We start from the raw sequence: 52,263 nt of genomic DNA, 5'->3' as shown, positions 1-52,263 counted from the left end.
TGGGCAGCATTTCATTCCTCACTGGTAAAAACCGGGGGGCGCGGGGTTGCGCGCGACGGGGGTGGGTCAGTTAATGGATTTGGTGGCTGATACACCGCATTCGCGAGCAAGCCCGCTCCCACAGTGGATCTCCATTTGGTCTGGAGAATCGCGATCTGCTCAAGAAAAAAACAGCGCCTTTGATTCAACCACTCAGGTCGGCTACTAGGCCGCCGCGCTTTAGATTTTGATCTTGCTTGTGATCTCAGGCACCCCGTTAACCACGATGGCCGCATGCCGAGCCACAGCGAGGCACCGAGTGGTGGGGCGAAGACCTTTTGCTTACTTTTGGCTGGGCCGGCTTCCGGTCTTTCCAAAAGTGACCCGCTGTAAGAGCGGAACCATAAGCCGCCATCACCGCAAAAATGGATATGTACCCCGCACCAGAGTTACCATTACGCCCTTCAGCGCCCCCCCCCCTTTAGCGCCCCCTGCCAATAATAAGCCACCCCCATGCCCTTCGAACTCAGCGTCGACCTCACCACCCTAGCCATCCTGGCCGTCGTGGCCTTCATCGCAGGCTTCATCGACGCCATCGCCGGCGGCGGCGGCCTGCTTACCACCCCGGCCCTGCTCACCGCCGGCATGCCGCCCCACCTGGTACTGGGCACCAACAAACTCAGCTCCACATTCGGCTCAGCCACCGCCAGCTTCACCTTCTACCGCCGCAAACTCTTCCACCCGCGCCAATGGGTGCACGCCATCGTCGGCACAGCCATCGGGGCCTTGGCCGGCGCCGTGGTCGCCCACTACCTCCCCGCCGAAACCCTGAACAAAATGCTCCCGGTCATCGTTTTTGCCTGCGGTCTCTACCTGCTGTTCGGCGGCACACCCAAAGCCCCCCTGGACGCCAACGCCCCTATCAAGAAAAAATGGCAATCCACCCAAGGCTTCAGCCTGGGCTTCTACGACGGTGTAGCCGGCCCCGGCACCGGTGCGTTCTGGACCGTCAGCACCCTGCTCCTGCACCCCATCGACCTGGTCAAAGCCAGCGGCGTGGCGCGCAGCATGAACTTCGTCAGCAACGCGGCAGCGCTGACGGTGTTCATCATCAATGGTTCAGTGGACTGGATCGTCGGCCTGGCGATGGGCGTCTCGGTGATGTGCGGCGCATTCTTTGGCGCACGCAGCGCAATCAGCGGCGGCGCCAAATTCATTCGGCCGGTGTTTATCACCGTGGTCCTCGGCCTGACGGTGCGCCTAGCCTGGCAGCACTGGTTCAGCGTGGCCTAAACGGCGGGCCAGGTAGAGGTCGATGAGGTAACGCGCAATCGAACGCGACGCCGGCAACGGCGGCAGCTCGCGGATATTGAACCACTGCGCATCTTCGATCTCGTCGGCCTGGGGCACGATGTCGCCACCGGCGTACTCTGCGTGGAAACCCAACATCATCGAGTGCGGGAACGGCCAGCACTGGCTGCCCATGTACTGAATGTTCTTGACCTCCACCTGCACCTCCTCACGCACCTCGCGGATCAGGCAGTCTTCAGCCGACTCACCCGGCTCGGCAAACCCTGCCAGGGTGCTGTAGACACCCGGCACAAAGCGCGGCGAACGCGCCAGCAGGATCTCGTCGCCACGGGTCACCAGCACGATCATGCTCGGCGATATGCGCGGGTAGCTGCGCAGGTCGCAGGCCTGGCAATGCATCGCCCGCTCGCGCGGCACCTGGACCATGGCCTGGCCACAACTGCCGCAAAACCGGTGTTCACGGGCCCAGGTGCCAATCTGCGCGGCGTAACCCAGCACTTTGTACAGGGTGTGATCGCCTTGCAGCATGAAGCCGCGCAGGCCCTGCCAGCTGCAACCGGGTAGCTCGGCGGATTCGTTCAGTTCCAGCAAGTACACCGGCTCACCGTCGAGATGGCCGATGCCGTGCTCGGCAAACACTGAAAGGTCCTGGCGTTTGAGCCATTCCCTGGGGAACAGCGGGCCGTTGGCATCATGCAAAAAGCCTTCGCGGCTGCGGGCCACGGCCCAGCCGCCTGGGGCGTCATTGTCCAGCAGCGTTGTGGTAATCCAGCCTGGGGTCATGTCGGTCAATCCACGAATTCGGGTTTCTGTTTACTCATATGGGCCGCGATGGCGACGCGCAGGTCGTTGGATTGCAACATAGCCGAGTTCCAGGTGGCAACGTATTCCAGACCATCCTTGACCGTGTGATCACGCATGTAGCTGATCATCGCCTTGGTGCCGGTCACGGCAATCGGCGATTTGGCGGCGATTTCATGGGCGATTTCCATCACGCCGGCCAGCAGGCTTTCCTGATCGGCATACACACGATTGACCAGCCCGATGCTGCGCGCTTCTTCGGCGCCGAACTGGCGACCGGTGTAGGCCAGCTCGCGCAGCATGCCGTCGCCGATAATGCGCGGCAGGCGTTGCAGGGTGCCGACGTCGGCGGCCATGCCAATGTCGATTTCCTTGATCGAGAACTGCGCGTCTTCAGCCGCATAGCGCATGTCGCAGGCACTGATCAGGTCGATCGCGCCGCCAATGCAGTAGCCCTGAATCGCTGCCAGTACCGGTTTGCGGCAGTTGTCGACGGCATTGAACGAGGCTTGCAGGTCGAGGATCTTGCGCCGCAACAGGCGTGCGTTGCGGCCCACGTCCTTGCCAAGATCATTGGCCACCGAGGCCAGCATCATCAGGTCGATACCCGACGAGAAATGCTTGCCGGCGCCGCTCAGCACCACGGCACGCACGGCGTCGGTGTCTTCGACCCACTGGAAGATGTCGATGATCTCGGTCCAGAACGCGGCGTTCATGGCGTTGATCTTTTCCGGGCGGTTGATCTGCACATGGGCAACGTTGCCGGTGAGTTCGACGACGAATGCTTGGTATTCGGACATGGCAGTGATCCCTGACTGGCGAGTGATAAGGCCCGAACTATAACAAGGCTGCGTGACGGCGCGTCGGCCAAAAACGGGACTGGCAAAGGTAATGAAATGTTGTGCGCGCAAGGTTCATGCAGCACCGATACATTTCACGCCAGGCGCGTCATTTATCGGCTATACAATCAGGGCCATTGCCCTGGAGCCGACTATGCCGTCCACGTTTCGTTCTTCATTGATTCTGGCCCTGGTGGTCGTGCTGACCGGCATCGGCGCCGGGTTGGGCGGGATGCTGCTGGCGTTATTGCTGCACGGTATACAACACCTCGCTTACGGCTACAGCCAGGGCAGCCTGATCAGCCACGAAACCTTCCTGCTGGGCGTGACCGCAGCGCCGCCCGAACGTCGCGTGTTGGTGCTGGTAGTGTGCGGTCTGGTCGCCGGGCTGGGCTGGTGGACGATTTACCGCTACGGCCGCCCGCTGGTGAGCGTCAAGCAGGCGGTGTCCGAAAAAATGCCAGTCATGCCGCCCAAAACCACCCTCGCCCATGCGGTGCTGCAAATCATCACCGTGGCCCTCGGCTCACCGCTGGGCCGTGAAGTGGCGCCACGGGAAGTCGGTGCGCTGGTGGGCAGCTGGCTGTCGCAACGGGCCCGCTTGAGCCCGCAGATGCACCGCCTGATCATCGCCGGTGGCGCCGGTGCCGGCCTGGCGGCGGTGTATAACGTGCCATTGGGCGGTGCGGTGTTTGTGCTGGAAGTGCTGGTAGGCGCCTTCAGTTGGCCGGCGGCAGTCATTGCGCTGGCCACCTCGGCGATTGGCGCATCGATCGCGTGGATCGGGCTGGGGGCGGAATCCCAATACGTGGTGCCGCACTTTGTACTCAGCCCGGCGCTGATCGCCTGGGCGGTGGTGTGTGGGCCGGTGTTCGGGCTGGCCGCGTACGGTTTTACCCGTCTCACGGGCACGGCAAGGGCGAATGCCGCGCGCGGTTGGCGCCTGCCGGTGTTGTCGTTGATCAACTTCACGATCATCGGCGGGCTGGCCATGCTGTTGCCGCAGATCCTCGGCAACGGCAAAGGCCCGGCGCAACTGGGTTTCGACAGCGAATTGAGCATCAGCCTGGCCGCTTTGCTGCTGGTGGTGAAAGTGCTGATCACCGCGAGCACCCTGCGCGCGGGGGCCGAAGGTGGCCTGCTGACGCCTGGGTTGGCGAATGGTGCGTTGCTGGCGATCATCCTTGGCGGCGCCTGGAGCCTGGTGTGGCCGGGCGTGCCGCTGGGGGCGTTTGCGATCATCGGCGCGGCGGCTTTTCTGGCGTCCAGCATGAGCATGCCGCTGACGGCAATTGTGCTGGTGGCTGAATTCACCCGTATCGACCATGACTTTCTGGTGCCGATCATCCTGGCGGTGGTGGGTTCGATGTGCGTGAGCAAGCTGTGCCAGCGCCTGGAAACTACTGGAAAAAAAGCAGCCCAGGCGCCATCCTCTGCGCTTTAAGCCGCCCCTCAGCGGCGCTCTACGTTTGAAGGATATGCCCATGCACGCCCAACCCCTCGCCCCCGCCGATTTCGAATTCCTCGAAGACACCCTGCTCAAATACGGCGACGACCATTCGGTACTGAACCTGGCTGAACTTGACGGCTACTTCACCGCGCTGGTCTCAAGCCCGGCTCAGGTAGACGTGGGCGAGTGGTTCCCGGCGATTTGGGATGGGCAGAACCCGAATTGGGAAAACGTCGAAGAGGCTCAGCGCTTTTTGGAACTGTGCGTGCGCCACAGCAATACATTGGCCGAGCAACTGGCCACCGATGCGCAGAGCTTCAAGGCCCGCTTCGATGACACCGAGCATCAAGGCCAACGCGTGACGCTCGCCGAAGAATGGTGCTTTGGCTATATCCGTGGCGCGGCGATCGGCAAGTGGCCAGCGCTGCCGACTGAACTGGCTGCGCAATGGGAGAAAATCTCCTGGTGCGCCGAGCAGGACAACTTTGAACTGCCGGCAGACCTGGATGTAAACGCCCATCAACAGCGGGTCAGCGAAATCGAACCGGCTGCGCGGGCGCTACATGATTACTGGTTGAGCGTGCGCTGAGCCGGGCTTATTTGAAGTCCAGGTCAAACGCCTGATAGAACGCGTTGCCGGTATTGGCCACGATCCACATCAGCACAACCACGTGCCGTCCCTTCTTGCCCTTAGGCAGCGTCACCTGGTGCTCGACTTTGGCCTTCATTGCCTCGGCGTGGCTGTAATACGGCACCTGGGTGTAGAAGTCCTCGAAGAACGGCTTCGCCTCAAGCTGCGCGCGGCTGATGCGCTGTTTGGGGTCCCAGCCATCCTTGGTGATCAACCAGCGGTAGCCGCGAGTGACGTGGGCGGCGGTGTAGTCCCACTGCACTTTGAAGACCTGGCCGGCTTCGACATTCAGCAGTGGCCAGGTAAACGGTGTGTTGAGCTTTTGGCTCATTTCCTCGTCGGTGAAGTTCACGCAATCGCGGTCGTCGGTTTTACCGCCGCTCAAGATGTGACCATCGCCCGGCGGCGTGACGCTTTGATCATCGGTCTGATACGGCGCGGGGAATGGCCCGCCGGTAAGTGCCGGGAAGTTCTTGCCCCCCTCCATTTCATTGACTTGCCAGTTGCCCAGCAGGCCGCGCTCTACCGCGACCGCGCCACGGCTGGAGGGAGTTACGACACGGCCGTGTCGAAGTTGGGTTTGAGGTTTGTTCATTTCAGTCACTCCTTGATTGAAAGTCGCCCCGTCGTGGGGCAGGTCTGAACTTACCCCATCACCTCGGTATGTCCAGCTGGCCTCTTCGCAGGCAATGTCAGCATTACACCCTCCTTCGTTGAGCGCGGGCCCTTGTCCTGCATCCGGTTGATCGCTCCTCTTACCTTGCCAGGGGATAACCACCTACAGGCAGTGTCAGGGGCCGGGCGGCAGTAAACCCTTCGCCCATGGCAATCCCACTCGACAAGCACCGCGTCTATGCCCGATTATTCGGGTCCGCCCGTCGGCCACTCCGTGCCACCTTGCCTTGATCAGGAGCCTTGTACCTTGAGTTCGCAGAAAACCGTGACCGTGACACCGCCAGACTTCCCCCTGAACGGCAAGGTTGCGCCCCCCGGCTCCAAATCCATCACCAACCGCGCCCTGCTGCTGGCGGCCCTGGCCAAGGGCACCAGCCGGTTGAGTGGCGCGCTGAAAAGCGATGACACCCGCCACATGTCGGTGGCCCTGCGCCAGATGGGCGTGACCGTTGACGAGCCGGACGACACCACCTTTGTCGTCACCGGTACCGGCAAGCTGCAATTGCCCGCGCAGCCGCTGTTCCTCGGCAATGCCGGCACCGCCATGCGCTTTCTCACCGCCGCAGTGGCAACGGTGCAAGGCACCGTGGTGCTGACCGGCGACGACTACATGCAAAAACGCCCGATTGGCCCGCTGCTGGCCACCCTCGGCCAGAACGGTATTCAAGTCGACAGCCCGACCGGCTGCCCGCCCGTCACCGTGCACGGCGTTGGCAAGGTGCAGGCCAAGCGTTTTGAAATTGATGGCGGCTTGTCCAGCCAGTACGTGTCGGCCCTGCTGATGCTTGCGGCGTGCGGCGAAGCCCCGATTGAAGTGGCGCTGACCGGCAAGGACATCGGCGCCCGTGGCTACGTGGACCTGACCCTGGACTGCATGCGTGCCTTCGGCGCGCAGGTCGACGCGCTCGACGACACCACCTGGCGCGTGGCCGCCACCGGCTACACCGCCCACGACTACCTGATCGAACCCGACGCCTCTGCCGCCACCTACTTGTGGGCCGCTGAAGTGCTGACCGGCGGGCGCATCGACATCGGCGTGGCCGCACAGGCGTTCACCCAGCCAGACGCCAAGGCCCAGGCCGTGATTGCGCAGTTCCCGAACATGCAGGCCACGGTGATCGGCTCTCAAATGCAGGACGCCATTCCGACACTGGCCGTGCTCGCCGCCTTTAACAACACCCCTGTGCGTTTCACTGAACTGGCCAACCTGCGCGTCAAGGAATGTGATCGCGTGCAGGCGCTGCATGACGGCCTCAACGAAATCCGCCCGGGCCTGGCGACCATCGAAGGCGACGACCTGCTCGTGGCCAGCGACCCGGCGCTGGCCGGCACCGCGTGCAATGCGCTGATCGACACCCACGCCGACCATCGCATCGCCATGTGCTTTGCCCTGGCCGGGCTGAAGGTGTCGGGTATCCGCATTCAGGACCCGGACTGCGTAGCCAAGACCTACCCGGACTACTGGAAGGCCCTGGGCAGTCTTGGGGTTGCGCTGACCTACTGACGCATCAGCGCCGTGATGGGGAGGGAAAGCACATGACACTTCGCCAACCCTGCCCACCCGGCGTTTGCGTTTGCGACCGCGAACAGCTACTTGAAGCGCCCGGCGCTGATTTACGCATTCTCCAGCTGACACGTCAGCAGGAAAAGATCCTGCTCGAGCGCCTCGAAGACCTCAAAAGCCTGCAAGACCTGGAACACATGCAACAGCGCATGTATGAGCAATTGGGCATCCGCGTGCACATCGCACCGGGCCACGCCGAAGTCAAAAGTATGCGCGGCATTCAAATCGTCATCGACGCGCAGCCGGGCATGTGCCGCAAGACCCGGCAATCCATCCCGGCGGCGATTCGTCGGGGCCTGGAGAAACGCCCGGAAATTGCCTACCGCTTGCTCGACTCACACGACCTGTTCGGCCAAGGCTGAATCAACCGCAAACGCTTCCTTGTGAAACATCCCCTGCCCCAAGGCATTCGCTGTGTGCAAATGCGCCTGCGCGCTGCCGCTTTCCGATTCCAGTAACAGCTCGGACGTCACCACTTGCGCCCCGCAGTAATCAAAAATCCCATAGTCGATTTGCGTGCGCATTGCCTTGGCGTAACCGTGGCGGTCAAACGCGCTTTCGTCCGCCGCCCCCAGCGCCAGCAGGTGCACTTGCAAGTGCCGCAGTTTTTTCACCACCGGCATCTCCGGGCCGTAATCAATCGCCCATCCGTTGATGAACACGCGGTCGATCCAGCCTTTGAGCAGGCCGGGCATCGACCACCAGTAGATCGGAAATGCCAACACCAACGCATCGGCGCGGTCGATGCGCGCTTGTTCGGCGAGCACATCGGCAGGCGGCGTGGCGCGTTCACGGTGCACACGGTGGTCGGCGGCTGAGTAGCGCGGGTCAAAACCTTCAGCGGCGAGGTCGGCGATTTCGAAGGTGTGGCCGGATGCAGTCAAGCCAGCGGCAACGTGCGCGGCCAGGCTGTGGGTGAGGGATTGCGGGTCGTGATGAGCAACAACGATCAGAGCATGCATGACTTTGACTTCCTTTCGGTTTACGCTGGGCTTAAGTTACCTTTGGTAAGTTACTTTTGGTATATAAGCATGTCAAGCGTTAAATCCCCTGCCCCACGTCGTCGTTTATCCCGCGAGGGTCGCTTGCGTCAGTTGCTCGACGTAGCTTGGCAACTGGTGCGTGAAGAAGGCACCGACGCCCTGACCCTGGGGCGCCTGGCTGAACTGGCTGGCGTGACGAAGCCGGTGGTCTACGACCATTTCGTCACCCGCGCAGGCTTGCTGGCCGCGCTGTATGAAGATTTTGACGGGCGTCAGAATCAAGTGTTTACCGAGGCTATCGAAGCCAGCGGCGCAACGCTGGAGGACCGGGCCTGGGTGATCGCCTCGTCCTACGTCGATTGCGTCTTGCTTCAGGGCCGGGAAATTCCAGGGGTGATCGCAGCCCTGAGCAGCTCACCGGAGCTGGAAACCCTCAAGCGCCGCTACGAGGCGGTCTTCCGCGACAAGTGCCGCGATGCCCTGTCGCCCTTCGCCCCGGGTGGCAGCGTGTCTCAGGCGGGATTACGCGCCATGCTCGGCGCCGCTGAAGCCTTGTCCCACGCGGCAGCCAACGGCGAGGTCAGCCGTGAGGAGGCGCAGCAGGAGCTGTTGGCGACCATCCTGGCGATGGTCAATCGCGGGCGGGCTTGAAAGAATTTTTATCACCAAACGAATAAAGACACGCGGTGGGTGTTTACCTGAGTACACCTTGTGACTCTCGCACAAGGCACTCAACACCCGGAAAACCCAGGAGTTCGTCATGCTGAAAAACCTCTCTCTCGCGGCCGCCGTCCTGCTTGCCTGCGCCTCGTCCATGGCCTTCGCCGCCCCTGCCAAGGTCGCCGACAGCGCCAAGGGCAAAGTGCTGGTCGACAGCCAAGGGATGACGCTCTACACCTTTGCCAAAGACAGCGCGGGCAAGTCGGTTTGCAGCGGCCAGTGCCTGGCCAACTGGCCGGCGTTCAGCGCGTCAGCCACTGCTAAAGATGCCGACGGTTACACCGTGATCAGCCGTGACGATGGCAGCAAGCAGTGGGCCTACAAGGGCCAGGCGCTGTACACCTGGGTCAAGGACAGCAAGCCGGGCGACATCACCGGTGACGGCGTTGGCGGCAACTGGAACCTGGCCAGGCCGTAAGCACTGACCGCCCACAAAAAAACCTCCCTGGCGGGAGGTTTTTTCGCATTCAGCGCCTACGTTCGCTCAGGAACAGCTGAACCTTGCGCGCCAACTGATCGAGATGCCGATCGCGCTGTTTCTCTGCATCGACCATCGCGCGCTTGCCGTGTCTTGACAGCAGGTACGTATGAATCTGCCGCACTTCCAACGAGCTGTAGATAGCCGCCACTTCCAGCACGCCCATCAGCCCGTCGGTGGCGTAATCACGCGTGTTCATCAACACCTGCGTGCCTCGCGCGCCGCGCACTTGAAAGCCCATGGCTTCGAACGCCGGCACCTTCTCGACCGCACACGCCAACTCGGCATGGGGATAGCGCGCCAACACGTCCTGCACCATCGCGCGCGCCACGCCCTGGCGTCGGCGCGTAGCCTGCACGGCCATGAAGGCGATACCGCAGGCTTGCGGGTCGTCCTTTACCGGCAGGTACAGGCAAAAACCAATCAGCTGTTCCTCGTCCATCGCCACCACCAATTCTACGGCGATGCCTTTGGCGCCGTTCAGCGCCTCCAGGTACAGGTGCACCTCAAAGCCGATGGCATATTGATAAATGTTGTACAGCAGGTTGCTCGGCGGCAACGCGACGCTGCTGATGTCGGTGAGGTTGTCCACCACCATCTGCAGGATCTGGGCATTGATGGGCTCGGGGCACGGTGTGGTGTAACGGGTAAGGGCGAACATGCAGATTCCTGGGGTTTTGCGTCAAGGCAGCGGCGATTGTACCTGTTACAGCCGATTCTTTGGCCGCCCGCCTCGCGTGCGCTGTGGCGAATGGCCTGCACGCGACTTTTGCCGCCGCCGGGCCCGCAATAGGGCCGCGCGGGGTGCGCAGAACACCCGTTGAGGCAAAAAAACAAAAAAGGCGTTGCGCCAGACCGGGTTACATCGCGCATCATGGGCACTTTCAAGCTCAAGGGTAACGTCCATGCGCGTGCTGTCATTGATGATGGGTCTTACGACGCTGGCCGCCAGTCTGGCGTTCTGCGCCAGCGCGATGGCGAACGAAGAAAGTCAGTTGGTGCAACAGATCAATCAATACCGCAGCCAGGTACAGCGCTGCGGTGACCAGGGTTCCCAGGAGCTTCCGCCGCTGGCCAACGATACGCGGCTGGTGCTGCCGGCGACCAACGTCGGCGACTTGCAGCAGGCCTTGGCGCGGGCGGCGTACCCGATGGTCAACGTGCAGGCCATCAGCCTGTCCGGCCCCAAGGACGCGCAGTCGGCGATGAAAGCCGTGCGCGAAAGTTTCTGCCGCGTGGTACTCGACCCGCAATTCGTGGATATCGGCGTGAGCAACAGCGGCCAGGACTGGCGCATCGTGCTCGCCCGCCCGCTGCTCAGCAGCGGCCTGGGTGACTGGCAGACCGAAGGCAAGCAACTGCTGAACCTGATCAACGCGGCGCGTCAACAGCCGCGCCAATGTGGCACCCAGGCGTTCGCGGCGACCACGCCGTTATCGTGGAACGACGACCTCGCCGGTGCCGCCAACAGCCACACGCGCAACATGGCCAACGGCAACTTCTTCGACCACCTCGACCACGACGGCCGAACGCCCGGTGACCGCGCGGAACTGGCTGGCTACAGTGCGAAGAACGTCGGCGAAAACATCGCCGCCGGCCTCGACACCCCGCGCAAAGTTGTAGACGGCTGGCTTGCCAGCCCCGGCCATTGCGCCAACCTGATGAACCCGCAATTTCGCGAATTGGGCGCCGCCTATGCGATGGACCCGAAGAGTGATGCGGGCATCTACTGGACCGGCCTGTTCGCCACACAGCAGTAAGTGTGCAGCCGCCCGAACAAGGCGGCATTTACCCGTGCAAATGGAAGAAGCATCAAATTGCCATCTCATCGATAATCACTCTGAACTGGCAGCGGTCAATCCGGTCTGTCTCTTGTTAGCCTGAGCTTTCAAGCACTCGACAGACCGTGGTAGACAAGGTGTTCGCGTAATGATGAATTGGCTGCAAAGCAGCAGCGACATGGCCGAGCAGGTTCGCCTGCATGATTGGGCCAGTACGCCTCTGGGACCATTGGAACAATGGTCCGACGTGCTCAAGACCACTGTCGCTCTGTGCTTTGCCTCAAGCTTTCCCCAGTCGATTATCTGGGGCCCCTCGCTGGCGATGCTTTACAACGACGCGATGATCCCGATCCTGGGCGACAAGCCCTACGCCCTGGGCCGCCCGTTCAGCGAGGTGTGGCATGAAGTCTGGGAAGAAGTCAGCCCCATCGCCAACGCAGCCTTTGAAGGGCATGCAACGTATGTCGAGAACTACCCACTGGTGATCGAACGCGGCGCGGGCCCCGAGCAGGCCTATTTCACCTTTTGCTACAGCCCGATCCGCGACTCCCTGGGCAAAGTCGTCGGCATGCTCAACACTGTTACTGAAACCACGACCACCGTATTCCTGGCGCGCCGCCTGAATGTGCTGGACGCAATCGGCAGCGCCGTGTGCAACGCCATCGACGCCGAAGCCATCATGACCACCACCACGCGCCTGCTCGCCGAGCACCTGCGGGTGTCCAATTGCGCCTATGCCGACATGGACGCCGATGAAGACGGCTTTACCATTCGCGGCAATTGGGCAGCGCCCGGCTCACCGAGCCTCGTCGGGCACTACAGCCTTGCGTCATTTGGCGCGCGGGCCTTGCGGCAATTGCGCGCTGGGGAAGCGTTGGTAGTGCGCGACAACCGCGTCGAGTTCACCCCGCAAGAATCCGCCAGCTACCAGGCACTGGGCGTCACGGCCACCGTGTGCTTCCCGATGATCAAGGACGGCCGCCTCACCGCGTTGATGGCCGTACACGACAAAGCTGCGCGGGCCTGGTCGCCCTATGATCTGGCCCTGGTCGGCGAAGTCACTGAACGCTGCTGGGCGCATATTGAACGCGTGCGCGCCGACGCCGCCGTGCGCGAGGGTCTGGCCGCCATTACCGAACTCAACTCCACCCTGGAACAGCGCGTGGAAGACCGCACCACTGCGCTGACTCAGGCCGAAGCCGCGCTGCACCAGTCGCAGAAGCTTGAAGCCATCGGCCAATTGACCGGCGGCGTGGCACACGACTTCAACAATCTGCTGACGATCATTCGCTCATCGATGGATTTTTTGCGCCAGCCGGGGCTCTCCGAGGAACGCCGTCAGCGCTACATGGGCGTTGTCAGCGAGACTGTCGAGCGCGCCAGCAAGCTCACCAGTCAGTTGCTCGCCTTTGCCCGCCGTCAGCCGCTGAACCCGGAAGTCTTCGACGTGTGCCTGCGGGTGCGCAATATCGGCGAAATGCTTGAAAGCGTGACCGGTGCGCGTATTCAGGTGGCAGTGGATTTGCCTGCGCAACCTTGTTACGTGCGCGTCGATTCCAGCCAGTTTGAAACGGCCTTGATCAACATGGCACTCAATGCCCGCGATGCCATGGAAGGTCAAGGCACATTGACCCTGCGCGTTGCGGCAGTGGCGGCCTTGCCACGTATCCGCGGGGACGCAGGAGCGCGCCAGCCGTTTGTGACGATTGTGCTGAGCGACACCGGCACCGGGATCGCCAGCGACACCGCCGAGCGCATTTTCGAGCCGTTCTTCACCACCAAGGCTGTGGGCAAAGGCACCGGCCTGGGCCTGTCACAGGTGTACGGGTTTGCCAAACAGTCCGGCGGCAACGTCGACGTGGCGAGCACCCTTGGGTTGGGCACGCAATTCACCCTTTACCTCCCCGCAGCAGAGCCACCGGCTGCACCGCTCGCGCCTGCTCCCCAGGACGACGGCCCAGCCTTTGACGCCGCGCTGCGCCATATCCTGATCGTGGAAGACAACCTGGAAGTGGGCCGCTTCGCCACTCAGATATTGCAGGACTTGGGCTACCAGACGACGTGGGCCACCAATGCCGAAAACGCATTGGCACTGGCCGGCCCCGACGTTTCAAGCTTCGACGCGATCTTTTCGGATGTGGTAATGCCCGGCATGACCGGCGTGGCGATGGCCAAGCTGTTGCGTCAGCGCCGCGCGGATTTGCCGGTGGTGCTCACGTCGGGCTACAGCGAAGAGCTGGCCGACAATGGCTACGACGGTTTCGAGTTTTTGCCCAAGCCTTACTCCGCCGATCAAGTGGCACGGGTATTGGCCAAGTCGATGCGAGAAGGCTGAGCCCTATTCCGCCACCGCCACCTGGTTGCGGCCCAAGGCTTTGGCGCGATACAGCGCCTTGTCGGCGGTGTTCATCAGGCTGTGCAGGTCCTGATCGAGGCCACGGATGGAGGCGACACCGAGGCTGGCAGTCAGCCCGTGCACCGGCTCTGCAACCAAACCGGCAATCGCCTTGACCAGTTGCTCTGCGATGCCCCGCGCGGTTTCCAGGGACGTATTGGGCAACAACACCGCGAATTCCTCGCCGCCGAGTCGGCCATACAGGTCCGACTGGCGAAACGACGCGCTGATGACCCCGCCAATCTGGCGCAGCACCTGATCGCCGGCCTGGTGGCCGTAGGTGTCATTGATGTTTTTGAAGTGATCCATGTCCATCATCAGTGCGCACAGCGGCTGCTGATTGTCGCGGCATTGCGCGTACAACAGTTGGGCATGTTCGAAAAACGCGCGACGGTTCATCAACCCGGTGAGTTCATCGGTCTGTGCGGCGCGCGTGGAAATATTGTGGGCACGTTCCATTTGCCGGGTCAGGCGAAAGGCTTTTTCCAGGGCGTCGGAGAATTTGCGCGTGGCACTCACCACAAACGTGGAGAACACCAGCACCGCCACCGCTACGCCGACTTGCATCGGCGCGGGCTGAAACAGCAGCCAGAATGTGCACGGCAATAACACCAGGCCCATCGAGCCCAGGGTCATGTAGCGATAAGCCGAATAACAGGAAACCGCGCTGACCGACATGCCCACGGTAAACAGCATGACCAGCACTTGGGACACGCGATCGTCAGGCGGCATGACGGCCAACGCGCCAGCCCCCCACACGCCCGCCGACAGCATCAACGTCACCCAGTAGCGACGCTCCCAGCGATCAGGCGTGCGTTCATCGTTCGGGCAGCGGAACCATTGCATGAACATCTGGACGCGCAACAAGGATGTCACCGCCAATACCGACAGCCACACCAGCATGACCGTGTGATCGAAGCGATCCCAGCACAGCCAGCACAGCATGACTGCGCCCAGGTAACTGCCGAAAATGGCGGCGAACGATTGACGAAACAACTGGTGCAAACGGTCTGTTCGCACCTGTTCTTCGATAAAGCCATCCTGGTCCTGCGCACGCCCGAGGCCGTTCATGAAATCCGCCCGCTCCCACTGCCACGACAAAGGCGCCATTGTGGCACCCTGCCAGCAGCGCGGACAACAGAATCCGCCGAGGTAGAGCCGTTAAAGCGTTTCCGGCCGTAGAATCAACACACCCAACGGTGGCAGATTCAGTGACAGCGACACCGGCTGCCCATGGCGCGGTTCATCGGCGGTGAACACCTCGCCACCATTGCCGTAGTTGGAACCGGCATACGTATCGGCATCACTGTTGATCACCTCGCTCCAGCGCCCGGCGAACGGCACACCGACCGAATAGGCTTCACGCGGGACGGGAGTGAAGTTAGCCACCACCAGCACCGGCTTGCCGTCCTTGCTCCAGCGCAACCAAGCGTAAACGCTGTTGATCGCATCGTCGCCAATCAACCACTGGAAACCTTGCGGTGCGTCATCCTGCTCATGCAGCGCAGGCTCCTCGCGGTACAGGCGGTTCAGGTCACCGACCAGCTTCTGCACGCCCCGGTGTTCGGGGTATTGCAGCAAGTACCAGTCCAGTTGCTGGTCGTGGTTCCACTCGCGCCATTGGCCGAACTCGCAGCCCATGAACAGCAGCTTCTTGCCCGGGTGCATCCACATAAAGCTCAGGTACGCGCGCAGGTTGGCAAACTTCTGCCAGCGGTCGCCGGGCATCTTGTCGATCAGCGAGTGTTTACCGTGCACCACTTCATCGTGGGAAATCGGCAGGATGAAACGCTCGGACCAGGCGTACACCAAACCGAAGCTGAGCTCGTTGTGGTGATGAGCGCGGTACACCGGGTCTTGCTGGATGTAATGCAGGGAATCGTGCATCCAGCCCATGTTCCACTTGTAGTTGAAACCCAGGCCGCCCTGTTGGGTCGGCTGGCTCACACCCGGCCACGCCGTGGATTCTTCGGCAATCACCAACGCACCCGGTGCTTCCAGGGCGACCACGTCGTTCAAGTGACGCAGAAAATCGATGGCTTCCAGGTTCTCGCGGCCGCCATGGCGATTGGGTACCCACTCGCCCGCCTTGCGCGAATAATCGCGATACAGCATCGACGCCACCGCATCTACACGCAGGCCATCAATGTGGAAATGCTTGAGCCAGTGCAACGCCGACGCCAGCATGAAACCGTGTACTTCAGTGCGGCCCAGGTTGTAGATCAGCGTGTCCCAGTCCTGGTGGAAACCTTCCAGCGGGTTGGCGTATTCGTACAGCGCGGTGCCGTCAAATTGCGCCAGGCCGTGGGTATCAGTCGGGAAATGCGCCGGTACCCAGTCGAGGATCACGCCGATGTTGGCCTGATGCAGGGCATTGATGAAGAAGCCGAAATCTTCCGGCGAACCAAACCGCGCCGTCGGTGCGAACTGTGACAGTGCCTGGTAACCCCAGGAGCCGCCAAAGGGGTGTTCCATGATCGGCATCAGCTCGACATGGGTAAAACCCAGTTCCTGCACATAGGGAATCAGACGCTCGGCCAGTTCACGCCAACCGTATTGGCGAGCGACTTCGCCGGCCTCGTCCAGCTCGCACTGCCAGGAGCCCACATGCAGCTCATAGATCGACAGCGGCGCGTTATAGCCTTGCCGCTCCTGGCGCGACGCCATCCATTCGTGGTCCTGCCAGTCCACCCGCAACGGCGCGGCAACCTTTGAAGCAGTATCCGGCGGCAGTTGAGTGGCGAGCGCCATCGGGTCGGCCTTGAGGGGCAGAATGCCGTTGGCGCCCAGAATTTCGTACTTGTAAGCGGCGCCCGGTTGCAGGCGCGGGATGAAGATCTCCCACACGCCCGACGGGTGACGCAGACGCATCGGATGACGGCGACCGTCCCAGATGTTGAAGTCACCCACCACCGACACGCGCCGGGCGTTCGGCGCCCACACGGCAAAACGCACACCGTCTACGCCGTCGACGCTGGTGACTTGCGCCCCCAGGCAACTGCTGAGGTCACGGTGGTTGCCTTCGGCAAACAGGTACAGGTCCATCTCGCCCAACAACAACTGATTGAAGCTGTACGGGTCTTCGGTGATCTGCTCGCCACCGGCCCACTGAATTTTCAGCAGGTATTCCTGGCGCGTAGAGAAGTGACCGACGAACAAGCCCGGCACCTGACTGGCGTCGAGGCTGCCGATCTGTTCCCCGCTGTCGCGCGCCAGTACCTGGACGCTCAAGGCCTCCGGCAGGAAGGCGCGGATAAATTGGCCGCCGTGTTCATCATCGTGCGGCCCAAGGATCGAGAATGGGTCGTGGTGCTCGGCGCGGACCAATGCTTCGACGTCTTTCGGCGCCGGCATTGCAGTCAACTTCGCGTGCAGCGGTTCTTTATTTGTAAAGCTCATGACGTCTCCCCACCGCGTGCAGTTTTCGATATAGGTATGAGCCCGCTGAGCAGGCCGTGCAAACCTTGCAACGGCACCGGCAACCAGGTCGGGCGATTTTCCGCTTCGTAAGCCACTTCGTACGCGGCCTTCTCCAGACTGAACAACGTCAGCGCTGCGTCCTGGCCTTTGGCGTCCTGCCAGTCATGCGCCAGTGTAGACGTAGCCTGATGATAAGCCTCGATAAACGCCTTACGCGCTTCGTTCAAATAACGGTCGGTCACACGCTGGCGGGCGGTGTCCGCTTCGGGCGAGTGATCCACACCTTGTACATTCAGGGCCATGGCAGCTGCGTAATCAAACGAGCGCAGCACGCCGCTTACATCCTTATACGGGCTGTGCTTGCCGCGCCGCTCGTGCAATGGGCGCGCCGGTTCACCTTCAAAGTCGATCAAGAACGCATCGCCTTTCACCACCAGCACCTGTCCGAGGTGCAGGTCGCCGTGGACACGAATTCGCAACCCGCCCGCCGTGGCTTTCGCCAGGGCCTGAACATGGCTGCTGATGTCTTTTTTGCGTGCCAGTAACTCACTGACCAACGCCTGATCGGCGGGGTTCAACTGGGCTTGATGAAGTTTGAGTAATTGCAGGGCACGCTCGATCTGGGCGCCTACATCCTTGGCCCAGGCTTGGGTGTCTTTGACCGTTGTAGCTTCGGGTTTGAAGTCTTTGTTGGTGGTTTTTGCCGCCAGCACCACGTGCATTTCACCCAGGCGCTGGCCGAGCAAGCCGGCAAAATCTTCCAGCTCACCGAGGGCGTTGTAGTGCTGCTCCTGTTCGGACATGGCCTCGGCCAGTTCATCACGAATCGCTCGTTCCAGGCTATTTTGCGTCCAGGCCCAGGCATCGCCCTGGTTGCTCAGGTAACCCTGGGCAATCATCAGCAAGTTGTCCTGCCCTTCCCCGTCGCGGCGAATCATCGAGCCCATCAGCGGCGAGATATTCGGGTAACCGGCGGCGGTCAGGTAGGCACTCATTTCCAGCTCCGGGTGAACCCCGCTGCTGACTTTGCGGATCAGTTTGAGCACCAGACTCTCGCCCACCACCACCGAGCTGTTGGACTGCTCGGCAGACAAGTAGCGCACCTGCGATTCGTCGCTCAGTTGCAGGTTGGCCAAATGCGGCGTGGCTTCAAAATGCAGGTCGCCGTCACTGGAATTCAATACCGTGCCGGCCTGCAGGCCCTGGATCACCGCGCGAATAAAATGCTCAAGGCTAAATGCATCGGTCACCAGGCCAACCTGACGCGTACGGCGCACGCGGGCCAGCGCCAGTTGTTGCGGCAAGGCGCTGGTGGATTGGTCGTCGCCCAAAAAGCCGAACGGCAACTGATAACGGCTGACCTGGCCACCGCTGGTGACCTCGATTTCGCTGAGCAACACCGGGTGCTCGGCGTCGCCGAACCTCACGCCATAAACAATGCGCACATTTTCAATGGCCGCGTCCTTGCCGGCAAACCAGCGCCGCTTGGGCAGCCAAACGGGCAGCGAGGTTTGCTCCAGCGTGGTGCGGCCAGGTTCTTCGAGTAATTCTTCCATGCGTTTTTTCAATACCAAGGTGGTGAAGTCCGGAATGCTCTGCGCGGGTTCCACATGCCAGCTCGGCATCTGGTTTTCCGCTGCCAGCACGAACCAATAAAAGCCATACGGCGCCAGGGTCAGCAGAAAATTCAGCTGGCCAATCGGTGGGAAAGCATTCCCGCCAAGCATCTCCACCGGCACCATCCCGGCAAACGCCGACAGGTCCAGCTCAGCCGCCTGGGCGCTGCGCGACACGTTGGCGACGCACAGAATAATTTCAGTGCGGCCATCTTCGCCGGTGTACTCGCGGGTATACGCCAGGATGCGACGGTTACTCGGCGAGAGCATTTTCAGGCTGCCACGACCAAATGCCTTGGACTGCTTGCGCACCGCCAACATGCGCCGGGTCCAGTTCAGCAACGAGTGCGGGTCCTGGGTTTGGGTTTCGACGTTGACCGACTGGTAGCCGTACAGCGGGTCCATGATCGGCGGCAGTACCAGGCTTGCCGGGTCGGCGCGGGAAAAGCCGCCATTGCGGTCGATTGACCATTGCATCGGCGTGCGTACGCCGTCGCGGTCGCCCAGATAAATGTTGTCGCCCATGCCGATTTCATCGCCGTAATACAGGGTCGGCGTGCCGGGCATCGACAACAGCAGGCTGTTGAGCAACTCCACACGGCGTCGATCTCGCTCGATCAATGGCGCCAGACGGCGTCGAATGCCCAGGTTGATCCGCGCGCGGCGGTCAGCGGCGTAGTAGTTCCACAGGTAGTCGCGCTCTTTGTCAGTGACCATTTCCAGGGTCAGTTCATCGTGGTTGCGCAGGAAAATGGCCCATTGGCAATTGGCCGGAATTTCCGGGGTCTGGCGCAAAATATCAGTGATCGGGAAGCGATCTTCCTGGGCCAGCGCCATGTACATGCGCGGCATCAGCGGGAAGTGAAAGGCCATATGGCACTCGTCGCCGTCATCGCCTTTCTTGTCACCGAAGTACAGCTGCGTGTCTTCCGGCCATTGGTTGGCTTCGGCCAGCAGCATGCGGTCGGGGTAATGCGCGTCGATTTCGGCGCGAATTTGCTTGAGTACGTCGTGGGTTTCAGGAAGGTTTTCGTTGTTGGTGCCGTCGCGCTCGATCAGGTACGGGATCGCGTCCAGACGCAAGCCATCGATGCCCATGTCCAGCCAATAGCGCATCACCGACAGCACGGCCTTCATGACCTGCGGGTTGTCGAAGTTGAGGTCCGGTTGGTGGGCGTAAAAACGGTGCCAGAAGTACTGGCCGGCGACCGGATCCCAGGTCCAGTTGGACTTTTCCGTGTCGAGGAAAATGATGCGGGTGCCGTCGTATTTCTGGTCGTCGTCGGACCACACGTAGAAATCCCGTGCCGCCGAGCCTGGCTTGGCTTTGCGCGCGCGCTGAAACCACGGGTGCTGGTCGGAGGTGTGGTTGATGACCAATTCGGTGATCACTCGCAGCCCGCGACTGTGGGCTTCGGCGATAAAGCGTTTGGCGTCGGCCATGGTCCCGTAGTCGCTGTGCACGCCGCGGTATTCGGCGATGTCGTAACCGTCATCACGGCGGGGCGACGGGTAGAACGGCAACAGCCAGATGGTGTTCACGCCCAGGTCGGCGATGTAATCGAGCTTGGCGATCAAGCCAGGAAAGTCGCCGATACCGTCGTTATTTGAGTCGAAATAGGATTTGACGTGGACTTGATAGATCACCGCATCCTTGTACCAGAGCGGGTCTTTGATGAAGGTTGCAGCGTTGGGTTTCTTCGCCATTGGAAACTCCTGAAAATTCTGGAAAACCGCCTGGATGAACGCGGTCAATGTGGGAGCTGGCGTGCCAGCTCCCACAGAAGGGCTTCATCGCGACGCAGACCCTGCCTGACTCAGGAAACAGTGATTCGCCAGATGCCGAATGGAGTGTGCGGTTCAAGGCGCATCCACTGGGTTTTGCCGTACCAGGTCCAGCGGTGACCGTTCATCAAGTCTTCGCCTTGTACCTGCGCATCGTCGGGCAGGCCCAATTCCCACAGCGGCAACTCGAAGCTGGCTTCCTGGGCATTGAAGGGGTCGAGGTTGACGGCCACCAGAATGAAGTTGCTGCCATCCTCGGTGCGCTTGCCGAAGTACAGGATGTTGTCATTCCAGGCGTTGTAGAGCTTCAAACCCAAGTGGGTCTGCAGCGCCGGGTTCTGCCGACGGATGCGGTTGAGCTGGGCGATCTCGGCAATGATGTTGCCGGGCGCGGTGAAGTCTCTGACGCGGACCTCGTACTTCTCCGAATCGAGGTATTCCTCTTTGCCCGGTACCGGCGCGGCCTCGCACAGTTCAAAGCCCGAATACATGCCCCACAGGCCCGAGCCCATGGTCGCCAGCGCGGCACGGATCAAGAAGCCCGGGCGGCCTGACTCATGCAGGAATGGCGGGTTGATGTCTGGCGTGTTGACGAAGAAGTTCGGCCGGAAACACTCACGCCACGGCGACTCATTCAACTGCGTGAGGTATTCGCTCAGCTCGGCCTTGGTGTTGCGCCAGGTGAAATAGGTGTAGCTCTGGGAATAACCGACTTTGCCCAGGCGCGCCATCATTGCCGGCGTGGTGAACGCTTCCGCGAGAAAGATCACCTCGGGATATTTAAAGCGTACATCGCTGATCAGCCATTGCCAGAACGGCAGCGGTTTGGTGTGAGGGTTATCCACGCGAAAAGTCTTCACGCCCTCTTCTACCCAACCCACCACAACGTCGCGCAGCTCAGTCCACAGGCTCGGGATGGCATCGGCGGCGTAAAAGTCGACGTTGACGATGTCCTGGTATTTCTTGGGCGGGTTTTCGGCATATTTGATCGTGCCGTCCGGGCGCCAGTTGAACCAGCCCGGGTGCTGCTTGAGCCACGGGTGGTCCTGGGAGCACTGGATAGCGAAATCCAGAGCGATTTCCAGGCCGTGGTCGGCAGCCGCCTTGACCAGACGCCGGAAGTCATCGCGGCTACCCAGTTGCGGGTGAATGGCCTCGTGACCGCCCTCCTCGCTACCAATCGCATACGGGCTGCCAACATCATCCGGGCCTGCGGTCAGGGAGTTGTTCTTGCCTTTGCGATGGCTGCGCCCAATCGGATGGATGGGCGGGAAGTACAGCACGTCGAATCCCATGTCGTGGATCATCGACAGGCGCGAGTGCACATCATTGAATGTGCCGTGACGCGCTGGATCGTCGGTGATCGAGCGGGGAAACAGCTCATACCAGCTGGCAAACTGCGCAGCTTCGCGTTCCACGTCAATCGGGTAGACCGTGCTGATGCTCAAATAGGCGCGGTGGTCGGCCTGAGTCATCAGGTGTGCACTGTCTTCGTGCAAAAACAACGCAACTTGCTCGGTTTCCAGCAGGCCAGACAGTTCGTGGTGCAGCAGCATCAAGCGGTCGCGCAGCTCATTGTCGCTGCGCTCGGCGGCCTGCAGCACCAGGCTGCGCCCTTCCTGCAATTCCAGGCTGACGGGTACGCCGGCTTCATGTTTTTTGCGCAATTCATAGCCGAAGCTGGCGAACGTATCGATCCAGGCTTCAATGCAATACTCATGAGGCCCCTGGGTGGTGACGGTAAACGCGCCTTCCCAGCCATTGTTGCCCACATCGGCCATCACCACGCTGTGCCAGCTTTCTTCGGCGAGCGCGCGCCAGCGAATCAGCACGGCGAGTTTGTCATGGCCGTCTGCGAATACTGTGCTGGTGACGTTTACTTGCTGGCCCACAACCGCTTTAACGGCAAATTCGCCGCCGTCGATCACGGGTTGGGTGCCCTCAATAGCGATCCTCGGCAGCAACAGCGCCTGGGACAGCGGCAATACGGAGTTCTCTGGAGCCAGTGTTTCAGCAATCATCGAGCATCTTCCCCTTACGCCCTGTGGACGCTCTTTGCTTGATCCGAATTCTGATGCGGCAGCGCTCTCCCTGAGCAGGGCCGTCATAGGTCCGAGCCTGCCCTCGGGTTAAAAGTTCAGGTGGATGTGCCGCCATCCGGCGGGGAATCATTTGCGCCCGGCGGATGTCCACCGATAGAGCAAAGCACAAAGGAGGCCACACCGATGAATATCCCGATCCCGGCTGAAACCCCAGACCCCAATATCGACAGCCCGACCCTGCCGCCGACAGAGCCGCAGCCGATTCCCGAGAAAGAACCGCCTGGCAGTACCCCGCCACCCGTGGAAGAACCGCCGACGACCATGCCACCGGTGATTGTCTAAACGACGGGGCAGATGTGTATTTGCCCGCGCTGCGCGACAGTGCGGGCAAACCTTGCAGAAACGTCCTACGGGCAACAGAGATAGCACTGAAATCTATCTCCCGATCGACTGTCGGAGAATCAACTCGCGTGGGCCAAAGCCGAGCAACTGACATGGCGTGGTCCTCTTTCAATCACAATGCGAGTGCCCATCATGTCGATATCACCCATGCCGCACCAACCGTCCATTCCACTGACGCCGACCCCTTCCCCGACAAGCCCTCACACTCCGTCGCAGGTCAAGCGGCATGAGCATGAGTCACACCACCATCACGATAAGCCCTTGGACACCGACAAAACCCCGGAAAAGTCCACTGCGCCACCCTCGGCCGATGCCCTCGCCAAGATGAATCAACTGGGCCGCCTGCTAAACCGCGACAACCTCATTCAAATGATGCGCGCGCCCTACTCTGCAGAGACCCAGCAAAGCCTGAAGGCGTTGCGCCAATTGGTGACTAAGGAGACGATCAACACGCTGACTCGTGATCCAAAAGAGCGGGCAAATTTGAGGGCCAAACTGGGTGAATTGTTCAGCGAGAAAAACATACACCTTTTGCAACGCGAGGCGTCTGCGTTGCCCATTGCGGAGTTGACTCCGCAAAGGATCGCTCAGCGTACTGCCGACGCCGATCCAGAAAAGAGCTATGAGGCTACCCAAAAAATCCAATCAGAATTGGATGATGAAAAACTCAACACGCGTAATCGCAAGCGTCAGTGCCAACCCCTCTGCGAAAAACTGATCGCAATTGGCCAGTCCCTGGGCACACAAGCGCCAGACGCAACGCCTGGCTCCAAGCCTGAAGCCAACGTTACACCGCACCACAACAGCACAGTTCACCATCATCACAACCATGCCCAAGTGCCATCAGACACGCCTCTCTCACCAGAAGCCCTGACGACGATGCGCGACCTCGCCGACATTTTGAGTCGGGACAGCCTGATCCGGATGATGCATGAGCCTCACACCACGTATAACGCACAGCGACGTAAAAGGCTTGATGAGCTGTTAAGTGAGGATTCACTCAACAGCCTGAGCTCCGATCTTAAAGAGGTGCAAAAACTCAGGGCACTCATAGATCTGATATTAAGCGTGGAAAACCTCAAGATCCTGCTGCATGAGGCCGCCATGAACGATGCAGTGACCTGAGTCACAGCACTCTCACCACCCGAGACGCAGTCACTCATCCTTCTCCAGGCGCTTGACGATCATTGGCATTACGCTGAAAACCGCCAGCGCCAGCAACGTACTGAGCACTGCCGTCGATTCACGGCCCATTCCCGTCGCCACACCAATGGCGGCGGTCATCCACAAGCCGGCGGCCGTGGTCAGGCCTTTGACGTGCTGGTCTTCTTCGTCTGCCCGGCCTTTGATAATGGCCCCGGCGCAGAGGAACCCAACCCCTGCAATAACGCCCTGCAACACGCGGCTCATGGCATCTGCCTGACTGCCGGACATCTGCGGCACCAACACAAACAATGCGGCGCCCATTGCCACCAGCATATGCGTGCGCACGCCAGCGGCCTTTCCTTTCTGTTCTCGTTCAAAGCCCAAAATACCGCCCAGGATTGCTGCAATCAGCAAGCGAACGGTGATTTGTGTGAGCTGCCTTGCATCGCCGATGTCGGCAAACTCGGTTTGCAGGGTTTGCCAGACTTCATGTAACCAGGCGTCCATGGAGAACATCCTTTGTCAGTGTGAGTAAGGAATGGACAGTGGCGACCGCCAGTCAGTTGCCGGGAACCGCCATAACGGCGCGGTTCCCTAATGTTCATCAGCCTGTAAAAAGGGGATCACCATGCCAATACGTATAGAAGGCCAGACGTGCTATTTCAAAGTCACCGATGCGGGTCAAGAGCGCAGCCTGGTGGCGGCGCAGGTAACGATCAGCACCGACAGTGAAAAATCCATGTCCTTCGTTGAGGTGAACGGCGAGCGCATCTACATCACTGAAGCCGAGGCCGACGCCTTGACCGTCGCTGGCGCTGAAGACGGGCGTATACATTTGAAGGCAACCGACAGCGGTTCAGTCATCTGATTGAACTGTATCAAAGCCTTCCAATAACGGCTGCACCTCATGCCTCTCGGGGTGCAGCTAATTGCCGCAGGCGGGACCGCCGCGCCATCTGATCCGCTTTTTATCGCTTTAGCTGAGTCTGTTATGCAATCAGCGTGACGCCCATAGTGCCTCGGCCTGATGGAGGCTGATGAGCGAACGACCATGAGCGAAAGAATCCCCACCGTGGAAACCTTTGAGCCCATACACCCGCAGAAGGTGAAGGCCAAATCCAGCGACACCCTGATCCATACGCGCAGCTTTACCGGCTTGTTTCGCACCCTGCGAATGTGCGGCGCGGGCGTTCTGTTCCTGGCGTTTTTCGGCACCGCATGGTTGAACCTGGGCGGGCGCCAGGCGGTGTTGTGGGACTTGGCCGAGAGCAAATTCCACATCTTCGGGGCCACCTTCTGGCCGCAGGATTTCATCCTGCTGTCGGCGCTGTTGATCATCTGCGCGTTCGGCCTGTTCGCAATCACGGTGTTTGCCGGCCGCGTGTGGTGCGGCTATACCTGCCCGCAAAGCTCGTTTACCTGGCTGTTCATGTGGTGCGAAAAGGTCACCGAAGGCGAACGCAACCAGCGCATCAAACTGGCAGCGGCGCCCTGGAGCCTGAACAAACTGGCGCGGCGCTCGGCCAAACACACGCTATGGCTGGGCATCAGCGTGCTCACCGGGCTGACTTTCGTTGGCTACTTCACACCCATCCGCCCTCTGGCGATTGAACTGCTGACTGGGCAAATGGGCGGCGTGAGCCTGTTCTGGGTATTGTTTTTCACCGGCGCCACCTACCTCAATGCCGGCTGGCTGCGCGAAGCGGTGTGCATGCACATGTGCCCGTATGCGCGGTTCCAGAGCGTAATGTTCGACAAAGACACCCTGACCATCACCTACGACGTGGCGCGTGGCGAAACGCGTGGCCCGCGTAAACGTGAGATTAAGCCTGCGCAGGCTGGCCTGGGCGACTGCATCGACTGCCAACTGTGCGTTCAGGTATGCCCCACCGGCATCGACATCCGCGACGGCCTGCAAATGGAATGCATCGGCTGCGCAGCCTGCATCGACGCCTGCGACTCGATCATGGACAAAATGGGCTATGCACCTGGCTTGGTGAGATACGCGTCCGAGCATGAACTGCAAGGTGGCAAAACCAGGCTGCTAAGGCCACGGTTGATCGGCTACAGTGCCGTGCTGCTGGTGATGATTGCGGCGCTGGTGGTGGCGCTGGTCGAGCGGCCCATGGTGTCACTGGACGTGACCAAGGACCGTGGCTTGTTCCGTGAGAACAGCCAGGGCTTGATCGAGAACATCTACAGCTTGAAAGTCATCAACAAGACCCAGCAGCGCCAGAGCTACCGGCTGGCGCTGGTCGACGCCGAGGGCTTCCAGTTGCAAGGCAAGACCGAAATCAGCCTGGCACCTGGGGAAATCAGCGATGTGCCGGTGTCGGTCGCGTTGCTGGCTGACACCCCGGCAAGCAGCTCGCAGACGCTGCGGTTCAAGGTGTCCGATGTGGACGAGCCGTGGGTCTACAGCGCTGCGGACAGCCGCTTTGTGGCGCCGATGAACCGCTGAATGCTTCAGACACATTTTGCCCCGCGTACCTGTTAACGACGCTAATCAGGCCTCCATGAAACGCTACGAAAAATTCGCCGATGACATCGCAGAACTGATCCGCTCCGGCGTACTTGGGCCTGGCCAGCGCGTGCCGTCGGTGCGCTATGCCAGCCAGACCTATGGCGTCAGCCCGTCCACGGTGTTCCAGGCGTACTACCTGCTGGAGCGCCGTGGCCTGATCCGCGCGCGGCCGCGCTCCGGCTACTTCGTCAACACTCACACACCCAGCCCGTTCTCCGAGCCGGTGGTGAGCGAGCAGGTGCATGAGTCCACCGAAGTCGATGTGAGCGAGCTGGTGTTTTCAGTCCTCGATTCCATCAAGGACCCCAACACCGTGCCCTTTGGCTCGGCGTTTCCCAGCCCGATGCTGTTTCCGTTACAGCGCCTGGCCCGCTCGCTGGCCAGCGCCAGCCGCGAAATGGACCCGCGCCTGGTGGTCACCGACATGTCGCCGGGCAACCCGCAACTGCGCCGACAGATTGCGCTGCGGTATATGGTCGGCGGGCTGATGCTGCCCATGGAAGAGCTGCTGATCACCAACGGTGCCCTCGAAGCGCTCAACCTGTGCCTGCAAGCCGTGACCGAACCGGGCGACCTGGTGGCCATCGAGGCTCCGGCGTTTTATGCCTGCCTGCAAGTGCTGGAGCGTTTGAAGCTCAAGGCGGTGGAAATCCCCGTGCACCCGCGCGATGGCATTGACCTGAACGCACTGGCGCAAAGCCTTGAGCGTTATCCGATCAAGGCCTGCTGGACCATGACCAGCTTCCAGAACCCCATGGGCGCAACGCTCCCGGAGGCAAAAAAGCAGGCGCTGGTGGAACTGTTGCGCAGCCATCAAGTGCCGCTGATCGAAGACGATGTTTACGCGGAGCTGTATTACGGGCAACACGCGCCCAAACCGGCCAAGGCCTTCGACACCGAAGGTCTGGTGATGCATTGCGGGTCGTTTGCCAAGAGCCTCGCGCCAGGCTACCGCGTCGGCTGGGTCGCGGCCGGGCGGTACGCGCAGAAGGTTGAGCGCTTGAAGCTGATGACCTCGCTGTGCCCGTCGATGCCCGCCCAGGCGGCCATTGCCGACTACCTGCAACACGGCGGTTATGACCGGCACTTGCGCAAATTGCGCTATGCCCTGGAAGAGCAGCAAAGCGCCATGCTGGCCGCCATTGCTCGTTACTTCCCCGCACAGACGAGGGTCAGCCAGCCCGCCGGAGGTTACTTTCTGTGGCTGGAACTGCCGGAGCGCACCGATTCATTGAAGGTGTTTCAGATGGCGCTGGCACAAGGCATCAGCATCGCACCGGGGCCGATTTTCTCGGCGACCCAGCGTTTCAGGAATTGCATCCGGTTAAATTACGGCAGCCCATGGACCGAAGCGTCCGAGAAGGCAATGGAAACATTAGGGCGGATTGTTCGGTCGTTTTGATCCGGAACCAACCTGAAGAAAGAGCCACAGAAAGAGCGCACTTCTCTTACATCGAGAGGTGCGTTCACTGGGTTCAACTTGAAGGTAATTTCCTATGTGCATGTCCGTCACCACAAGCCTCCTGAGGCTGCCCGCTATCCCTCCCCACTACATGCGCGCCGCCGAACAGAGGCAGGTGCGCGAAATGACAGGGCCGACTGGCCGCCCTGGGATTGACCATCGCTCGGCCGAAAGAATCATCGAACAAAGCGCCGTGACACGACGCTTTCTGGAAAGCCGCGATCATTACGAAGTATTCGATGAGCTCAAGCTGCAGGTCGGTGACTGGTCGGACGCCAATCCAGACCCCAAATCCAGGGCAGATGCAGCCTATCATCTGGACAAAGTGCTGCGGTTTATCGACAACCTGGACGATCGCGCACTTAAACAGAGCCAGAGCCGCAATGGCCATATCGACGGCTTTTCCAACGACGGCTATGGCATTACCGCTGACTCGGAAGCCAGCGTACTCAAGGCTTTTTCGCGTAGAGGCTACGAAGCCTTGCGCTATCTGCCGAGCTGAGTCGCCGGCGCCTTAACGGCCCCCCCCTAAATCAAGAAAGGTGCCAGTGGTGTAGGAAGCTTTATCCGACAGCAACCAGATAATCGCTTCCGCCACTTCATCCGGTCGCCCGCCACGGGCCATGGGAATCCCGGACTCGAGCTTGCTGACTCGGTCCGGGTCGCCGCTCAGGGCGTGGAAATCGGTAAAAATATAGCCAGGGCGCACTGCGTTGACGCGAATGCCTTCACCGGCGACTTCCTTCGACAGGCCAATGGTAAAGGTGTCCACCGCGCCTTTGGAGGCCGCGTAGTCGACGTATTCACCCGGCGACCCCAGGCGCGCCGCCACCGACGAAACGTTGACGATGCTGCCACCCTGCCCGCCGTGCCTGGGCGACATGCGCAGCACCGCATGCTTGGCGCACAGGATCGGGCCGAGCACGTTGGTCTTCATGATTTTAAGGATGCGGAACTCGGACATCTCATCAACCCGCGACTTATGCCCCACCGTGCCAGCGTTATTCACCAGCGCAGTCACCCGCCCCAGCTCGGCATCGACACGGTTGAACAGCCCGATCACTTCATCTTCAATGCTCACATCAGCCTTCACGGCGATGGCCTGGGCGCCCAGCGCGCGCACCTGTTCCAGCACGCTGTGGGCGGCGTTTTCGTCGGACTGGTAATTGATGCAAATGCGATAGCCCTGGCGCGCAGCCAGCAATGCCGTCTGGGCGCCAATCCCACGGCTGCCCCCGGTGATGATGACGACTTTGTCCATGCGTGCGTTCTCCTGATTCAACCTGATGGTTAGGGTTGGATCCAAGAGTACTCGTCACGCACGGTTTTTGTCAGGCGCGAGCGCGTCTTCGGAGCGCTGGATATCGGCCATGAACCTGTCAGCCGGCAAGGGGTGCCCCAGCAGGTAGCCCTGCAGGGAGTTGCAGCCCAGGCGAGTGAGGAAACTTTGTTGTACGTCGGTCTCCACCCCTTCGGCGACAATCCGCAACCCGAGGGCCTGACCAAGGGCGACAATCGCCGACACAATCGCCGCGTCGTCGCTGTCGTGCTCAAGGTCACGAACGAAACCCCGGTCGATCTTCAGCTCGTTCGCCGGCAGGCGCTTGAGGTACATGAGGCTCGAATAACCCGTGCCGAAGTCATCAATGGACAGGTCGACGCCCATGTCGGAAAGCTGCTGCAACACCGTCATGCTCGCATCGGCATCGCTCATGGCGGTGGTCTCGGTGATTTCCAGGGTCAGGCTGTTGGCGGGCAAGCAATGCCGCTCCAGTGCCGCCGCCACGCTGGTGACCAGCCCCGCATGGCAAAACTGCAACGCCGACAGGTTCACCGCGATGCGCCAGTCTTCGTAGCCCTGGGCAAACCAAACGGCCATCTGACGGCACGCCTCGTCAAGTACCCAGTCACCGATGGGAATGATCAACCCGGTTTTTTCCGCCAGTTCAATAAACGTCGCCGGCAATAACAACCCCTGCTGTGGATGCTCCCAGCGCAGCAAGGCCTCGGCGCCGACCGCAATGCCACTCACCGCATCGAACTTGGGCTGGTAATACAGGCGGAACTGTTCCTGCTCCAAGGCGTTGCGCAAATCCTGCAACAGTTGCAGTTGTTTGCGCGCGTTGGTGTTCATCGACACATCGAAAAAGCTGTAGCCGTTCTTGCCCATGCCCTTGGCGTGATACATCGCCGCATCGGCGTTCATCAACAGCTCCTGGGGGCTATTGCCGTTGCCCGGGAACATCGCAATGCCGATGCTGGCGGAAATCTTCAGCTCATGTTCGGCAACCTGGAACGCCCGATTGATCAAGCCAACCTGACGTTCCGCCAGGCCCATGGCATCGTCCGGCTGGGTCAATTGCACCAGCAACACAAACTCGTCGCCGCCGATGCGCGCCAGGGTGTCGTGACCGCGCAAGTCCTCGCGCAGACGCAGGCCCACCTCGCGCAACAACTGGTCGCCCATGTGATGGCCAAAAGCATCGTTGACCGGCTTGAAGCCATCCAGGTCGATGAACATCAAGGCGAAGCAACCGCCCTGCTCCTTCACCGCCTGAATCGCCTGCTGAATGCGGTCGGCGAGCAAGGTGCGATTGGGCAGGCCGGTGAGCATGTCATGCAGGGCCAAGTGGGTCAGTTCCTGATTGGCCTGGGTCAGGGAGTCGGCCAGCACCGCCGTGCGCGCTTCGAGGCGCGCGTCGAGCAACGAGGTCAACAACGCGATGGCCAGCACTGCGAGCGAAGTCACCAGCACCAGATTATCCAGGCCCTTGCCGCTCAAGCCGGTCAGCGCTGCACCGCAGAAACTGTCATCGGCAAACTGCGCCGCCGCCATCCCGGTGTAATGCATGCCGACGATGGCAATGCCCATCACAACCGCCGCCCCGGCCCGCGCCAGACGCACGTAAGGCGTATTGCGGCGCAGGTGGAAGGCGATCCACAGCGCGGCGCCGGAGGCAACCACGGCGATCAGCAACGAGGCGCCAAACAAAGTGGGGTCGTAGTCGATGCCGGGCGTCATCTGCATTGCGGCCATGCCGGTGTAATGCATGCTGCTGATGCCTGCGCCCATGATCAATGCGCCAACGCCCAATTGCCATGCAGGCAGGCGTGGCTGACTGACCAGCCATAAGGCGAAGCCGCAGGACAATACCGCGATAAGCAGTGACAGCGCGGTGATGCCGAGGTCGAATCCGAGGGCAAACGGCAGGCGCAAGGCCAATATTCCGATGAAGTGCATGGACCACACGCCAGTGCCCATCGCGAGTGCGCCACCGCTTATCCACCCATACACCGCGCGGCCCTTGGCGGTCGCAATGCGGCCGGCCAGGTCCAGCGCGGTATAGGAAGCCAGGATCGCCACGAACAGGGAGATCACGACCAGGGAGGGGGAATAACTACCGATAAGCATGGGGTTTCTCGGAACTGACGGGCTTGAGACGCGCGTACCAGGTGGCAAAGCGGGCGATTGTAGCGAGATTATTCTTGGGGAGTTGATTAATTATCACGGGGCCATTAGTGGCGTTTTGACGCCAAACTGTTGGCTTGAGGGGATGGGGGGTATATCCGTTATTTGGGTGATGGTTTGCAAGGTTCCGCTCTGACAGCCAGCCCTTTCAAGGTCTCTGGAAACCGGCCATTCCTGGCCGATACCAGCCCGATGAGGCCAAACACTGTCCCTGTGGCGAGCGGGCTTGCCCCGCGTTGGGCTGCGAAGCAGCCCCAAACCTGCGGCCGGAAATTGCCAGACTCACCGCGTTTTTCCTATCTAGGGTCGCTGCGCAACCCAACGCGGGGCAAGCCCGCTCGCCACAGGGATAGCGTTCGCCCTACCAGGCAGATTTCCAAAGACGTTGAAAGGGCTGGCTGTAAGAGCGGAGCCCATCTCAGCCATCACCCCAATGACGGATTAACCCGCTAATCCTGATTCAACCCCACGCGATACAACACCCCTTTATCCTCATCCGTCAGCACATACAAATAACCATCCGGCCCTTGCCGCACATCGCGAATGCGTGCCTTCAAGTCCCCAAGCAAGCGCTCCTCGTGAATCACTTTGTCACCGTCAAATTGCAAACGAATCAGCTCCTGACTCGACAATGCTCCGATGAACAAATTGTGCTGCCAAGGCTTGAACCGGTCAGCGTCATAAAACGCCATGCCACTGATCCCCGGAGATTTCTCCCAAACGTGATGAGGCGGCACCGTGCCTTCTACCGTCTTACCCTTGGCCTCCGGAATCGGCGTCAGGGAATAGTTGATGCCGTGGGTCGCCAGCGGCCAACCATAATTCTTGCCACGCTCGATGATATTGATTTCATCTCCCCCACGCGGGCCATGTTCGTTCTCCCAGATCGTGCCGCTCCAGGGGTTCAGCGCCAGCCCCTGAGGATTGCGTTGACCGTAGGACCAAATCTCCGGCCGCACACCCGGCTGGCCGACAAACGGGTTGTCATCCGGCACACGACCATCCGGGAAGATCCGCGCCACCTTGCCTTGCAGCTTGTCCAGATCCTGCGCTGTTGGCCGGTCGTTGTTCTCACCCAACGTCACAAACAGGTAACCATCACGGTCAAATGCCAGGCGCGAGCCGAAGTGATTGCCGGTGGACAGCTTGGGCTCCTGACGCAGGATCACCTTGAAGTCCTTCAAACCGCTCAAGTCATCGGCCAGACGCCCACGCCCCACGGCGGTGCCGGCCTTGCCGCCTTCGCCGCCGCCTTCTGCGTAGGACAGGTAAACCATGCGGTCCTGCTTGAAGTCTGGCGACAGCACCACATCAAGCAACCCGCCCTGGCCCTTGGCCCACACCTGGGGCACGCCCGTCAGTGGCGCCGAAAGCTTGCCGTCCGGGCTGACAAATCGCAGGTGGCCAGGGCGTTCGGTGACCAGGAAGCCTTGTTTGTCCGGCAGAAACGCGACAGCCCAGGGATGATCAAGGCCCTTGGCGATCGGTGTGGCAGTGATGCTGCCTTGCTCGCTGGGAAACTGCTGGGCGTCGGCGGCATACACCGCCGACAAGGGAAGAATCACGCTGGCACAAATGGCCGCTAACAGGGTTTTGCGTACGAACATAAGGCGAAATCCTTACCGGCGATTGCCGTTGGCATCATAGGTGGGGGCTTTGGTTTCGGTCGAAGGGCGGCTCGGGGCGGCATCGCGCTTGGGATAGCGATTGCCGATGCCACCGTTTTCCACGGTCGGCGCGGGGCTGGTCGGCCCGGTCTGGATCCCGCGCGTGGCCGGCGCATTGGGCTGGGTGCCCTGCATGCTGTTGGGGTTAGCCCGATGAATTGGGCTGTTGTTGGAGTCGCTACGACCCGGCAGGTTTTGCGCTTGGGCGAGTGGAACAAACGCCAGGCCCAACGCAAGCACTGCGAGATGACGCACACAGCTGTTCATGACGAAGTCTCTCCAGGACAAGTAGTACGTGCTTTCGATAACACGCTACGCCTTGGGTTCGGCCTGTGACACTAAATACTTTCTCATCAGGTGTAACACGATCTGTCCGCGCATCCGTGCGTCGAAACTTTTGCTCGCGCCGGCGGGTCACCTGAACACAGGGTCTACTTAAGGAATCGCACACATGCCGCGGGCAATCTGGAAAGGCGCAATCAGTTTCGGCTTGGTCCATATCCCGGTGTCACTGGTCTCGGCGACGTCCTCCCAGGGCGTTGACTTTGACTGGCTGGATAAACGCACCATGGACCCGGTGGGCTACAAGCGCATCAACAAGGTCACCGGCAAGGAAATGACCAAGGAGAATATCGTCAAGGGCGTGGCCTTCGAGAAAGGCCGCTACGTGGTCCTCAGCGAAGAGGAGATTCGCTCGGCGCACCCTGAGTCGACCCAAACCATCGAAATTATCGCGTTTGTCGACAGTGACCAGATCCCGCTGCAAAACATCGACACGCCCTACTTCCTCGCGCCGGATAAACGCGGCGGCAAAGTCTATGCGCTACTGCGCGAAACCCTGAAGAAAACCCGCAAGGTCGCCCTGGCCAATGTGGTGCTGCACACCAAGCAACACCTGGCGGCGTTGATGCCGCTGGAATCGGCGCTGGTGCTGGTGATGCTGCGCTGGCCCGCCGAGGTGCGCGGCCTTGATGAGCTGGAATTGAGCAGCGACGTGACCAAACCCACTCTGGCCAAGGGTGAACTGGACATGGCCAAGCGCCTCGTGGAAGACATGAGTGCGGATTGGCAGCCCGGCGATTACCGCGACAGCTTTCAGGAAAAGATCATGGCGCTGGTGAAGAAGAAGGCCAAGGCCGGCAAGATTGAAGACGTGGAAACCCCTAAAGGCGGCGAAGAGCGCAAGTCGGCTGATGTGCTCGACCTGACGGAATTGCTCAAGCGCAGCCTGGCGCGCAAGCCTGGCAAAAAGCCTGCCGCGAAGAAATCCACCAAGGCCTCCTGAGCCAGGGTAACCGCCATGTCGAAACCTCTGAGCGAATACAACCGCAAGCGTGACTTCAAGGTCACTGCAGAGCCCGCAGGCGAGGCGCCTGCTGGCAAACGCAAGGCCTCGGCCCTGACGTTCGTGATCCAAAAACATGACGCGCGCAACCTGCACTATGACTTTCGCCTGGAACTCGACGGCGTGCTTAAAAGCTGGGCGGTGCCCAAAGGCCCCAGCCTGGACCCGACTCAGAAACGCCTGGCGGTGCATGTTGAGGATCACCCGCTGAGCTATGGCAATTTTGAAGGCAGCATCGCCCCCGGCCAGTACGGCGCGGGGGATGTGATCGTGTGGGATCGCGGCGTCTGGCAGCCTCTCGAAGATCCGCACACCGCCTACGCGGCCGGCAAACTCAAATTCACCCTGATCGGCGAGAAGCTCTCCGGCGATTGGGCGCTGGTGCGCACCCGTCTCAAGGGCAGTGGCGACAAGGAACAATGGTTGCTGATCAAGGAAAAGGATGAACAAGCCCGGCCGGCGGCCGACTACGATATCGTTGTGGCCCAGCCGAAAAGCGTGATCAGCGAAGCCACCGTCGGCAAGCCCAAGGCCACTGAACCGACTAAACCCAAGGCAAAGCGCAAGAAAACCCTCGCGGCCCTCCCCGACCAATTCACGCCGCAACTGGCGACCCTGGTCGACCGTGCGCCGGACGGCGACTGGCACTACGAAATCAAATTCGACGGTTACCGCATGCTTGCGCGCATCCGTGACGGTGAAGTCCGCCTGTTCACACGCAACGGCCACGACTGGACTGAGCGCCTGCCGCGCCAGGTCAAAGCCTTGCAAGCGCTCAAGCTGGAGGACAGCTGGCTGGACGGCGAAATGGTGAGCCTTGACGGTGACGGGTTGCCGGATTTTCAAGCGTTGCAAAATGCCTTCGATATCGGCCGCAGCCTGGACATCGTGTATTACCTGTTTGATGCGCCGTTCCTTAACGGGCACGATCAGCGCCACGAACCCGTTGAGGCGCGCCGTGCCGCGCTCAAGTCCGCGCTGTCCGGCAGCCGCAGCAAACTGCTGAGGTTTTCCGAGGCGTTTGTTGCCAATCAGCGTGACATTTTCGAAAGTGCCTGCGACCTGGCGCTGGAGGGCATCATCGGCAAGCGCCTGGGCAGTCCTTATGTGTCCACGCGCAACACCGATTGGATCAAGCTCAAGTGCCGCTTGCGCCAGGAATTCGTGATCGTTGGCTACACACGCCCGCAGGGCTCGCGCAGTGGCTTCGGGGCGCTGTTATTGGCCGTTAATGACGACACCGGGCTGGTCTATGCCGGGCGTGTAGGCACCGGATTTGATCAGGCGTCACTGAAAGCCATTTACGGACAGCTCCAGCCTCTGGAACGCAAAACTTCACCCCTGGAAAAACCGCTTACAAGCACCCAGGCACGCGGCGTGCATTGGGTTGAGCCGCGCCTGGTCGGCGAAGTCCAGTTCGCCGAATGGACCCGCGAAGGCGTGGTGCGCCACGCATCATTCGTGGCACTGCGCACCGATAAGCCAGCCTCGCAGATCATTCATGAGCAACCCCGCACGGCCAAATCACTCAAGCCACCCGCAGCCAAAAAAGCCGCCGTCACCGGCAATATCACTCACCCCGAGCGCATTATTGACCCGCAAAGCGGTACGCAAAAACAGCAGTTGGCAGCGTTTTACCAAGGCATCAGCCAATGGATCCTGCCCTTCCTGCGCCATCGCCCCGTGTCCTTGCTGCGCGCCCCCGCCGGTATCGAAGGCGAGCAGTTCTTCCAGAAGCATTCCGAGCATCTGGCCATTCCCCATATCAAGCAGCTGGACCCGGCGCTGGACCCTGGTCATGCGCGGCTGATGGAAATCGACACGGTCGGCGCCCTGGTAGGGGCCGTGCAAATGGGCGCAGTGGAACTGCATACCTGGGGCGCTACCTCGGACAAAATCGAGACTCCCGACCTGTTTGTACTCGACCTCGACCCGGACCCGGCGCTGCCCTGGAAAACCATGCTGGAGGCCGCGCAACTGACGTTAGCCGTGCTGGACGAGCTGGGCCTGGACGCGTTCGTCAAAACCAGTGGCGGCAAAGGCTTGCATTTGGTCATACCGCTGGCGCGCCGGGATGACTGGGACACAATAAAAGCCTTCGCCAAGGCCATCGCGCAGTTCATGACTCGTCAACTGCCCGAGCGCTTTACCGCCACGTCAGGCCCGAAAAACCGCGTCGGCAAGATCTTTATCGATTACCTGCGCAACGCGCGCGGCGCAAGTACCGTCACCGCGTATTCAGTGCGCGCGCGGCCCGGTTTGCCTGTGTCAGTGCCCGTCAGTCGAGAGGAGTTGAAAGAGTTGCGTGGCGCACAGCAATGGACGGTGGCCAATCTGCAAGAGCGCTTGCAGGGTTTGAAGGCTGACCCGTGGGCCGGGTACGCCAATCGGCAGAAGCTAGGCAAGAAGATGTGGGACAAACTGGGCGCGACTCCACCGTAGTGGCCTGCGCCCCGGCACATTTCAGATCAGGATGAAGATCAGCGCCAAGCCGGCAAAAATCGCCCACTTTTCCAGGTAATAACGCGTGCGATTGCGTTTTTTCAGCTCTTTGCCGCGCAGACGAATCTTGTACAGGCGAGTAAAGGCACGGTTCAAACCGCCCGTTTTATCCCCATCATCGTTGGGCGAGCCCGCAGCCGCCATCACGTTACGGCTGAACCAACGGTTAAACGCCGCCGCCCAGCGGTACTTCATTGGCCGCTCGATGTCGCAAAACAGAATGATGCGGTTCTGCTGCGTGGCGTTTTCAGCGTAATGGATGTACGTCTCGTCAAAGATCACCGGCTCGCCGTCGCGCCAGAAATAGTTCTCGCCATCCACATTGATATAGCAGCCAGGATCGTTGGGGGTATCCAGGCCCAAGTGATAGCGGTAAGAACCCGCGTAGGGGTCGCGGTGGCGTACAAGCCTGGAGCCCGGCGGCAGCTCGGCGAACATGGCGGCCTTGATTGAGCCAATGCTTTGCACCAGCTCAGTGGTGCGCGGGCATAGTTTCGTCGCGGAAGGATGACTGTCGCCGTACCACTTGAGGTAAAAACGCTTCCAGCCCGACTTGAAGAACGAGTTGAAACCCACGTCGTTGTATTGGTCAGAGCGCTTGATCTCGCCCGCGCGCATGAGGTTCTGGGCCTCTTGGCGGATTTCCTGCCAATGCTCCTGCAACGGGCTCAGGTCAGGGAAATCGCTGGGCGACAGGAACGGGCGGCTTGGCTGCCGGGAGAACAAATAAAGGAAGCAGTTTATCGGCGCGAGGAACGTCGAGTGATCGCTGAGCTGGCGGCCCAGCTTGTGTCGCACCCGGCCACGCAAGTGTACATACGCGATGGAAGCAACGTAGAGAGCAACAATGATGAGTTTCAAAGTATTCGTCACAAGTCAGTAGAAAACAGGCTGCTCCTGCGCGCCCACAACGGCCGAGGATGAAATAGCAGCGCCTGAAATCACAGTTACACGTTGGCGCCTGAACCGGTTGGCGACAATCCGGTCAGAGCTCATTGGCAGTTATTTAGCCACAGTTTGTAACCAAAGGTTAACTAAGAATTGTGAAAAGCTGTCCACATGTTCAACTCCACCCAACGTGGGCGTGCATTGCGCACGCCCACGGGCTTTGTTACAGCGACCGCGGGTCGTCTTGACGTTCAGCGCGAGAAACCACCGGCGCAGTGGCCTTGGCGGCACCTTGGGTCAGAATAAGATGGCGAACCACCGCCACAAACATCCCGAGCAGCAAGCCGATGACCAGGCTCAGTGCCAGAATCAAAGACTTTTTCGGCTTGATTGGAGACAGTGGCTCCTGAGCGCGACGATCGATAGAGACCAGCTTCAAGTTAGTCATATCAATGTTTAGGCTGCGCAGTCGGGCAATTTCGGCACGCAACGGTTCGACGTCTCGCAGGAAAATATCCTCGTTCGAACGTTTTTGCAGAGTCTCAACCTCACGGTTGGTCTCCAGCATTTCAAGTTCCTTGGTAATTTCAGCAATGCGGCCGTCGGTGAAGTCATCGCTGGTACGCTGTTTCAATGCAGCACGCTCAGCTTCCAGCGTGTCTGTGCCGAGGAAAAACAGAGGGATATTCTGGTTGTTGACCTCGGTACGCATCACCTGGCCGCCACCTTGACGCGCGGCATCGCCCATGGAAGATGGCGTCGTCGGCGTCTTGATTCCCATGGACTTGGCGATGCTGATCGCTTCAGCCAGCTCGGCTAAACGGTTCGCGCGTTCCATTTTCATCTGCAGACGCAGCCCGTTGAGCTCGTCCTGCAAGCGAGCGCGCTTGATTTTGTCATCTTCAAGCAGCTTGGCGATTTTCGATTCTTTTTCCGTGTCGTAGTTGGCACGAGCTGCGTCGATCTTGCCTTTGAGTTCAGTCAGGCGGTTGTTAACAATTACCTTAAGGTCCGCTCCCACCTGCTCGCGCTCGGCGGCAATGGCGTAATCGACGAACCCGTTGAGAATGGCTACCCCATCGATGTCCGAGGGATATTGCAACTCCAGACGCAGGTAGCTATTGGCCAAATCCGCGCGTTTGGGGTCGGGCAACACAAGGTTGACGGAGTTTCGGTTGAATTCTTCAAAACTCTGCTCAAGGGTTTGTCCGGGCTTCTGAAAGGCCTTGAATAGTTGTTCGTGGCTTTTGAAGAACTCCAGGCGCACGTCGTAGGAGTCCAACTGCGTGCCCACTTTCGCCAGCGCGTCTGCCGGAGGCAATTTATAGACCTCCGAACGGTTCAGGGCATCCAGTTCGTTGATTGCCGCCGGCCGGAGCACACTGCTGACTTCATAAATTTTGGGTGACAGGAATGCGTAACTTGCGCCTAACAGTCCAGCCAGAATCGTACAGCCCACTACCAGTTTTTTCTGTCGCCAGATGGAATGAAATATCTCGAACAAGTCAAATTCATCAGGCGTTGCAGAGACGTTGAGTGGTGAAGTTCGATTCAAGATTAGAACACCTATGAAATAACATTAAAAAGCCATTACTCCGTGGAGAATGAATGACTTGAAAAATCAGGGAAAACGCCCTGAGAACATCTTCAGATCAAAATCCGACCCGTCGGCGTAACGAAAAGTCCGTCTTTTCGGAAATTGTTTCTGCCTCACGTCAGTGACAGATGAATGCTATGGAGCGTGTAGGAGCATTCACAAAGTGGTGCAGGGCGTACATCATCACACAACAGTCAAATCCCTGTCAGCTAGGGAATAAGTCCTATTGCATGGGTTCTGCATGGCCACTGTTACAATTGCGATAATTTTCTCGCTGGCTTTTAGTCAGCACACGCCACCTCGCCCCCGCTCAGCAATAAGGAATTTGCATGAAAACGCTTTCTGACCCCGACTATCAGGCGCTTCAAGGCACATGGGAGCAGACCTCTCTGGAAGACAGCGGCGTGCTTAACCCCATTGATGCGCATAGCGCGCCCGGGGCAATCACCACGATCACAGATGACCGATTCGAGGTGACCACCGTCACTGGCGATGTGTTGCTCGCAGGACGGTTTGTTCTGGACAGTGCCACCACCCCCAAAAGCATTACCTGGGTGGATTCCATCGGCGATGACGCGGGCAAGCCCTTGCCCGCCAGCTATTACCTGGATGCGCAGAATTTTGTGTTTATTGCGGCAGATGAAGGCATGCCGCGGCCAAGCGTCTTCAGCACCGGCCCCGGGCAAACCATGCGCACGTTTGTGCGCAGGGCCTGAGCTGGATCGCATCCGAACTTGCGACACGATTTTCACGCCCTCTTCACTTCTCGGCCTATAGGGTGAGGCCTACCTACTCCAGTGAATCACTTGGCCCGCCTCTCCTCGCGGGCTTTTTTTTGCGCGCGGGAAAGTGCTTCAGGCGTGTGCCTTGGTCGCGGTCAACGTGAAGCACAACGGCAGCTGTGCGGGTTGGTGCTCGTATTTGTCGTAGAGCTCTTCGCGGTTGGAATGTGGGTACTCCTGCAAATGCGTGATGCGCAGCTGCGCAGCAATTGCCCCACTGACCACACTTCCAAGGGTGTGCACGTACCAATAGGATGTCGGCCCGGCCTCCTCGGCCTGCCCTTCGTAAACAATGGAGGACTGCAGCACGAAGGGATCGCGCTGAAAATACGAACTGGCGGGCAGCATCGGGTTGGCAGCCAGGGGATCAAACATCTCCAGGAACGGATGAGTTTCGTAAATGACCAGAGTGCCGCCGGGCTTCAGGGTACTGGCCACATGACGCATAAACAGCGCCACATCCGGCATCCAGTTCATTGCACCAATTGTCACCAGAGCCACGTCAAACCGGCCGAGCAAGCGCTCGGGCAAGTGATGGATATCGGTTTCTACAAATTCAGGGCCGTAAGGCGAAGCCTCTGCCAGTTCACGTGCTTGCTGCAAGAAGGCGCCGGATTGATCGACACCCACCACAGAGCGGGCACCGAGGCTGAACAACGACAGGCTTTCACGGCCGTTGTTGCAGCACAGTTGCACCACGTCCTTGCCGGCGATGCCGACGCTTTCCAGGAGACCCGTGAGGGTCGCATCGAGACAGGAGAATTCGGCGTCAGCGACCGATTTCAGCAGCGTATTCCAGGTTGCGGTGCCTTTGTGCAGATGGGCAGATGCGTCCCAGGCGTCCTTGTTGCTGGTAATAGCCTGTTCAGCTGAGGGCATATCCATTGCGTCTCCAGAGCGTCAGTACAGCGGAAACCGAAAAATAAACCAAATACCTGACGGGTGAAACCCTCGGCATTCGGAAACTTATGGCAAACCCCACAGGTCACTAAACCCATACGTGTTCAGCCCCTGAACGCTGCTTTTGAAGACATTGCCGTGGCTCATCACTCCGACCTGCGCAGCACCCTGTCACTGGACAGCCTCAACTTTTTCCTGGCGGACGTACGCGACGGGCTCGGGCCGTACCTGGCGATCTACCTGTTGGCCGTGCACAAATGGGACCCGGCCAGCATCGGCGTGGTCATGACCCTGGCCGGCATTGCCGCCCTGCTCACTCAGGGCCCGGCAGGCGCGCTGATTGATCGCACCCGCAGCAAACGCGCAGTCGTGGCGACTGCCGCGATTCTGGTCACACTCAGTTGCTTGCTGTTGCCGTTTGTCAGTTCATTCAGTTGGGTGGCGTTGACCCAGGCGGCCAGCGCGGTCGCCGCGTCCGTGTTTGCCCCGGCCATTTCGGCCATCTCCCTGGGGATTACCGGGCCTCGCGCGTTCACGCGCCGAACCGGGCGCAACGAGACCTTCAACCACGCAGGCAACGCCGTGGCCGCCGTGCTCGCAGGCGGCCTGGCGTATTTGTATGGCCCAGTGGTGGTGTTTTACCTGATGGCCTTTATGGCAGTGGCCAGCGTTGTGGCGATCAGTTGTGTGCCGGCGTCGGCAATCGACCACGACGTGGCCCGGGGTTTTGACCCGGCGCACAGCGGCGATCATGAACAACCGTCCGGCGTGAAGGTGTTGCTGGCTAACCGCCCGTTGCTGATGTTCGCCGTCTGTTGCGCGCTGTTTCACCTGGCCAACGCCGCCATGCTGCCGCTGGTCAGCCAGAAACTGGCGCAGATCAACCTGCAGATGGCTACACCGCTGACCTCCGCGTGCATCGTCGCCGCGCAGTTGGTGATGGTGCCGATGGCCTGGCTGGTGGGGCTCAAGGCCGATGTGTGGGGGCGCAAACCGCTGCTGTTGGCGGGTTTCATGATTCTGCCGCTGCGCGGCGTGCTGTACACCTTGTCCAGTGACCCTTATTGGCTCGTGGCGGTGCAAATGCTCGATGGCATTGGCGCGGGGATTTTTGGCACGCTGTTCCCGGTGATCGTCAAGGACCTGACCCAAGGCACCGGGCGCTTCAACGTCAGCCTGGGGGCGCTGTCTACGGTCTTCGGCCTGGGCGCGGCGTTAAGCAGCAGCCTGGCGGGTTTTGTGGTGCAACAGGCTGGCTACAACGCCGCATTCCTGACCCTGGCGGGTGTGGCCGCTGCAGCCTTGGCACTGTTCTGGCTGGCAATGCCCGAGACCCTGCAAAAACCATCGTTCGCACGCATTACAACTGTCGCCTGACATATGCGACAATGCGCGCCAAATTCCAACACACATCCAAAATATTCTGCTCAGCGACCGGGTTTCGCGCCTTGATGTCGCTGTTGACGCATGCCTGAAGGCTCCTGCCGCCACGCTCGCAACCCATTGATAGGTAAAGTAATTGATCTCCACAGCTAACATCACCATGCAGTTCGGCGCCAAGCCGCTCTTCGAGAACGTCTCGGTCAAGTTCGGCGCCGGCAACCGTTATGGTTTGATCGGTGCCAACGGTTGCGGCAAGTCGACCTTCATGAAAATCCTCGGCGGCGACCTCGATCCGTCCGGCGGCCAGGTCATGCTGGAGCCGAACGTACGCCTGGGTAAACTGCGTCAGGACCAGTTCGCCTACGAAGAATTCACCGTGCTCGACACCGTGATCATGGGCCACGAGGAGCTGTGGAAGGTCAAGGCCGAGCGCGACCGTATCTACTCGCTGCCGGAAATGAGCGAAGACGACGGCATGGCCGTGGCCGAGCTGGAAACCGAATTCGCCGAGATGGACGGCTACACCGCCGAATCCCGCGCCGGCGAACTGCTGCTGGGCCTGGGTATTCCCCTGGAACAGCACTTTGGCCCGATGAGCGAAGTGTCCCCAGGCTGGAAACTGCGCGTATTGCTGGCTCAGGCGCTGTTCTCCGACCCGGAAGTGCTGTTGCTCGACGAACCGACCAACCACTTGGACATCAACACCATCCGCTGGCTGGAAAACATCCTGACCCAGCGTTCGAGCCTGATGATCATCATCTCTCACGACCGTCACTTCCTGAACAGCGTGTGCACCCACATGGCTGACCTGGACTACGGCGAGCTGCGCCTGTTCCCGGGCAACTACGACGAGTACATGACCGTGGCGACCCAGTCCCGCGAGCAACTGCTGTCGGACAACGCCAAGAAAAAAGCGCAGATCTCCGAGCTGCAATCCTTCGTCAGCCGCTTCTCGGCCAACGCCTCGAAAGCCAAGCAGGCCACCTCCCGCGCCAAGGCAATCGACAAGATCCAGTTGGCCGAAGTCAAGCCTTCGAGCCGCGTGAGCCCGTTCATCCGTTTCGAACAAAACAAAAAGCTGCACCGTCAGGCGGTCATTGTCGATCGCATGGCCAAAGGCTTCGACGGCAAGCCGCTGTTCAAGGACTTCAGCTTCCAGGTTGAAGCCGGCGAGCGCGTGGCGATCATCGGCCCGAACGGTATTGGTAAAACCACCCTGCTGCGCACCCTGGTCAACGAACTGACCCCGGACGCCGGCAGCATCAAGTGGACCGACGCCGCCGAGTTGGGCTACTACGCCCAGGACCACGCGTCCGACTTCGAAGACGACATGAGCCTGTTCGACTGGATGGGCCAGTGGACCCAGGGCGAGCAAGTCATCCGTGGCACATTGGGCCGCATGCTGTTCTCCAACGACGAGATCCTCAAGTCGGTCAAGGTCATTTCCGGTGGCGAGCAAGGCCGCATGCTGTTCGGCAAGCTGATCCTGCAAAAGCCGAACGTGCTGATCATGGACGAACCGACCAACCACTTGGACATGGAATCCATCGAAGCACTGAACCTGGCGCTGGAAAACTACCCGGGCACGCTGATTTTCGTCAGCCACGACCGTGAGTTCGTATCGTCCCTGGCCACCCGCATCATCGAGCTGAGCCCTAGCGGCGTGATCGACTTCAGCGGCACCTACGACGACTACCTGCGCAGCCAAGGCGTGGTGTTCTAACGAACCCACCCCCTGTGCTGAGCACGCTTGTTGTGGCGAGCAGGCTTGCCCTGCGTTGGGCTGCGCAGCGGCCCTAAAATCAAACACCGCGCTCTGCCAGGCAGAACGCGGTGTTTTTTATTGGGGCTGCTGCGCAGCCCAACGCAGGGCAAGCCTGCTCGCCACAACAGGCCTGCTCGCCACAAGAATCAACGTCACCCAAGAAAGTAGTTAGCCTGCTTTCCTTTCCCCCGCACCCTTGCCATCATGCCCTCACCGCCCGCCCGCGAACGAGTTCCCATGCCTGCCGCCGCCCCCACCTCACTGTCGGTCACCCTGCAGATCGTCTCCATCGTCTTCTACACCTTCATTGCCTTTATCTGCATCGGCCTGCCGATCGCGGTCATCCCGGGCTATGTCCACGAGCAACTGGGCTTCAGTGCCGTAGTGGCCGGGGTGACCATCGGCTCGCAGTACCTGGCCACCCTGCTCAGCCGTCCTATGGCCGGGCGCATGTCGGACAACGTCGGCACCAAGCGCGCGATTGTGTTGGGCCTTGCCGGGATTCTGGTCAGCGGCGTGCTGACGTTTTTTGCCACCCTGGTCGAGAGCATGCCCGCCTTGAGCCTCGGCATTCTGATCGTTGGCCGGCTGTTGCTCGGCGTGGCCCAGGGCCTCATCGGCGTGGGCACCATCAGTTGGTGCATGGACGCCGTCGGCACCGAACACACCGCGCGTTCGATTTCCTGGAATGGCATCGCCTCCTACGGCGCCATCGCAATTGGCGCGCCGCTGGGCGTGGTGATGGTCGCCGAATACGGCTACATCAGCCTTGGTCTCGCATTGTCGGTATTGGCGGCGCTGGGGTTGGTGTTGATCCGCAACAAACCCTCGGTACCCGTGGTGCGCGGCGAGCGCCTGCCGTTCTGGAACGTGTTCGGGCGCATCGCACCGTTTGGCGCCAGCCTGTGCCTGGCGTCAATCGGCTACGGCACGCTTACCACCTTTATTACCCTGTACTACCTCAATCGTGGCTGGACCGGCGCGGCCTACTGCCTCACGGTCTTTGGCCTGTGCTTTATCCTCTCGCGACTGGTGTTTATCTCGGCCATCAGCCGCTTTGGCGGGTTCAGTGCGGCGATTGCCTGCATGACCATCGAAGCCCTGGGCCTGACCCTGCTGTGGCTGGCGCCTACAACCGGGGTCGCCTTGATCGGCGCCGGGCTGACCGGTTTTGGCTTGTCGCTGGTGTACCCGGCGCTGGGCGTGGAAGCCATCAAACAGGTGCCCAACAGCAGCCGGGGCGCAGGGTTGAGTGCTTACGCGGTGTTTTTTGATCTGGCCCTGGCGATTGCCGGGCCATTGATGGGCGCCGTCGCGCTGAACCTCGGCTACGGCTGGATCTTCTTTTGTGCGGCGCTGCTGTCAGTCGCGGCGCTGGGCCTGACCGTGATGCTCAAACGCCGCGCTTATTGATCAGCCGTCTGCAAGCCAGCCCGAGTCGACAGGTCCAGGGTATGGAAGAAGAAGCGCCCCGCGGCTGAAATCAGGTCGCGGTGAATGCCTTCGCGGTCAACCCCGTCGGCATCCGTGCACACGGCCGGCATGGCGGCCAATTGATCACTGTCGCACGGCGCCATGAACACAAAGTGCCCCGCCCCGGCCAGCAGTTTGAAATCCGGAGGTTCGGGCAGCTTGCGCGCCAGGGCGGCGGCATTCTTGTCCACGGCCACCAGTTGGTCGCCATCGCCGCTGTAGAGCAGCACGGGCACGTGCACATCGGCGAGAGTGTGGCGGCCGAACATCAAGCTCAGCGGGGCCATCAGCATCAACGCATGAATGCGCGGGTCGGCGTGCGGTTGCAGGTCGTCACGGTCGACCACCAGCTCGCCTTTGGTGGTGCAGGCATCTCGGTCTTCCGGGCGTTCCTGGCAATACCGGCGCAGGCGGTCAAAGTCAGGTTTGGCACCGGCCAGGATCAACGCGGTTTCGCCGCCGGCCGAATAGCCGATCACGCCCACTTGATCAACGTTGACGAACGGCGACAGCATCGGATCGCCGAGGGTGGCGGTGATCGCTTCGGAAATCTGTATAGGCCGCCCATACAAGTTGCTCACGGTGCCCAGGCGGCTGTGATCCTTATAGTTGTCGCCAGGATGGAGCACGGCCACCACCACGAAACCCTTGCGTGCCAGGGACGTGGCCAGGTCGTGCAGGGCCAATGGAGTGCCCGTGTTGCCGTGGGACAGCATCAACATCGGAAAACGCCCCATGGCGACTTTGGCGTCTTGAGTGGCCGCGACATGGTAAGGGCCCAACTGCGTCGAGTGCTCATCGTCAGTGGAGGGGTAAAACGCGATGGCGTTCATCGGCTGCGAATCCAGCGGGTCGAGGAATGTCATGCGATGAAAGCCCACACTCCAATGCGGGTGCGGCGCGGGGGCGGCTTGCACTGAAATCAGGCCACCGAGCAAGGAAAGAACCAAAACAGCACAAAGACGCATCATGGGGATGTCCACCTTTGCTGCGCAGCTACGTTCAACATCCGCGGCATGTCTAGTTGAAAAGTCCATGGTTCAAGGCGCTCGCACCGGGTGATATACCCATGCGTGCATAACCTGGGCCAAAGTAAAGACAGCGGGCAAACGAAAAAACTCCGTATTCCGGTCGTTTTGAGGCGATCAGAATACAGAGTTTAGGCGCCCTGTTTCAGATTGAAACCGGGCACAGGCCAAATTTACACAAGCCTTACGCGGCGGCGAACAATTGTTCGCTGATCACTACGTTGGCGTCGCTCAGGGCCTTGGCGCGGAACTCCTCACCATAGGCCAGGCCCTGGGCGCGGACGAATTCGATGTCAGTGATGCCAAGGAAGCCAAACACCAGCTTCAAGTACTCTTCGTGACCCACATTGCTCGGCTGGCCAGCATGCAGGCCACCTGCGGTGGACACGATGATCAGTTTTTTGCCGCCGCACAGGCCTTCAGCGCCCGCCTCCGAATAACGGAAGGTTTGGCCGGCGACCGCGATGCGGTCGATCCAGGCCTTCAACTGGGAAGGCACCGAGAAGTTGTACATCGGCGCGCCGATCACCACGGCGTCGGCAGCGATGAATTCGGCCAGCGACGAAGCGCTCAGCTCAGCTTCATGCTGTTGTACAGCGTCACGCAATTCGGCCGCGGTGCCCAAAGCACCCAGGGTCAAGCCGGAAAAGTGGCTGATGCCTTCGCTCGCCAGGTCACGGTAAGTCACTTCCACACCTGGCTGAGCCGCTTGCCAGGCCTTGACCACACCGGCGCTGAGCGCGCGGGAAGCCGAGTTGTCGCCGAGGATGCTGGAATCGATATGCAACAGTTTCATGCGGGATCTCCAAATGAGGATCGCGACGTGGCGATCAAGTGAGGTTGATCCTACAGATGAAACCAATAGTCGATTAGAGGGCGAAATTGCGATAGTTTGTCCTATAAACAGGACAGTAGGCAGACCATGCAAGACCTTAACGACCTCTACTATTTCGCCAAAGTCGTGGAAGCAGGCGGTTTCGCGGCGGCCGGACGGATGCTCGGAATACCCAAATCACGCCTGTCTCGACGCATTGCCGAGCTTGAAGAGCGCCTCGGCGCCCGCTTGCTGCAACGCACGACCCGGCAATTGACCCTCACCGCCGTCGGTGAGCGCTACCTGCGCCATTGCCAGGCAATGCTGCTGGAAGCGGAGATGGCCGATGAGGCCGTGGCCAGCATGTCCAGCGAACCTCGTGGGCGGCTGCGGGTCAGCTGCCCGGTGGGCATGGCGCAGCACATGATGCCGGGGATTGTCGCAGGCTTCCTCGCCGCGCACCCGCATGTGCAACTCGATATGACCCTGGTCAACCGCCGCGTAGACCTGGTCGCCGAAGGTATAGACGTCGCCCTGCGCGTTCGCGAGCTGGGGGACGAAGACCCGCTGTTGGTGACCAAGCGCTTGCGCCAGGCCCAGACCATCCTGGTCGCCAGCCCCGAGTTCATGCAGGGTCGGCAGATCAACTCCGTCGACGACCTCAAGCAACTGCCGCTGTTGGGCGCATTGGACGCCGACCGCCTGGTGCATCTGCGCCTGATAGACACACAGGGCACTATTGAGGAATTGGCCATGGAGGCACGCCTGGGCATCGAGGATTTCATCGTGCGCAAATTCTGCGCCATTCAGGGGCTGGGCTTCACCGTACTGCCGATGATGTATTGCGAAGCGGAACTGGCCAGCGGCCAATTGGTGCGATTACTGCCGCAATGGTCACTGCCCGGCGGTTGGCTGCAGGCGGTTTACCCGCATCGGCGCGGCGTTTCGCCAGCTATTCGGGCCTGGATCGATTACCTGGAAGAAGGCTTTAAAGGCTGTGGGGACCGTTTGCTATGAACATGACCGAAGCGCAAGTCGCCGCGTTCTGCCTGAGCCTGCCCGGCGCGCGGGAAGACTACAAATGGGGCGGTGTGCGCGTGTTCTCGATTGCCGGCAACAAGATGTTTGCCCTGCAAAACCTGCGTGGCGAATCGTTGGCCTTTAAAGTCGACAAGGAATTGTTTCTGGGCCATGTCGACCGCCCCGGCATCCACCCGGCGCCGTATCTGGCGAGGGCGCAGTGGATCATCATGAACACGCCCTACCCGCTGGGCGCCGAAGAACTGCGTGGCTTGTTGCAGCGCTCCCATCAGTTGGTGGTGAGCAAACTGCCCAAGCGCACGCAGATCGGCTTGCGTCTAGAGGATTGAAAGCAGCGTGCCGCCGAGGAACAGCTGGTCCAGCCAAAACACCTGGTGCAGCAGCACGATCACCCAGAACAGCACCTGATAAGACACCTTGCGCGTCTTGTGACGGAACACTTGCTGGGCGATCAGCGCCCCCGGCCAACCACCGGCCAGCTCCACGGCGTGCAGGATGTTTTCCGGCGTGCGCCGGCCTTCGGTTTGCGCCTTGTGCTTGTCGTGCCAGTACAGCACAAACGCCACCACGCTGACCACGCCGTACGCCACTAGCGGTATGACCGTCTCACCGCGATGCCACAACAACGCCGAACCCAGCAGCGGCGCCGCGCACAGCAGCACAAAGATCAGCGCTTTCAGACGCGGGTGCTGGATGTTCAAGGCTTGACCGCCGACCAGTCGATCCAGCCGAACTGCCAGGTCGCCAAAATCACCAGGCCAAACGCGATGCGGTACCAGGCAAACGCTGCGTAGCTGTGGCTGGCGATGAATTTGAGCAAGGCCTTGACCGCGATCATCGCGAAGATGAACGAGGTGACAAAACCGATGGCAAATACCGGCAGGTCATCCGGCTGGAACAGGTGACGGTATTTGTAGCCCGAATACAGCGCTGCACCGACCATGGTCGGCATGGCCAGGAAGAACGAAAACTCGGTGGCGGTTTTACGCGACAGGCCGAACAACAGGCCGCCAATAATGGTCGCGCCCGAACGCGAGGTGCCCGGAATCATCGCCAGGCATTGAGCAATACCGACCTTGAGCGCGTCTTTCCAGGTGATCTCGTCCACGGTTTCAGCATGCACTGCGTGTTGACGACGTTCAGCCCAGAGCATAATGATGCCGCCCACCACCAGGGCCGTGGCCACGGTGATCGGGTTGAACAGGTAGTGCTTGATCAGGTCGGCAAAAATCACCCCCAACACCACGGCCGGCATCACGGCAATGATCAGGTTGACGGTGAAGCGTTGCGAGGTGCGCTGGGTTGGCAAGCCGATGACCACGTCGAGGATCTTGCGCCGAAACTCCCAGACCACGGCCAGGATCGCGCCCAATTGAATGATGATGTTGAACGCTTCAAAGCGCTCGCCGCCGAAGCCGATCAAGTCGGCGACGATAATCTGGTGCCCGGTGCTGGAGATCGGCAAAAACTCCGTCAAACCCTCTACCACGCCAAGAATCACTGCCTGTATGGCGGTCCACAAATCCATATTTCCCCCAAAGGTCATGCGCGTGGCATGCCTCGTTAGTCTTTTTTAGTCGTTCACTGACGAAGGCGCGCTGAAGGCCAGGCATCGATTGATCAATGCCGGACTGCAAAAATTCCGTGAAAAATCAGGCAGTACTCAGGTTTTTCGCACGCTGGCCGAAAGCCTATCAGACGCGCCGGAAATGTCGAAGCAGCACCCACAATTATAAAAAGCATGGAGTGACAGGACGATGAACAGTTTGCGCAGCATGTCGATCAGCCGTCGGTTGTGGCTGATCCTGATAGTCGCCGTGTTGATGCTGCTGACACTGGGGCTGTTGATGCTCAAGCAGATCCACGACGACCTCTACCAGGCCAAGCGCCAGCAAACCCAGCACGTGGTGCAGACCGCCAGCGGCGTGCTCGACTATTACCAGCACCTGGAAAAAACCGGCGTGCTGACCCGCGACGCCGCGCAACAGCAGGCCTTGAGCGCCGTACGCGGCCTGCGCTATGACCACGACGACTATTTCTGGATCAACGACCTGACCCCCGTGATGATCATGCACGCGGCCAACCCCAAGCTCGACGGCCAGAACCTTTCGGCCATTCGAGACCCGGACGGGTTTGCGGTGTTCAACGAATTTGTGAGCCTGGCCAAGGCCAAGGGCGCCGGCATCGTCAACTACCGCTGGCCGAAACCCGGTGCGCAGGCGCCGGTGGAAAAAACCTCCTATATCCAACTGTTCGAGCCGTGGGGCTGGATTATCGGCTCCGGGGTGTACGTGGACGACGTGCAGGCCGAGTTCAACGGCCAGGTGTGGAAGGCCTCGCTGATGGGGCTCGTCATTGCCATGGTTATGGCCCTGCTGGTGGTGCTCATCGCGCGCAGCATCGTGCGGCCGTTGCAGGCGGCGGTGAACGCCATGGCCGATATCGCCAGCGGTGAAAGCGACCTGACCCGCAGCCTCGAAACCCATGGGCGTGATGAGGTGACCCAACTGTCCGAGCATTTCAACAGCTTCACCGCCAAGCTGCGCCAAGTGGTCAGCCAGCTGCAAGTGTGCGCCAACGCGCTGGGGCAGTCCTCGACCGAGATGGGAGACAACGCCACCCAGGCGCACAACCGCAGCCAGCAGCAGTCGGAGCAGATGGAACTGGTTGCCACGGCCATCAACGAGGTGACCTATGGTGTGCAGGACGTGGCGAAAAATGCCGAGCACGCCGCCAGCGAAATGCGCGACGCCCAAGCTCAGGCGCAGCAGGGCCAAGTGAACATCGACAGCAGCTTGCAGCAGATCGACAGGCTCTCCAGCACGATCAGCCAGGCCGTGGACGTGATCCGCACCCTGTCCAGCGAAAGCACGCAGATTGGCGGCGTGCTGGAAGTGATCCGCTCGATCGCCGACCAGACCAACCTGCTGGCCCTCAACGCCGCCATTGAAGCGGCGCGCGCCGGTGAGCAAGGCCGGGGGTTTGCGGTGGTGGCCGATGAAGTGCGGCTGCTGGCGCAGCGTACGCAAAAATCGACCGCTGAAATTCAGGTGATGATCGAGCGTTTGCAGGGTCATTCGGAAGCGGCGGTGAAGGTAATCAGCGACAGCCACAGCGCCTCGCAATTAACCATCGAACAAGCGGGCCAGGCGGGTGAGAGCCTCAACGCTATCGGCCAGGCATTGCGTAACCTCAATGGGCTGAATGCATCGATTGCCAGCGCCACGTTGCAACAGGCGCATGTGGTGGAAGACATCAATCAGAATGTCACCCAGGCTGCGGGGTTGTCGCATAGCACGGCGTTGGCGGCAGAGCAGTCGAGTGTGGCGAGCGCGCAATTGCGTGGGTTGAGTGAACAGCTGGGTGGGTTGTTGCGCCAGTTTCGGGTTTAACACGAAGCACGTGTGGGAGCTGGCTTGCCTGCGATGGCACCAACTCGGTTTGCCTGAGGTACCCAGGTGCCTGCATCGCAGGCAAGCCAGCTCCCACAGAGAAGCAGAATTGTGAGGTTATGAAAGTTGTACTCAGTCAAAACTGTGGGAGCGGGGGGGGGGGGGGGCGCGGGTGGGGGGGGCGTGGTTTTGGGGGTGGTTAGACACCACAAG

Annotated in this window: 45 protein-coding genes and 1 pseudogene; 25 read left to right on the top strand and 21 right to left on the bottom strand. The window is 60.4% G+C overall.

Going from position 1 to position 52,263, the window contains the following annotated elements:
- Positions 1 to 492: 492 nt before the first annotated feature.
- A complete protein-coding gene (locus ACP7A2_RS21565) occupies positions 493 to 1,272 on the top strand; it encodes a TSUP family transporter (RefSeq protein ID WP_426135867.1) in 780 nt (259 codons plus the stop codon).
- On the opposite strand, the gene nudC is transcribed toward ACP7A2_RS21565, so the two are convergent.
- Together nudC and ACP7A2_RS21555 are read right to left on the bottom strand one after the other, a co-directional pair.
- The gene (nudC, locus tag ACP7A2_RS21560) at positions 1,240 to 2,073 is read right to left on the bottom strand and encodes an NAD(+) diphosphatase (RefSeq protein WP_426135866.1); all 834 of its coding nucleotides are present in this window, start codon (positions 2,071 to 2,073) and stop codon (positions 1,240 to 1,242) included. The genes ACP7A2_RS21565 and nudC overlap by 33 nt on opposite strands.
- 5 nt (positions 2,074 to 2,078) lie before the next feature.
- Positions 2,079 to 2,891 carry a crotonase/enoyl-CoA hydratase family protein gene (locus ACP7A2_RS21555; protein WP_426135865.1) on the bottom strand — a complete coding sequence of 271 codons (813 nt, stop codon included), beginning with the start codon at positions 2,889 to 2,891 and terminating at the stop codon, positions 2,079 to 2,081.
- A gap of 193 nt (positions 2,892 to 3,084) precedes the next feature.
- Here ACP7A2_RS21555 and ACP7A2_RS21550 point away from each other — a divergent pair, with 193 nt between their 5' ends.
- Positions 3,085 to 4,374 carry a chloride channel protein gene (locus tag ACP7A2_RS21550; RefSeq protein WP_426135864.1) on the top strand — a complete coding sequence of 430 codons (1,290 nt, stop codon included), beginning with the start codon at positions 3,085 to 3,087 and terminating at the stop codon, positions 4,372 to 4,374.
- A gap of 40 nt (positions 4,375 to 4,414) precedes the next feature.
- Positions 4,415 to 4,969: a UPF0149 family protein gene (locus tag ACP7A2_RS21545; RefSeq protein WP_426135863.1), complete on the top strand. Its 555-nt coding sequence runs from the start codon at positions 4,415 to 4,417 to the stop codon at positions 4,967 to 4,969.
- 7 nt (positions 4,970 to 4,976) lie between these two features.
- On the opposite strand, the gene ACP7A2_RS21540 is transcribed toward ACP7A2_RS21545, so the two are convergent.
- Entirely contained in the window at positions 4,977 to 5,606 is a 630-nt protein-coding gene (locus ACP7A2_RS21540; RefSeq protein WP_426135862.1) for a lytic polysaccharide monooxygenase auxiliary activity family 9 protein, read from the bottom strand.
- Between the two features lie 327 nt (positions 5,607 to 5,933).
- On the opposite strand from ACP7A2_RS21540, the gene ACP7A2_RS21535 reads away from it, so the two are divergent.
- On the top strand, positions 5,934 to 7,190 hold the full coding sequence (locus tag ACP7A2_RS21535) for a 3-phosphoshikimate 1-carboxyvinyltransferase (protein ID WP_426135861.1): 1,257 nt from the start codon (positions 5,934 to 5,936) through the stop codon (positions 7,188 to 7,190).
- A gap of 32 nt (positions 7,191 to 7,222) precedes the next feature.
- Positions 7,223 to 7,612 (top strand): hypothetical protein, encoded by a 390-nt coding sequence (locus tag ACP7A2_RS21530; RefSeq protein WP_426135860.1) that lies wholly within the window; start codon positions 7,223 to 7,225, stop codon positions 7,610 to 7,612.
- On the opposite strand, the gene ACP7A2_RS21525 is transcribed toward ACP7A2_RS21530, so the two are convergent.
- The gene (locus tag ACP7A2_RS21525) at positions 7,586 to 8,212 is read right to left on the bottom strand and encodes an NAD(P)H-dependent oxidoreductase (RefSeq protein ID WP_426135859.1); all 627 of its coding nucleotides are present in this window, start codon (positions 8,210 to 8,212) and stop codon (positions 7,586 to 7,588) included. The genes ACP7A2_RS21530 and ACP7A2_RS21525 overlap by 27 nt on opposite strands.
- A 69-nt stretch (positions 8,213 to 8,281) precedes the next feature.
- On the opposite strand from ACP7A2_RS21525, the gene ACP7A2_RS21520 reads away from it, so the two are divergent.
- Together ACP7A2_RS21520 and ACP7A2_RS21515 are read left to right on the top strand one after the other, a co-directional pair.
- A complete protein-coding gene (locus tag ACP7A2_RS21520; RefSeq protein ID WP_426135858.1) occupies positions 8,282 to 8,884 on the top strand; it encodes a TetR/AcrR family transcriptional regulator in 603 nt (200 codons plus the stop codon).
- Between the two features lie 109 nt (positions 8,885 to 8,993).
- Positions 8,994 to 9,371 (top strand): COG4315 family predicted lipoprotein, encoded by a 378-nt coding sequence (locus tag ACP7A2_RS21515; protein ID WP_426135857.1) that lies wholly within the window; start codon positions 8,994 to 8,996, stop codon positions 9,369 to 9,371.
- Between the two features lie 49 nt (positions 9,372 to 9,420).
- Here the strand turns inward: ACP7A2_RS21515 and ACP7A2_RS21510 are convergent, their stop codons facing one another.
- The gene (locus ACP7A2_RS21510) at positions 9,421 to 10,092 is read right to left on the bottom strand and encodes a GNAT family N-acetyltransferase (RefSeq protein WP_426135856.1); all 672 of its coding nucleotides are present in this window, start codon (positions 10,090 to 10,092) and stop codon (positions 9,421 to 9,423) included.
- A 244-nt stretch (positions 10,093 to 10,336) separates the two neighbouring features.
- Here ACP7A2_RS21510 and ACP7A2_RS21505 point away from each other — a divergent pair, with 244 nt between their 5' ends.
- Both ACP7A2_RS21505 and ACP7A2_RS21500 read left to right on the top strand, forming a co-directional pair.
- A complete protein-coding gene (locus ACP7A2_RS21505) occupies positions 10,337 to 11,191 on the top strand; it encodes a CAP domain-containing protein (protein ID WP_426135855.1) in 855 nt (284 codons plus the stop codon).
- A 169-nt stretch (positions 11,192 to 11,360) separates the two neighbouring features.
- Complete coding sequence (locus ACP7A2_RS21500; protein ID WP_426135854.1) at positions 11,361 to 13,547, top strand: ATP-binding protein; 2,187 nt, start codon at positions 11,361 to 11,363, stop codon at positions 13,545 to 13,547.
- Positions 13,548 to 13,550: 3 nt separating this feature from the next.
- Here ACP7A2_RS21500 and ACP7A2_RS21495 read toward each other — a convergent pair whose 3' ends face one another.
- The 4 genes from ACP7A2_RS21495 to ACP7A2_RS21480 all read right to left on the bottom strand — a co-directional run bounded on the left by ACP7A2_RS21495 (position 13,551) and on the right by ACP7A2_RS21480 (position 22,449).
- On the bottom strand, positions 13,551 to 14,717 hold the full coding sequence (locus tag ACP7A2_RS21495; protein ID WP_426135853.1) for a diguanylate cyclase: 1,167 nt from the start codon (positions 14,715 to 14,717) through the stop codon (positions 13,551 to 13,553).
- 51 nt (positions 14,718 to 14,768) lie between these two features.
- Positions 14,769 to 17,006: a 1,4-alpha-glucan branching protein GlgB gene (glgB, locus tag ACP7A2_RS21490; RefSeq protein WP_426135852.1), complete on the bottom strand. Its 2,238-nt coding sequence runs from the start codon at positions 17,004 to 17,006 to the stop codon at positions 14,769 to 14,771.
- Positions 17,003 to 20,350, bottom strand: a complete 3,348-nt coding sequence (gene treS / locus ACP7A2_RS21485; protein WP_426135851.1) for a maltose alpha-D-glucosyltransferase — start codon at positions 20,348 to 20,350, stop codon at positions 17,003 to 17,005. Before treS ends, glgB begins: the two co-directional genes overlap by 4 nt.
- A 110-nt stretch (positions 20,351 to 20,460) precedes the next feature.
- The gene (locus ACP7A2_RS21480) at positions 20,461 to 22,449 is read right to left on the bottom strand and encodes an alpha-1,4-glucan--maltose-1-phosphate maltosyltransferase (RefSeq protein WP_426135850.1); all 1,989 of its coding nucleotides are present in this window, start codon (positions 22,447 to 22,449) and stop codon (positions 20,461 to 20,463) included.
- Between the two features lie 204 nt (positions 22,450 to 22,653).
- Between ACP7A2_RS21480 and ACP7A2_RS21475 the strand changes: the two genes are divergently transcribed.
- Both ACP7A2_RS21475 and ACP7A2_RS21470 read left to right on the top strand, forming a co-directional pair.
- Positions 22,654 to 22,812, top strand: coding sequence for a hypothetical protein (locus ACP7A2_RS21475; RefSeq protein ID WP_426135849.1), 159 nt, complete (start codon positions 22,654 to 22,656; stop codon positions 22,810 to 22,812).
- 321 nt (positions 22,813 to 23,133) lie between these two features.
- On the top strand, positions 23,134 to 23,997 hold the full coding sequence (locus ACP7A2_RS21470) for a hypothetical protein (protein ID WP_426135848.1): 864 nt from the start codon (positions 23,134 to 23,136) through the stop codon (positions 23,995 to 23,997).
- Positions 23,998 to 24,027: 30 nt separating this feature from the next.
- Here ACP7A2_RS21470 and ACP7A2_RS21465 read toward each other — a convergent pair whose 3' ends face one another.
- Complete coding sequence (locus tag ACP7A2_RS21465; RefSeq protein WP_426135847.1) at positions 24,028 to 24,525, bottom strand: MgtC/SapB family protein; 498 nt, start codon at positions 24,523 to 24,525, stop codon at positions 24,028 to 24,030.
- Between the two features lie 121 nt (positions 24,526 to 24,646).
- Between ACP7A2_RS21465 and ACP7A2_RS21460 the strand changes: the two genes are divergently transcribed.
- The 4 genes from ACP7A2_RS21460 to ACP7A2_RS21445 all read left to right on the top strand — a co-directional run bounded on the left by ACP7A2_RS21460 (position 24,647) and on the right by ACP7A2_RS21445 (position 28,506).
- Positions 24,647 to 24,886, top strand: coding sequence for a DUF3203 family protein (locus ACP7A2_RS21460; protein WP_426135846.1), 240 nt, complete (start codon positions 24,647 to 24,649; stop codon positions 24,884 to 24,886).
- Between the two features lie 183 nt (positions 24,887 to 25,069).
- Positions 25,070 to 26,479 carry a cytochrome c oxidase accessory protein CcoG gene (ccoG, locus tag ACP7A2_RS21455; RefSeq protein WP_426135845.1) on the top strand — a complete coding sequence of 470 codons (1,410 nt, stop codon included), beginning with the start codon at positions 25,070 to 25,072 and terminating at the stop codon, positions 26,477 to 26,479.
- Positions 26,480 to 26,534: 55 nt separating this feature from the next.
- On the top strand, positions 26,535 to 27,944 hold the full coding sequence (gene mapR / locus ACP7A2_RS21450; protein WP_426135844.1) for a GntR family transcriptional regulator MpaR: 1,410 nt from the start codon (positions 26,535 to 26,537) through the stop codon (positions 27,942 to 27,944).
- Positions 27,945 to 28,128: 184 nt separating this feature from the next.
- Positions 28,129 to 28,506, top strand: a complete 378-nt coding sequence (locus ACP7A2_RS21445) for a hypothetical protein (RefSeq protein WP_426135843.1) — start codon at positions 28,129 to 28,131, stop codon at positions 28,504 to 28,506.
- Positions 28,507 to 28,518: 12 nt separating this feature from the next.
- Here ACP7A2_RS21445 and ACP7A2_RS21440 read toward each other — a convergent pair whose 3' ends face one another.
- The 4 genes from ACP7A2_RS21440 to ACP7A2_RS21425 all read right to left on the bottom strand — a co-directional run bounded on the left by ACP7A2_RS21440 (position 28,519) and on the right by ACP7A2_RS21425 (position 33,407).
- On the bottom strand, positions 28,519 to 29,265 hold the full coding sequence (locus tag ACP7A2_RS21440; protein WP_426135842.1) for an SDR family oxidoreductase: 747 nt from the start codon (positions 29,263 to 29,265) through the stop codon (positions 28,519 to 28,521).
- A 54-nt stretch (positions 29,266 to 29,319) separates the two neighbouring features.
- On the bottom strand, positions 29,320 to 31,416 hold the full coding sequence (locus tag ACP7A2_RS21435; protein WP_426135841.1) for a putative bifunctional diguanylate cyclase/phosphodiesterase: 2,097 nt from the start codon (positions 31,414 to 31,416) through the stop codon (positions 29,320 to 29,322).
- A 506-nt stretch (positions 31,417 to 31,922) separates the two neighbouring features.
- The gene (locus ACP7A2_RS21430; protein WP_426135840.1) at positions 31,923 to 33,080 is read right to left on the bottom strand and encodes a PQQ-dependent sugar dehydrogenase; all 1,158 of its coding nucleotides are present in this window, start codon (positions 33,078 to 33,080) and stop codon (positions 31,923 to 31,925) included.
- A gap of 12 nt (positions 33,081 to 33,092) precedes the next feature.
- Positions 33,093 to 33,407 carry a hypothetical protein gene (locus ACP7A2_RS21425; protein WP_426135839.1) on the bottom strand — a complete coding sequence of 105 codons (315 nt, stop codon included), beginning with the start codon at positions 33,405 to 33,407 and terminating at the stop codon, positions 33,093 to 33,095.
- Positions 33,408 to 33,591: 184 nt separating this feature from the next.
- On the opposite strand from ACP7A2_RS21425, the gene ACP7A2_RS21420 reads away from it, so the two are divergent.
- A complete protein-coding gene (locus ACP7A2_RS21420; RefSeq protein WP_426135838.1) occupies positions 33,592 to 34,425 on the top strand; it encodes a Ku protein in 834 nt (277 codons plus the stop codon).
- Positions 34,426 to 34,440: 15 nt separating this feature from the next.
- Complete coding sequence (ligD, locus tag ACP7A2_RS21415) at positions 34,441 to 36,927, top strand: DNA ligase D (RefSeq protein WP_426135837.1); 2,487 nt, start codon at positions 34,441 to 34,443, stop codon at positions 36,925 to 36,927.
- Positions 36,928 to 36,948: 21 nt separating this feature from the next.
- Here the strand turns inward: ligD and lpxO are convergent, their stop codons facing one another.
- Both lpxO and ACP7A2_RS21405 read right to left on the bottom strand, forming a co-directional pair.
- Positions 36,949 to 37,848, bottom strand: coding sequence for a lipid A hydroxylase LpxO (gene lpxO, locus ACP7A2_RS21410; RefSeq protein ID WP_426135836.1), 900 nt, complete (start codon positions 37,846 to 37,848; stop codon positions 36,949 to 36,951).
- Positions 37,849 to 38,098: 250 nt separating this feature from the next.
- A complete protein-coding gene (locus ACP7A2_RS21405; RefSeq protein WP_426135835.1) occupies positions 38,099 to 39,430 on the bottom strand; it encodes a Wzz/FepE/Etk N-terminal domain-containing protein in 1,332 nt (443 codons plus the stop codon).
- A 371-nt stretch (positions 39,431 to 39,801) separates the two neighbouring features.
- On the opposite strand from ACP7A2_RS21405, the gene ACP7A2_RS21400 reads away from it, so the two are divergent.
- On the top strand, positions 39,802 to 40,188 hold the full coding sequence (locus ACP7A2_RS21400) for a TIGR03067 domain-containing protein (RefSeq protein ID WP_426135834.1): 387 nt from the start codon (positions 39,802 to 39,804) through the stop codon (positions 40,186 to 40,188).
- A gap of 138 nt (positions 40,189 to 40,326) precedes the next feature.
- Here the strand turns inward: ACP7A2_RS21400 and ACP7A2_RS21395 are convergent, their stop codons facing one another.
- Entirely contained in the window at positions 40,327 to 41,139 is an 813-nt protein-coding gene (locus ACP7A2_RS21395; RefSeq protein ID WP_426135833.1) for a class I SAM-dependent methyltransferase, read from the bottom strand.
- A gap of 153 nt (positions 41,140 to 41,292) precedes the next feature.
- Here ACP7A2_RS21395 and ACP7A2_RS21390 point away from each other — a divergent pair, with 153 nt between their 5' ends.
- The 3 genes from ACP7A2_RS21390 to ACP7A2_RS21380 all read left to right on the top strand — a co-directional run bounded on the left by ACP7A2_RS21390 (position 41,293) and on the right by ACP7A2_RS21380 (position 45,715).
- Positions 41,293 to 42,531: an MFS transporter gene (locus tag ACP7A2_RS21390; RefSeq protein ID WP_426135832.1), complete on the top strand. Its 1,239-nt coding sequence runs from the start codon at positions 41,293 to 41,295 to the stop codon at positions 42,529 to 42,531.
- A gap of 142 nt (positions 42,532 to 42,673) precedes the next feature.
- Complete coding sequence (locus tag ACP7A2_RS21385; protein WP_375070204.1) at positions 42,674 to 44,260, top strand: ABC-F family ATPase; 1,587 nt, start codon at positions 42,674 to 42,676, stop codon at positions 44,258 to 44,260.
- 279 nt (positions 44,261 to 44,539) lie between these two features.
- The gene (locus ACP7A2_RS21380; protein WP_426135831.1) at positions 44,540 to 45,715 is read left to right on the top strand and encodes an MFS transporter; all 1,176 of its coding nucleotides are present in this window, start codon (positions 44,540 to 44,542) and stop codon (positions 45,713 to 45,715) included.
- Here the strand turns inward: ACP7A2_RS21380 and ACP7A2_RS21375 are convergent.
- Positions 45,709 to 46,746, bottom strand: coding sequence for an alpha/beta hydrolase family protein (locus ACP7A2_RS21375; RefSeq protein ID WP_426135830.1), 1,038 nt, complete (start codon positions 46,744 to 46,746; stop codon positions 45,709 to 45,711). The two genes, ACP7A2_RS21380 and ACP7A2_RS21375, sit on opposite strands and share 7 nt — an antisense overlap.
- 241 nt (positions 46,747 to 46,987) lie before the next feature.
- The gene (locus tag ACP7A2_RS21370; protein ID WP_426135829.1) at positions 46,988 to 47,599 is read right to left on the bottom strand and encodes an FMN-dependent NADH-azoreductase; all 612 of its coding nucleotides are present in this window, start codon (positions 47,597 to 47,599) and stop codon (positions 46,988 to 46,990) included.
- A 126-nt stretch (positions 47,600 to 47,725) separates the two neighbouring features.
- Here ACP7A2_RS21370 and ACP7A2_RS21365 point away from each other — a divergent pair, with 126 nt between their 5' ends.
- Positions 47,726 to 48,634, top strand: coding sequence for a LysR substrate-binding domain-containing protein (locus ACP7A2_RS21365; protein ID WP_426135828.1), 909 nt, complete (start codon positions 47,726 to 47,728; stop codon positions 48,632 to 48,634).
- A gap of 2 nt (positions 48,635 to 48,636) precedes the next feature.
- Complete coding sequence (locus tag ACP7A2_RS21360; protein ID WP_426135869.1) at positions 48,637 to 48,987, top strand: MmcQ/YjbR family DNA-binding protein; 351 nt, start codon at positions 48,637 to 48,639, stop codon at positions 48,985 to 48,987.
- Here the strand turns inward: ACP7A2_RS21360 and ACP7A2_RS21355 are convergent.
- Positions 48,976 to 49,359, bottom strand: coding sequence for a DUF1294 domain-containing protein (locus ACP7A2_RS21355; RefSeq protein WP_426135827.1), 384 nt, complete (start codon positions 49,357 to 49,359; stop codon positions 48,976 to 48,978). The two genes, ACP7A2_RS21360 and ACP7A2_RS21355, sit on opposite strands and share 12 nt — an antisense overlap.
- Positions 49,356 to 50,186 (bottom strand): undecaprenyl-diphosphate phosphatase, encoded by an 831-nt coding sequence (locus tag ACP7A2_RS21350; protein ID WP_426135826.1) that lies wholly within the window; start codon positions 50,184 to 50,186, stop codon positions 49,356 to 49,358. Before ACP7A2_RS21350 ends, ACP7A2_RS21355 begins: the two co-directional genes overlap by 4 nt.
- A gap of 229 nt (positions 50,187 to 50,415) precedes the next feature.
- Here ACP7A2_RS21350 and ACP7A2_RS21345 point away from each other — a divergent pair.
- A pseudogene (locus ACP7A2_RS21345) lies at positions 50,416 to 51,195 on the top strand (cache domain-containing protein); the annotation flags it as partial.
- 66 nt (positions 51,196 to 51,261) lie between these two features.
- Entirely contained in the window at positions 51,262 to 52,050 is a 789-nt protein-coding gene (locus ACP7A2_RS21340; RefSeq protein WP_426135868.1) for a methyl-accepting chemotaxis protein, read from the top strand.
- The last annotated feature ends 213 nt before the right edge of the window (positions 52,051 to 52,263 follow it).

The sequence above is a fragment of the Pseudomonas sp. PWP3-1b2 genome (genome assembly GCF_049896045.1).
In the GTDB taxonomy this organism is placed as follows: Bacteria; Pseudomonadota; Gammaproteobacteria; order Pseudomonadales; family Pseudomonadaceae; genus Aquipseudomonas; species Aquipseudomonas antarctica_B.
Note: the sequence above shows the minus strand (reverse complement) of the source record. Positions and strands in the feature narration are given on the sequence as shown.

Coding starts and splice junctions, on each gene's coding strand:
- ACP7A2_RS21565 (WP_426135867.1), top strand. CDS start 493: ATGCCCTTCGAACTCAGCGTCGACCTCACCACCCTAGCCATCCTGGCC.
- nudC (WP_426135866.1), bottom strand. CDS start 2,073: ATGACCCCAGGCTGGATTACCACAACGCTGCTGGACAATGACGCCCCA.
- ACP7A2_RS21555 (WP_426135865.1), bottom strand. CDS start 2,891: ATGTCCGAATACCAAGCATTCGTCGTCGAACTCACCGGCAACGTTGCC.
- ACP7A2_RS21550 (WP_426135864.1), top strand. CDS start 3,085: ATGCCGTCCACGTTTCGTTCTTCATTGATTCTGGCCCTGGTGGTCGTG.
- ACP7A2_RS21545 (WP_426135863.1), top strand. CDS start 4,415: ATGCACGCCCAACCCCTCGCCCCCGCCGATTTCGAATTCCTCGAAGAC.
- ACP7A2_RS21540 (WP_426135862.1), bottom strand. CDS start 5,606: ATGAACAAACCTCAAACCCAACTTCGACACGGCCGTGTCGTAACTCCC.
- ACP7A2_RS21530 (WP_426135860.1), top strand. CDS start 7,223: ATGACACTTCGCCAACCCTGCCCACCCGGCGTTTGCGTTTGCGACCGC.
- ACP7A2_RS21525 (WP_426135859.1), bottom strand. CDS start 8,212: ATGCATGCTCTGATCGTTGTTGCTCATCACGACCCGCAATCCCTCACC.
- ACP7A2_RS21520 (WP_426135858.1), top strand. CDS start 8,282: ATGTCAAGCGTTAAATCCCCTGCCCCACGTCGTCGTTTATCCCGCGAG.
- ACP7A2_RS21515 (WP_426135857.1), top strand. CDS start 8,994: ATGCTGAAAAACCTCTCTCTCGCGGCCGCCGTCCTGCTTGCCTGCGCC.
- ACP7A2_RS21510 (WP_426135856.1), bottom strand. CDS start 10,092: ATGTTCGCCCTTACCCGTTACACCACACCGTGCCCCGAGCCCATCAAT.
- ACP7A2_RS21505 (WP_426135855.1), top strand. CDS start 10,337: ATGCGCGTGCTGTCATTGATGATGGGTCTTACGACGCTGGCCGCCAGT.
- ACP7A2_RS21500 (WP_426135854.1), top strand. CDS start 11,361: ATGATGAATTGGCTGCAAAGCAGCAGCGACATGGCCGAGCAGGTTCGC.
- ACP7A2_RS21495 (WP_426135853.1), bottom strand. CDS start 14,717: ATGGCGCCTTTGTCGTGGCAGTGGGAGCGGGCGGATTTCATGAACGGC.
- glgB (WP_426135852.1), bottom strand. CDS start 17,006: ATGAGCTTTACAAATAAAGAACCGCTGCACGCGAAGTTGACTGCAATG.
- treS (WP_426135851.1), bottom strand. CDS start 20,350: ATGGCGAAGAAACCCAACGCTGCAACCTTCATCAAAGACCCGCTCTGG.
- ACP7A2_RS21480 (WP_426135850.1), bottom strand. CDS start 22,449: ATGATTGCTGAAACACTGGCTCCAGAGAACTCCGTATTGCCGCTGTCC.
- ACP7A2_RS21475 (WP_426135849.1), top strand. CDS start 22,654: ATGAATATCCCGATCCCGGCTGAAACCCCAGACCCCAATATCGACAGC.
- ACP7A2_RS21465 (WP_426135847.1), bottom strand. CDS start 24,525: ATGGACGCCTGGTTACATGAAGTCTGGCAAACCCTGCAAACCGAGTTT.
- ACP7A2_RS21460 (WP_426135846.1), top strand. CDS start 24,647: ATGCCAATACGTATAGAAGGCCAGACGTGCTATTTCAAAGTCACCGAT.
- ccoG (WP_426135845.1), top strand. CDS start 25,070: ATGAGCGAAAGAATCCCCACCGTGGAAACCTTTGAGCCCATACACCCG.
- mapR (WP_426135844.1), top strand. CDS start 26,535: ATGAAACGCTACGAAAAATTCGCCGATGACATCGCAGAACTGATCCGC.
- ACP7A2_RS21445 (WP_426135843.1), top strand. CDS start 28,129: ATGACAGGGCCGACTGGCCGCCCTGGGATTGACCATCGCTCGGCCGAA.
- ACP7A2_RS21440 (WP_426135842.1), bottom strand. CDS start 29,265: ATGGACAAAGTCGTCATCATCACCGGGGGCAGCCGTGGGATTGGCGCC.
- ACP7A2_RS21435 (WP_426135841.1), bottom strand. CDS start 31,416: ATGCTTATCGGTAGTTATTCCCCCTCCCTGGTCGTGATCTCCCTGTTC.
- ACP7A2_RS21430 (WP_426135840.1), bottom strand. CDS start 33,080: ATGTTCGTACGCAAAACCCTGTTAGCGGCCATTTGTGCCAGCGTGATT.
- ACP7A2_RS21425 (WP_426135839.1), bottom strand. CDS start 33,407: ATGAACAGCTGTGTGCGTCATCTCGCAGTGCTTGCGTTGGGCCTGGCG.
- ACP7A2_RS21420 (WP_426135838.1), top strand. CDS start 33,592: ATGCCGCGGGCAATCTGGAAAGGCGCAATCAGTTTCGGCTTGGTCCAT.
- ligD (WP_426135837.1), top strand. CDS start 34,441: ATGTCGAAACCTCTGAGCGAATACAACCGCAAGCGTGACTTCAAGGTC.
- ACP7A2_RS21400 (WP_426135834.1), top strand. CDS start 39,802: ATGAAAACGCTTTCTGACCCCGACTATCAGGCGCTTCAAGGCACATGG.
- ACP7A2_RS21395 (WP_426135833.1), bottom strand. CDS start 41,139: ATGGATATGCCCTCAGCTGAACAGGCTATTACCAGCAACAAGGACGCC.
- ACP7A2_RS21380 (WP_426135831.1), top strand. CDS start 44,540: ATGCCTGCCGCCGCCCCCACCTCACTGTCGGTCACCCTGCAGATCGTC.
- ACP7A2_RS21375 (WP_426135830.1), bottom strand. CDS start 46,746: ATGATGCGTCTTTGTGCTGTTTTGGTTCTTTCCTTGCTCGGTGGCCTG.
- ACP7A2_RS21370 (WP_426135829.1), bottom strand. CDS start 47,599: ATGAAACTGTTGCATATCGATTCCAGCATCCTCGGCGACAACTCGGCT.
- ACP7A2_RS21365 (WP_426135828.1), top strand. CDS start 47,726: ATGCAAGACCTTAACGACCTCTACTATTTCGCCAAAGTCGTGGAAGCA.
- ACP7A2_RS21360 (WP_426135869.1), top strand. CDS start 48,637: ATGACCGAAGCGCAAGTCGCCGCGTTCTGCCTGAGCCTGCCCGGCGCG.
- ACP7A2_RS21350 (WP_426135826.1), bottom strand. CDS start 50,186: ATGGATTTGTGGACCGCCATACAGGCAGTGATTCTTGGCGTGGTAGAG.
- ACP7A2_RS21340 (WP_426135868.1), top strand. CDS start 51,262: ATGGGAGACAACGCCACCCAGGCGCACAACCGCAGCCAGCAGCAGTCG.